Genomic DNA, 41,297 nt, shown 5'->3' with positions numbered 1-41,297 from the left:
CGCCTCGGCGAGCGCGGGCGCGATGACGACCTCCCGCAGCCGCTGCGCCGACCCGAGCGCGGCCGAGCCCGTGCGCAGGACACCGGCGTTGCGCGACTTCACCAGCTGCGACGCCACGTCGACGGTCACGTTCGGCCGCGCCTCGTAGTTCGCGCCGATGACGCCGACCGGCCGCCGCCGCTCGACCAGCCGCAGCCCGCCGTCCAGCGTGGACACCTCGACCGAGCGCTCCTGGTGCGGCGCGCCGGCGAGCAGCCGCAGCTGCTCGGCCATGCCGGTGAGGCGCTCCGGGGTGATGGTGAGCCGGTCGAGCAGACCGGCGCTCATCCCCTCGGCCTTCGCGCGTTCGACGTCGGCCTGGTTCGCCTCGAGGATCTCCTCGCGGTGCGCGAGCAGCCGCTCGGCCATGCCGGTCAGCGCGGCGTCGACGGCCTCGGCGGAAGCGGCGGCGAGCGACGGCGCGGCCAGCTTCGCCGCCCGTGCGCACTCCTCCACGGCCTTGGCGACCTCGTCCATCGTTCGTCTCCCTCCGCGCGGACCAGCGAGAGACCAGTTTGCCGCATGGGCTCCGCTCAGGTGGCCACGGGCTCCAGGAGCCACAGCCCGCCGGCGATCAGGCAGCTGACCGTCGCCACCGCGAAGACCAGCACCCACAGCACCGGCGGCACCGCGGTGAGCCGCCCGAGCTGGTCGGCGTCGGAGTCCCGCGCCTGGCCACGACGGCGCTTGGCCTGCAGCTCGGCCACCGGCCGCACGCCACCGAACAGCAGGAACCAGGTCACCAGGTAGCTGAACGGCGCCTGCACCTCGACCGGCGCGACGAACGCGACCAGCGCGAGCACCGCGGCACTGGCGACGACGGTGAACACCCCGTAGGCGTTGCGCACCATCACCAGGACGCCGAGCAGCAGCAGCGCGATCAGCACGAGCACGGTGCCGACCAGGTCGTTGCCGAGCAAGCTGGCGAACAGCAGTCCCAGCACCGACGGCGCCAGGTACCCGGCCATCGCCGTGAACGCCATCCCCGGCCCCTCGGGCTTGCCGCGCGAGACGGTGACGCCCGAGGTGTCCGAGTGCAGCTTGATGCCCTGCAGCCGCCGCCCGACGAGCACCGCGGCCAGCGCGTGCCCGGCCTCGTGCACGATCGTGACGACGTTGCGCACCAGCCGCCACGGCCTGCCGCCCACGAGGACGACCAGCAGCGCCAAGCCGCCGGCGACCAGCGTGATCACCGCGGGTGCCTGGGCCTGTTCGAGCAGCGAACCGGCCGACGAGCTGTCGGCGGCGGCCGTCCGGAGGGCTGACAGGGCGTCACCGGCCGGGCTGCCGAGCGCGAAAGGAACGGGCGAGCTCACCCGGATACCTCACCACAGGCGACATCTGGCTACGGTGAGTCCCCGCCGACGGCGGTTTCGCGGGTTCCGGTAGTGGGTCGTGGTGGTCTCCTTTCCGCCGGTCGTGGTCGTGGTCGAGGGAGGGCGATGGACAGGTTCGAGACGAAGAGCTTCGCGCTGATGCCCGGTCAGCGGGTCGAGGCCGAGGTCCTCAGCCACCACCCGTGGGGTGTGCTCGTCCGGATCGCGGGCCACGAGGACGACGGCCTGTCGGCCTCGATCGACATGATCGAGCTGTTCGCCTCGTACACGAGCAGCCACGAGGAACTGCTCGCGCTCTTCCCGCCGGTGGGTTCGCGGGTCGACGCGGTGGTCCAGCGGATCACCCGGTGGCACCCGCCGGTGTCGGTGCGGCTCAGCATCCGCGCCTCGGACCTCGAGGCGTTGACCTGGACCTGCGACTTCTGCGGGGAACGCACCACGCTGAGTCCCGGTGGCGACGCCCTCGTCCTCGACGCGCGCAGCAACAACGGCCCGGGGAGCTTCGGCATCGTCGTGCACCGGCAGTGCCTCGCCCAGCGGATCCGGCCCGAGAACGCCGGCGAGCGGGCGCGAGCGCTCAGGATCGGTGAACGCGACTCTCCTCTCGGTTGACGTGGTGGCCGGCTCAGCGGGACTCCCTCAGCCGGGCCTCCCCTTCGACGCGGAACAGGAACGACACCCAGCTCCGGAACGGGGCCCAGGCCTCCGCGATCTCCGCCAGCTCCGGCACTCCCGCCGCCGGCAGGTGGTAGGCGTCGCGCATGATCTCGTGGAGCCGGCTCTCGTCCTGGGGGAAGATGTCCGGGTGGCCCGCGCCGCGGATCAGGATCAGTTCCGCGCTGAAGCGGCCGATTCCCGGGAGCAGCCGTAACTGGTCCAGGGCGTCGTCCGGGGACATCGCCCGCAACGTCGCCGCGTCCAGCGCCCCGGCGGCCGCCGCCTCGGCGATGCCCCTCAGCCGCTGCATCTTCTGGCCCGACAGGCCCGGCATGTATTCCAGCTTCGCCAGGACCGCCGGGGGCGGGAACGACCTCAGCGCGCTGCCGCCGACGTCGACCTCCGTGCCGTGGCGTTCGGTCAAGCGACGGCGCAGCCGGACCGCCTGGGTCATCCAGACCCGGTGGCTGAGCACCGCCCAGCACGCCGCCTCGTACGGCGAGGCGAACAACACCGGACGAAGGCCCGGGCGCAGCTGCTGCAGCAGCGACACCACCGGGTCGCGGGCGCCGGCGGCCGGGAATTCCGTGCCGTCGACGTCCAGCGAGCACATCCGCCGCACCTGGGCCAGCACCGCCGCCGCGTGCTCGGGCGGGCCGTGCACCTCCACCGCCACCGCACCGGGCGATCTCTGCCGCAGCACCGCTCCCACCGGCGTCCACGCGCCTTCGAGCGGGAAGGCCACGCGCAGCGCGCCCGCCTCCGCCCCCGGCTGGCCGGCCGGGCCGAAGCCGGTCAGAAAGCGGGCCGCCGCGGCCAGGTCGAACTCGCCCTGCACCGTGATCTCGCTGTCCACCATGGCAGTCGTCATCTGTCCTCCTCGGATCGGGAACCTCGCCTGCGACGCTAGGAAGGACCACCGACAATTCCGGGACTCGAACGCCTGAGCCCGGCATTGTTCACTCGATCGGGTACGTGGGATTTGACATACTGCCGGTATTCGAACCCCGGGAGAGGCCATGCCGACCAGCCGAACCACCGCCCTCGAGCGGCTGACCGCCCTGCTCGAGACCCCGGCGGAGACCCGCGACGGCTACCTCGACCTGCTCGGCGCCGCGGACCAGGCCGGTCCGCCGACCGGCCTCACCCAGCGCCTGATGCGCACGACCCTGCTCCCGCAGGTCTACGAGCGGTACTGGCGCCCCGCGCTCGGCCGCGCGCTCAAAGGCCCGTTCGGCCCGAGCATGGCAGGCGAAGTCCGCCTCGCCACGAAGCTCCTCGGCCTCGAACCCGGGCACACCGCGCTCGACGTCGCCTGCGGCACCGGCCGCTTCACGCGCGCGTTCGGCGCGGCCGTCGGCACGGCCGGGCTGGCGATCGGGCTCGACGGCGCCCGCACGATGCTCGCCAAAGCCGTCGCCGAAGACGGCCCAGACAGCGTGGCTTACCTGCGCGCGGACGCGGTGCGCCCGCCACTGAAGGAGTCCACAGTGGACGCTGTCTGCTGCTTCGCCGCCCTTCACATGTTCGCCGAACCGGAAGCCGCACTGGACTCCTTCGCGCGCGTGCTGAAACCCGGCGGCCGGATCGTCCTGCTGACCAGCGCCCGCCGCGGCTGGCAGCCCGCGCGCCTGCTCGACTCGGCCGGCGGAGCCGTGAGCGGGCAGAAGATGTTCGACCGCGGGGAAATCGGGGCGAGCCTGCGCGCCCGCGGCTTCACCGGGATCACCGAGCGGTACGCGGGCGTCACGCAGATCGTGGCGGGCCGGCTGGGCTGAGCACCGCGGATTGTCGGTGCCGCCGGTTAGCATCGGCCCCATGACCCACCACGAGCCCGTCCCGCCCGACGACAGCTACCTGCGTTCCCTGGTCGAGGCCACCGCCGACGCCGTCGCGGCCGCCGAACCGCTGTCCTCGCCGCACACCGGCGCGGACGAGGCGACGCGGGCCGAGGTGACCGCCGCGGTCGAGCGCAGTTCACCCGATCTGGTGGCGTTGAGCCAAGATCTGCACGCCCACCCCGAGGAGGGGTTCGCCGAGCACCGGTCGGTCCGGGCGCTCGCGGACCTCTTGACGCGCCACGGCCACGAAGCGACCGTCGGGCTCGGCGGGCTCGACACCGCGCTGCGCGTCAGCACGCCGGAGCGGGACGGGCCGCACATCGCCGTCCTCGCCGAGTACGACGCGCTGCCCGGGCTCGGCCACGCCTGCGGCCACAACGTCATCTGCACGACCGCCGCGGGCGGGTTCCTCGGCGCCGCGACCGTCGCCGAGCGACTCGGCGGGCGGGTCAGCCTGATCGGCACGCCCGCGGAAGAAGGCGGTGGTGGCAAGGAGATCCTGGCCCGCGCGGGCGTGTTCGACGACGTCGACGCGGTGATCATGCTGCACCCGTTCAGCCACGACATCGCGCTGCACCCGTTCCTCGGCCGCCGCCAGCTGGAGATGGTCTTCCACGGCGTGGGCGCGCACGCGTCCGCCCAGCCCTTCATGGGCCGCAACGCGCTCGACGCCGCGGTCGCCGCCTACCAGGGCGTTTCGGCGCTGCGGCAGCAACTCCCGCAGAGCGACCGCGTCCACGGCGTGTTCACCGACGGCGGTGCCCGGCCGAACGTCATCCCGGCGCGCGCCGCGCTGTTGTTCTACCTCCGTTCCCAAAGCCCGGAAACGCTGCGCGACCTCGCCGCCCGAATGACGTCGATCGCGGAAGGCGCGGCGGCGATGACCGGCTGCGGCGTCGAGCTGATCTGGGACGCGCAGGCGGCGTACTTGCCGATCCGGTTCAACACCGCGCTGGCCGGGCGCTGGACGGCCAACCAGCTGGGCACCGGCCGCAAGCCGCTGCCGCCGGGCATCGTGCCGGAGTCGCTCACCGGCTCCACGGACCTGGGCAACCTGTCCTACCGGATGCCCGCGCTGCACCCGATGCTCGCCGTCTCGGGGTCGACGGTCGCCTTGCACACCAAGGAGTTCGCGGCCGCGGCGGGCTCGTCCACCGGGGACGCCGGGGTCCGTGACGGCGCGCTGGGCCTGGCCCTCACCGCTGCCGACTACCTGGGCGACGCCGCGCTGCGGAAGGCGGTGCACGACGAGTTCGAAGCGGCGGGAGGGGCATTGGACGTGCCGGCGTTCTTCGACTGAGAACCGCCTGAGTTTTCTCAGCTGATTCTTCTCAGCAAAGCCTGAGGTATTTCCACAGGCTGCTCACAAGCACGGGCGCGAATCTTGTTCCATGACCGAGAACGAGAGTCGGCCCGGCCCCGCCTCACCCGGTGGGCACCAGCCGCACCAGAGCACTCCGCAGTACGGGCCGTACGCGCAGCAGCAGTACGGCTACCAGCACCAGGCCGCGCCGAACCCTCTGTTCACCCCGCAGCAGCCGGGTCCGGCGCCCACGGCGCTGAAGACCAAGCCGCGCAAGGGCGGCCGCGTCGCCCTGATCGTCAGCGCGACCGCCCTCGGCGCCGCGCTGGTCGGCGGGGTCGGCGGCGCCGCGATCGTCGGGCTCGGCACGAACTCGGCGGACGGCACCACGACGTCGGTGAGCACGCCGGCCGCGAGCGGGCAGCCGGTCGCGAACTCGACGTCCGGTGACGTCAGCGGCGTCGCGGCGAAGGTGACGCCGAGCGTCGTCCAGATCAACGTGACCACCGACCAGGGCGAGGCCATCGGCTCCGGCGTCATCCTGACCTCGGACGGCCGGATCCTGACGAACGCGCACGTCGTCGACGGCGCCCAGGACGTCGTGATCACGACGTCCGACGGCAAGAAGTACCAGGCCAGCGTGGTCGGCGCGGACACCAAGGCGGACATCGCGGTGGTCCAGGCCAAGAACGCCAGCGGCTTGACGGCCGCCACTCTGGGCGACTCGAGCAAGCTGGTCGTCGGCCAGTCGGTCGTCGCGATCGGCTCGCCCGGCGGGCTGCAGAATACCGTGACCACCGGCATCGTCAGCGCGCTCAACCGCAACCTGTCCGACATCGGCGAGGGCCAGCAGCACCAGCAGTCGCCGTTCAGCCGCACCTCGAACCAGGCCGAGAACTCGCCCAGCTACACGGCGATCCAGACGGACGCCTCGATCAACCAGGGCAACTCCGGCGGCGCGCTGGTCGACGCCCAGGGCAACGTCATCGGCATCAACTCGGCGCTCTACAGCCCGGCGGCGTCGGCCAACGGCTCGGCGGGCAGCGTCGGGATCGGCTTCGCCATCCCGATCAACGACGCCAAGAAGATCGTCGACCAGATCGTGAACAACTAGGACGCGGACGGGCCGTTGTCGGGGCGGTCCGTCCCACCCGCTTCGGGGCGCGGGGAGCGGCGAAGGCCGTTTCGAGAGTCAATCGGGGGCTCTCGAAACGGCCTTCGCGTCGTTCTACAGGTCGTAGGTGAGGACCAGCGTGTGGTTCTGCTCGGCGTCCATCTCGATGTTCGCCGTGCCGGAGATACCGGCCAGCTCGCCGAAGCCCGAGCCGGTGAGGATCTTGAGCGTCAGGCCCGAGTCGTCCGCGGTGTGGTGCAGGACGAAGCCGCCCTTGCGGCCGTCGACCGAGACCGCGAGACGCTCGAAAGCGACGTACGCGCGCGAAGTCGCGTTGGACGCCGTGAGCATCTCGACGGTGCTGGTCCCCTCGACCGCGCCGGTGAACGTCTTGGCGATGGCCACCCGGGCGAACTCGGTACCGCCGGCCTCGTCGGTCGCCTGCGGCTCCCACTTGTCGAGGACGAACGACGTGGTGGCGGTGCTGGTCATGGCTTTCCCCTGTCTCGATGGTGGCGCCAGTTTCGCAGCGATACCTGACAGATCACGTCAGGTTTTGTCAGCGCCTCCGGTTGCCGAACAGCCCGCGCGTGATCTCCCGGCCCAGCGCGCTGGCCGCGGAGCGCATGAACGACTTCACGGCCGGGTTCTTCATCGCCGACTCGATGAACCCCGGATCGTCCTTCTCCTTCCCGGGCGCCGGAGCGGCCGGCGGAGGCGGCGCGTCCGGGGCGGCCTCGGGAGCGGGCGCGGCGGCGACCTTCGCGGCCAGCTTCTCGTACGCCGACTCCCGGTCGATCGTCTCGCCGTACTTCGCGTGCAGATCCGACGACGCGACAGCCGCGGCGACGGCCTCCTCGCCGATCGAGCCCATCTTCGACCGCGGCGCGCGCAGCCGCGTCCACGCCACCGGCGTCGGCGCGCCCCGCTCCGACAGCACCGTGACGATCGCCTCCCCGATGCCCAGCGACGTCAACGCCGTGTCGAGCTCGTAGAACTTCGTCTTCGGGTACGTCTTGACGGTCTTGGCCAGCGCCGCCTGGTCGTCCGGCGTGAACGCCCGCAGCGCGTGCTGGATCCGGGCGCCGAGCTGCGAAAGCACGTTGTTCGGGATGTCCGTCGGCAACTGCGTGCAGAAGAACACGCCGACGCCCTTCGACCGGATCAGCTTCACGGTCTGCTCGATGCGCTCGAGGAACGCCTTCGACGCGTCGTTGAACAGCAGGTGCGCTTCGTCGAAGAAGAAGACCAGCTTCGGCTGCTCGAGATCGCCTTCCTCGGGCAGCTCCTCGAACAACTCGGCCAGCAGCCACATCAGGAACGTCGAGAACAGCGCCGGCTTCGCCTGCAGGTTGTCCAGCTCCAGCAGCGTGACGACGCCCTTGCCGCCGTTCTGCCGCATCAGGTCGTGCACATCCAGCTCGGGCTCGCCGAAGAAGTCTTCGCCGCCCTGCGCTTCGAGGTTCGACAAGGCCCGCAGGATCACCCCGGCCGTCGCCGCCGACACCCCGCCGATGCCTTTGAGGTCCGCCTTGCCCTCGTCGCTGGTCAGGTGCGTGATCACCGACCGGAGGTCCTTCGTGTCCAGCAACGCCAGGCCACGCTGGTCCGCCCAGTGGAAGATCAGCCCGAGCGTCGACTCCTGCGTCTCGTTGAGACCGAGCACCTTCGACAGCAGCACCGGCCCGAAACTCGTGATCGTCGCCCGGATCGGCGAGCCCTTCCCACCGGTGCCCAGCGAGAGGAACTGCACCGGGAACGCCGTCCCCGCCCAGTCGTCACCCAGCTCCTGCGCGCGCTTCGCGACCTTGTCGTTCGACTCACCGGCCGCGGCGAGCCCGGACAGGTCGCCCTTCACGTCCGCGAGCACCACCGGCACCCCCGCCGCCGACAGCTGCTCCGAGATCAGCTGCAACGTCTTCGTCTTGCCCGTCCCGGTCGCTCCCGCGACCAGCCCGTGCCGGTTCAGCGTCGCCAACGGCAGGCGCACCGCGGCCGCGGCGTCGGTCACCCCGTCGATCACCACCGCGCCCAGCTCCAGCGCGGCGCCTTCACTCGCGTAACCCGCGGCGATCTCGCTCGCCGGCGACCCCTGCTCCGTCACTCGCAACTCCCCGATCGTGTGTCCTGCACCACACCGGGAGCGTAACGCGCCGTACGCGCAGGTAACGCCACTCCTATCCCCGTGTCGGGTTAGGGTCACCAGGTGACCGACCGCCTAGTCTGGATCGACTGCGAGATGACGGGGCTCGACCTCGGCAAAGAAGCGTTGATCGAAATCGCCGCCCTCGTCACCGACGCGGAGCTCAACGTGCTCGGCGACGGAGTCGACATCGTCATCCACGCCGACGAGGAAAAACTCGCCGGGATGCCCGACGTCGTCCGCGAGATGCACGCCCACTCCGGCCTCACCGAAGAGGTCCGCGCCTCCAGCGTCACCCTCGAAGAAGCCGAACGCCGCGTCCTCGACTACATCCGCGAGCACGTCCCCGAACCGGGCACCGCGCCGCTCGCCGGCAACTCCATCGCCACCGACCGCGGCTTCATCGCCCGCGACATGCCGGCCCTCGACGCCCACCTGCACTACCGCATGGTCGACGTCTCGTCGGTGAAGGAACTCGTCCGCCGGTGGTACCCGCGCATCTACTACGCCAAGCCGGAAAAGGGCCTCGCCCACCGAGCCCTCGCCGACATCAGGGAATCCATCGGCGAACTCGACTACTACCGGCGCGTCGCCTTCGTCCCCCAGCCGGGGCCCACCAGCGACGAAGCCAAAGCCGCGGCCGCTGAAGTGCAGGAACAGCACCAAAGGTAACCCCCTGCGAACCCCGCGAGGGCACCCGCTACGATTACAGCCAACGAGGTGATCGCAAGCGGTTCCCTCGCTGATGGTGGGCGTAGCTCAGCTGGTAGAGCACCTGGTTGTGGTCCAGGAGGTCGCGGGTTCGAAACCCGTCGCTCACCCCAATGGCCCCAGGCTGGTCGGTTGCTTCGCAACCTTTCCGCAGCCTGGGGTTTCGCCTTTTTGTGGGGGTCGAACCCCCACGCCCCCGCCGGGGGCTTGCCCCCGGACCCCCGTCCCGCGTGGTCAGGTTTTGGCTGTTGGGTGGAGCCAGGTGGGGCGTGTGGCCGTGATCAGCAGTAGGGCCAGTGCCAGGGTTACGTAGAGGGCGTGGGCTGCTGCTTGGGCTATTGGTGGGTGGTTTGCCGGGAGGATCACCAGGCCTACCAACGGGATGTTGTTGCGGCCTGTTCCGACCTGCCACGGGAAGAGGAGCAGGTAGGTTGCGGTGAGGGCTGCCGCTGGATACCAGGTGCGGGCGTTGTGGGCGGCGCAGGCCGCCATTACGAAGAACGGGATGAACCAGACCCAGTAGTGCGTCCAGGTCCAGGGCGTGACCAGGATCATCAGGGCGCCGACTGTGCTCACTGCCAGGAGTTCGCGGTTTTCTCGGTGGGCTCGGAGGGCGATCCAGAACGCCGCCAGTGCGACCAGCGCCGCTACCGGGATCCAGATCGGGCCCGTGACGTCCGGGATGTCGAGGATGCGGGCCAGAGCGCCGCGGATCGACTGGTTCTCCGGGGATGTCGCGTCGCTGTCGCCGGTGATGCGGGACGGGTCCGCCAGGTTCGCGGCCCAGAAAGCCGCCGAGTCGCGGGGGAACGCCACGAAGCCCGCGAGAACCGTCGCGGCGAACGTTCCGACGGCTACCGCTGCCGCTTTGAAGCGGCGGGTGAGCAGGAGGTAGACGACGAAGATGGCCGGGGTCAGCTTGATCGCCGCCGCCAAGCCCACGCCGGCGCCCGTCCACCACCGGTTGCGGCCGGTCAGGTCGGCGAGGACCAGCAGGAGCAGCAAGAGGTTGACCTGGCCCGCCGTGAAGTTCATCAGGACCGGCTGGAGCGGGAGAGCCAGCGCCGTGAGGGCCGCCGTCGCCGCCGCACGGCCGTGGTCCCGGGCGTAGCCGAGGCTGCCCAGCGAAATCCAGACGACCGCCAGCAGCGAGAACAAGTTGACCAGCAACGCGAAGAGCGGCAGGAGCAGTTTCGGGACCACCGTCAGGGGGACGAAGACGCCCGCGGCGAACGGCGTGTACTTGAACGTGCCGCCGATCGTCGGCAAGGACGAGACACCCTGTTCGTAGAGGGGCATGCCCGCGCGGACGGCCTTGCCGGTCGCCACGTAGGAGCGGAAGTCTTCGAGGTAGACGCCCGCTTTCGTCCAGACGCCCGCCCAGACCGTGTAGCCCGCGAACATCACCAGGAGCAGCCCGCCTGCCGCCAGCATCCACCACAGGGGTGCCGGCAACTTGCGCTCGACCGGTGAAACGGGTGCCACCACTTTCGCCATCGGATCCCCCTCGGGATGCGCGAGGAGGCAGTCTGACAGGTCACATCGGACCGCCCGACCTTAGCCCATTGGTGGCGCCTCTCACGACCAGGTGGCTCAGCGTGCGCGAGCCGGTGACCGGGTGCACCGTGTTCTGGTGGAAAGTTCACGCCCCAAGCTGCGCAACCGGAAGAAACTGCGGTACGAGGACATCACCGTCGTCGACCGGTCCCTGCTCAAGCGCGCGGTGGGAGCCGCCGCGCTGGGCAACGCCATGGAGTGGTTCGACTTCGGCGTCTACGCCTACATCGCCGACACCATCGCCGAGGTGTTCTTCCCGCCCACGGTCTCCGCCGGGGTCCGGCTGATCGGGACCTTCGGCGCCTTCACCGCCGCGTTCCTCATGCGTCCCCTCGGCGGGCTCGTGTTCGGCCCGCTCGGCGACCGCATCGGACGGCAGAAGGTCCTCGCCGTCACCATGATCATGATGGCGATCGGCACCCTGTGCATCGGGCTGATCCCGTCCTACTCCTCCATCGGCGTCTGGTCGCCGATCCTGCTCGTCCTCGCCCGCATGGTGCAGGGCTTCTCCACCGGCGGCGAGTACGGCGGCGCGACGACGTTCATCGCCGAGTACTCCCCCGACAAGCGCCGCGGCTTCATGGGCTCCTGGCTCGAGTTCGGCACGCTGTCCGGGTACGTGCTCGGCGCGTCCGTCGTCACCGGGATGAAGGCGTGGGTGCCGCACGAGACGTTGCTCGACTGGGGCTGGCGGGTCCCGTTCCTCGTCGCCGGCCCGCTCGGCATCATCGGCCTCTACATGCGCCTCAAGCTCGAGGAGACCCCGGCGTTCCAGAAGCACGCCGAGGAAGCGGAGAAGCGCGGCCGCGCCGGCGAGCCGTTCTGGAAGATGTTCACCGAGTACTGGCCCGCGCTGCTCATCTGCGTCGGGCTGGTGCTCGTGTTCAACGTCACCGACTACATGCTGCTCTCGTACATGCCGACGTACCTGTCCGAGCAGCTGCACCTCGACGCCACCCACGGGCTGCTGCTGATCATCGTCGTCATGGTCGTGATGATGCTCATCATCATGGTCGGCGGCCGGATCACCGACCAGGTCGGCCGCAAGCCCGTCATGATGGCGGGCTGCCTCGGGTTCCTCGTGCTCTCGTGGCCGCTGATGCTGCTGGTGCACGACGGCGGCCTCGTCCTGACGTTCCTCGGGCTGATGGGCCTCGGCCTGCTGCTGCTCTGCTTCGAGGTGTCGATGCCTTCGGCGCTGCCTGCGCTGTTCCCGACGGCGATCCGGTACGGCGCGCTGTCGATCGCGTTCAACATCTCGGTGTCGCTCTTTGGCGGCACGACCCCGCTGGTGATGCAGTCGCTGATCTCCGCGACCGGCCACGACTTCTGGCCCGCCTGGTACCTGATGGCGGCGGGCGCGATCGGCGCGGTCGCGGTGTTCTTCAGCCGCGAGACGGCGAACAAGCCGCTGTGGGGTTCGGGGCCCGCGGTTTCGAGCGAGGCCGAGGCACGCGAGCTGATGCGCGCCTCGGCCAAGGACGGCTAGTTGCCGGCGGTGCGCCACTCGTCCCAGGACAGCTGCCAGACGCTCCACCCATCGGTCGGCTCCAGCTTCGGGCCGCCGCTGTTCTGCACGGTGACGATGTCGCCCTTCTTGGACGTGTCCATCAGCCACTTCGTGTTCTCGGTCGACAGGTTGAGGCAGCCGTGGCTGACGTTGCTGTGCCCCTGCTGCCGGACCGACCACGGCGCGGAGTGGTAGAAGATGCCGCTGTAGGACAGGCGCACCGCGTACTGGACGAAGGTGCGGTACCCGCCGGGCGCGTCCTCGGGCACGCCGTACGTGCCGGAGTCCATGGTGTAGCCGGTGTGCTCGCTCATGACGGTGTAGGTCCCGGCCGGCGTGTTGTGCCCGGGCTTGCCCATGGACGTCGGCATGGTCTTGACCACCTGGTCGTTGATCGTGACCGTCATCTGGTGGGTCCCACCGTCGGCGACGGCGACGAGCTTGTCCCCGACCGCGCCGCTCACGCTCTTGTCCTCGCGGCCGTAGCTGCCGTTGCCGAGCGGCTTGCCGTAGACGGCGGCGTCCACCTTGATCTTGGTGCCGCTCTTCCAGTAGTCCTTCGGCCGCCAGGTGACCTGCTTGTCGCCGGACCAGCGGAACGCGCCCTCGGTGGCCGGCTCCGCGGTGATCTTGAGCGCCTTCTCGGCCGCGGCCTTGTCGGCGACGTTCCCGGTGAAGGTGAAGATCAGCGGCATCCCGACCCCGACGGTCTCCCCCTCGACGAGGTTCACCGAGACGCCCAGCTGCCGCGCGGGCTTGGCGGTGCTGAAGCTCGACTCCGCCGTGACCGGCTTGCCGTCACCGCCGATCGCGGTCGCGGTCAGCTTGTACGTCTTGTTGTACCCGAGCGGCTCGGCGGAGTCCCACCCGGAACCATCGGCCCGCGCCTTCCCGGCGACGACCTTCCCATCGGCCCCGGTCAGCTTCACCTCGCCGACCTTCCCCCCGGCAACGCTCACACTCACCGGCTCCCCGGGCGCGACGTCCTTGGCATCCTTCGCAGGCGTGACCGTGAGCACGGCAGGCTTCGGAGCGGGCGCGGGCGCACTCGACGACGCCGTCTCCTCGGGCGGTTCACCCGAAGGACTGCTGCTGCACCCGGCCACGGTGAGGCCGATCACCCCAGCGGCCACCAGCAGCCGCGCCTTCATACCCCGCATGCCCACCCGCCTGTTTCGCCGTCGATGTCCGACTACAGTGTGCCCGACCAGCCGCGACGCCGGGGCAGCAATGCCCGAACCCGCTTAGGGGACCCCCCTGAAACGGGGTGCGAACGGGGTGCTAATCTTTTCCACGTCGCCGAGGGAAGCCTCCGGCAGACACCGGCGCCATTAGCTCAATTGGCAGAGCAGCTGGCTCTTAACCAGCGGGTTCGGGGTTCGAGTCCCTGATGGCGCACCCCCACTCCCCAGGTTGAAGCTTTCTTCGACCTGGGGATTTGTGGTATCTGGAATCATTCCTTCCACTTCCTCTCTGTCCATTGTGGTCTCCTGCGAGCCCGAGGGGAGCCCGAGAGCGCACGCCGGGTGCAACGCCTTCCGCGGAATCGCCCCGGCCAGCTTCCTCGCCGCATCCGCGGCAACCTCTTCGGCGACGTTGGTGTAGAGGTCCATCGTCACTTTGATCGAGGAGTGCCGGAGCATGTGCTGGATCACCTTCATGTCCACCCCGGCACTCAGGGCCAGGGTCGCGGCGCCGTGACGAAGGCCGTGCAGCGTGATCGGGGGCAGATCGGCCAGCTTGATCAGCCGCGCGAACTCGTCAGCCACGTCGGCGGGGTGCAGCGGGCTGCCGTCCGGCTCGGTGAAGAGCAAGTCGGTATCCACCCAATCCGCGCCGAGGCGAGCCTTGGCTTCGTCTTGACGGGCGATGTGCGCGACGAGGACCAGGACGGTGTCCGGGTCGAGCGCAACGATCCCCTCCGACGACGGGGTCTTCGGCTTGCTCTGACCGGTCTCCCAGCCGTACTGCACGATCTGGTTGGCCACCTCGATGCACGCGGCGTCCAGGTAGGTGTCGGAGCGGCGTTGCCCACAGCCCTCGCCGCGGCGGAGGCCGGTGTAGGCGATGAGGTGGTAGAGCGCGTAGAGCGGGTGGTTGACGATGAAGTCCAGGAACTGACCGGTCTGTTCGGCCGTCCACACCATCACCGGGAAGGGGACCTCGCCGGTGCGCCGCCACTTCGCGACCCGTTCCGGGGTCCACAGCTTCGGCTTCGGCCGCACCGCCGGCGGCAGCTCGACCAGCTTCGCCACGTTGTGCGTCAGCAGCCCTTGGTCGACGTACGGCCTCAGGACCGCGCGCAAGGTCTCCTTGATCCGGTGCAGTGATGTCGGTCCGACCGGGCGCTGCCACTTCACCGCCGCGATCTTCCGCGGGTCGCCGCTCGCCCGGTACTCGGCGATCAACTCGTTGCGCTCCACGATCGCCTCGAACATCGCGTCCAGATGACCGACCCGCAGCCGGTCGCGCCGGATCTTGCCCAGATGCGGACGCAGGTAGAGGCGGACATGCGACTCGTACGAGCGGTACATGTTCCGGCTGACGTTGCGCTTCTTCAACGCCAGGAAGGCATCGAAGACCTCGTCCATGATCGGATGCTCCAGCACCTGCGCTCCCGCGCGAACGAGACGGCGCACATGCTCGGTCTCGGGCAGCGGCTGCTTCTGCGAGATCAGTCCCGCGAGCAAGTCTCCGATCTTGCCCAGAGTCTCGTCGTCGCCTTCTTCGGCGATCCCGAGCAGGTCTCGCACCCGCCGCAGCCCCTTCTCCGCCTCGGCCGCGCTTTCATAGCCACCGCGGCGGCGTGGCCGGCGGTTGCCCTGCGCGTCCTTCGGCAGCTCGATCCGGAAGTACCACTGACCGTGCCGCTTATTCGCCAGCTTCGGACAGGCGTCGCCGAGCGACTTCCTGCTCGCGTCCCGACACGAACACCGCCGGTACACCGACCCATCAGCCACCGAGAACCCGCTCCCCTCGTTCGTCAAGCACCCACCAGGGGCTTTCTCCACGCCCGATGCTCGCGCTGCGACCACCACTCGGGGAAGCCCGAGCCCGGGAAAGATCACCGGATCAGGTGGCCAGCCCCAGCACCCGCAACAACCCCGCCGTCGGCACCCGATACGCCCCACCCACCCGCAGCACTGGGCAAGGAAAGGAGCCACCGCGGGCAAGCGCATACGCCGTGGTCCGCTTGATGCGCAACGCCCGGGCAGCCGTCATCAGGTCCACCACGGCCGGCAACGCCGCCACCTCCGACAGCGTCATCGGCTCCCACGCCTCGATCATCACGACAACCCCAACCGCCGCAACGCCAACGCGTGACTGTCCGGGTTGATGTCGATTCCGATGTACCGGCACCGGTGCTCACGCGCCGCGAGACCGGTCGTCCCGCTGCCCGAGAACGGATCGAGAACCGTCCCACCCGGACGACACCCCAGCCGGACACACCGCCGCGCGATCTCCAACGTCCCCACCGCCGGATGACCGACCCGCCCGCGATCTGCCGAGACCGTCCACACCGCGGTCTCGGCACCAGTCTCGCCACGGTCTCGTGCCAGTTCGAAGATGGTCTCGTACCGATGCGCGAACCGGTCCCGCATACTCTCCGGCCGTGCGTTCGGCTTGTGCCAGATGATCTCGCGGTGCACCAGCCACCCTCGCTCCATCAACGCGAACGCGACCCGCCACGGCACACCCACAAGATCCTTCGCCCGGAACGCCGACTGCGGCGGCCGTCGACTTCCGTACGAACTCCGCAGACGCACCGGCGCGGTGCGGGCCGTGGAGCCCTTAGCGACGTAATTGCCCCACGAACCGCCGTAACTGTCCCCCAGGTTGAGCCACACCGTGCCCCGCGGCGACAGTATCTGAGCAAGCCCATCGAAAAGGCCGGCAAGGCGAGCCACGTAGTCCTCGACGCGCGGTTCAATACCCAGTTGGCTCCGGACCCCGTAGTCCCGAAGCCCCCAGTACGGCGGCGACGTCACAACACAATCCACGGAGCCCAACGGCAACTGCTTCACCGCCTCCGCGCCATCCGCCGAATACAACGTCACCTGGCCGTCGTCGTAGAACATCACGCCGCGACCTCCGACGACGAAGGCCGCGAAACAACACGACGACCTAGCCGGCGAACGGCGCCGTCAATGTCATGCGCGCCGAACAGATTCAAGACATCACCGCCGGCCGGACATCCAGCCAGCACACAACGCTCGACAAGACCACGTGAACCCGGCAGCACCACGTCACCGGGACGAACGCCAGACTCTCGCAAGGGTTCAAGTTCGAAGAAGTAACGCGGCTGCCGAACACACAGGAACACCAGCCCGACCGACCTGCGCTCTGCGACCACCGCGTTGCGGAGCAACCACCCTTCCCGCTGAACAGCGAACGCGACACGCCAGGGAAGCCCGGTCAGCGATCCGCTGTCGCACCTGTCGCTCGCGATGAGCCAGGCGGTACCGGCTGGCCGGAGCACCCCGTGCAGCGCCCTCCAAACCGCCGATATCCCGGTGACGACGGCCTCCGTCTGCAACTGCTCCAGATCGGGTTCGGCGATCGCGCAGTCCACACTGGCCCTGGGCAATTTTCCCAAGGTCTCGATCGCAGCGGTGAATACACTGTCCAGTTGCAACGTCGCCTCCGCGTCTCGATGTCCACGAGACACGGAAAATTCGACAGAATTTGATTCTTCGGTGGCGTCATCCCTTGGCAAGCAACTGGCCGATGCTCCGAACCGGAGCCGGTCCGGCTGGCGCTCTGCCGATGACTTTCCCAGTGCCGATCAGCGTGATCCGGATCTGTACAGCCCACAGGGCCACGGCGAGGTCCCAGGACATGGCGAGCAGGACCGCTTCGACTTCATGGGCCTCGCCGTCGAGGGTGAGCACGCCTGCTCGGCGGAGATCGATCACCATGAGGTCGCGGTTGGCGGTGTGCCCCAGCGAGACGAGCGCCGGATACGGCGGCTCACCGTGCTCGCTCTTGAGGTTCGCCGTGGGATCCAGCTGTCATTCGGCGAGGTCGGTATTGATGAACGGTCCCGGCGACGAGCGCCTGCGTCAGCGAGACGTTGGTGGTGAACAAGCTCAACCCGACCATCGCGACCACCCTGTCGGCGGGCACCGTGAACATCGGCGCCACCGTGCACGCGTCGGCCACGCTGAGCGGGGCGACCGGCAACGCGGGCGGCACGGCGACTTACACCGTGTACTCCGACAACACCTGCAGCACCCAGGACGCGGCCGCGGGCACCAAGACCGTCACCAACGGAGGCGTGCCGGACTCCGACCCGGTGACGTTCTCCGCGGCGGGAACGTTCTACTGGCAGGTGGTCTACAGCGGCGACGCCAACAACAAACGACAGTTCCACGCTGTCCGGGGCGACGGCCACCGCCGGCGGCACGATGACGTTCACCCTGTACAGCCCGGCCGACGCGACGTGCTCCGGCACACCCGCCTACAGCCAGACCGTCGGAGTCAACGGCAACGGCACCTACGCCACGAAACAGCACCGTCTTCGCCACCAGCGAAAGCACCTGGCGCTGGCAGGTGCACTACAGCGGCGACGCGAACAACGAGGCCTCGACCTCCGCCTGCGGCGTCGAACAATTCACCATCAAGAACAGCTAGCGATACCCGACCGAGGGGCCCGCTCACCGTGCGCGGGCCCCTCAACCATGCATCACGGCGTTTCGCCGCAGCGGTGACAGGTGAATGGGGCCGGAAGCCTCCCGCGGGGCCGGGAAGCAGGGCGAAACGCCTCTGGCTGGACAGCTCCGCGGAGAGCGATGCTGTCGAGGACACCGACAACCCAGCGGATCGCGCCCGCACCCGGGGTTCCGCTTCGGCGCCAGGTGAACCATGATGTCGCGGGTCCGTCGTCGGGCTTTGGCACCGGTGGTGAATGCGCAGGTGTAGAACCGCCGCGATGACGAGCGCCCGGGGGCGATAGCCCATCGGCCGCGCTGGAAGCCCTCGCGGGACGGTGACGACGACGCGTTTCGCGTGCTGTACCGGGCCGTCCAACCTTCCGCGGCGATCTGGACGGCTTCCACGGCTGCGTGGCGATCATCGGCAGGCCCAGGCCATCGATCACCTCCGGCACCAGCCCGGACGCCCGATCGCGGCGGAGCGGGCCGAGGTGCTCACCAACGTGCCCGGGCGCAGGACACCGCCGGGGCGGCCGTCGACGCGATCGGCACCGACGCGGCACTCGCCCTCATCGCGAAACTCCCTCGTGACCAGGCCGAAGCGATCATGTTGCGGGCTGTCACGGGCCTGGACGCGCCCGCTGCGGCCAAGGTGCTGAGCAAGCGCCCGGGTGCCGTGCGCACCGCAGCCTGCCGGGGCCTGCGCACCCTGGCCGAACAGCTGCCGCTTCCTCAACCGGGGCGAAGCCGCAGGTCAGAGGCTGGCGTGACAGATTTGAGGGCGTCGACGCTGAAGGAGGTGAGATGAGCACAGACCGTTCTCGACGACTCGACCGGCGGACCACTGAGGTAATCCTCGACGGCGCGCCGGCCGGGCGCGACCACGCGCTGAACGCTTTGCTCGCCGCCGCGGCCGGGGCGGCGAGTGAAGCTGAACTGCGGGGGAAGATGCCGCGATCACGGCGTTCCGGGCCGCTCGCCTCACCTCAGCCCCTCGACCCAGGAGACGTTTGATGATCAAGACGATGCTGGCGAAACTGCTCACGGCCAAGCTCGCGGTGGCGGCCGCCGCAGCCGCGGCCGTAACCGTCGGGGGTGTCGCCGCGGTCGCGGCGACCGGCAACTTCCCCGGTTCAACCGATGAGCACGCCACGAGTACGCCGGCGACGGCCACCGCTTCGGGCAAGCCGAGCGTCTCGACCACGGAAGCGGCCGAGGCCTCGCACGGCGAAGGCAAGAGCACCGGCGCCGAGCCCAGTGGGTCCCCATCCCCCTCACTGGTCGGCCTGTGCCACGCCTACACCGCCGGAGACAAGGCAGAACACGGAAAAGCCTTGGAGAACCCGGCGTTCACCGTGCTGATCACCACCGCGGGCGGCAAGGACAACGTCGACGTCTACTGCACGAAGGTCCTCGCCGACGCCGATGACGCCTCGACGAGCGCCGAGCCGGCCACGCCGTCGGCCGCGAACGACCACACCACGCAGCCCCATCCGACCGAGGGACAGGGCGACGCCCACAAGAACGAGCCCACTGTCACCAAGCCCACCCACCCGTGACACGCCGAATTCCTGTCCCTGGTCCGGGGGCAGGAATTCGGTGGGTGCGCGCGCCTGTCGGGGCACGCCGCACCATCGTGAGTGGAGAGTGCTGCGGGGACCCACACTCTCCACTCACGGCCCCGAACGGTGACCCGTCTTCCGCCCGGATGGTCACCGTTCGAGAAGCGGGTGGCGGTCACCTGCACTCCGCCACCTGGAGGCCGCCACCCGCACTCGGAGTCAGTCCGCGCGAAGCTCGGCACATACATTCTCGTTGCTCAGCCTCGCAGAAATGACGCGGTGCAGGCGCGGCCGGAAACGCATGACGTCCACACTGGAATTGCGCTGGCGCGTAAATGGCGACCCCTTCAAACCGTCGCGGCCGGTGGTGAAGACCACGTCGCCGCCGTCCACGATGAAGCAGACTGACACCACAATCGAGGGGCCAGTGGTTGAGGCGGTTGCGAATTTTCCGATGCGCGTGCCCGCCGCGACGGCCGGCCGCCGCTGCGATCGCGGCGAGTTGCACGCGGCCGCGGGCAGGTTGGTGGGTGCCGTCGAAATGCAGCACTGCGGATACGCGCCGGCGATCTTTCGTCCAACCGACCACGGGCGGGCGGGCGGCGATCGCGGCGAAAGCCGCCGCCATGAGCGCGTAGGCGACGGTCAACGTGCGGCGCGGCCCGATGCGGTCGGTGAGGACCCCGGTGCAGACCGAACCGGCGACCGCTCCGACGCCGTACGCCATGAGCAGGACCGCGAGCCAGCCGCCGCTGTGTTCGGGGAGCAGCCGTGCCGCGTAGGCGTAGGGCACGTACGCCGCCGCCATGCCGACGATGGTGAGACCGAGGACGGCGAGGACTCGGGGACGCGCGAGTGGCGCGAGGCGGTCGCGGACCGTCTGGGCGCCGCCGGGTCCGGGATCCGGCGCCGTCAGGCGGATCGTGACGGCGGCGACCCAGGCAAGCACCCCGACGACGAGCAGCGCACCGCGCCAGCTCACGATGTCCGCCACCACGCTGCCCAGTGGCACGCCGATCGCGGTCGCCAGCGTCAGGCCCGAGACGACCAGTGCGAGGGCCCGTCCACGGTGCCGTTCTCCTGCGACCCGCGCCGAAAGCACACCCGCGACCGGGGTCACCAACGACGCCGCGAGCGCGGCGATCACCCGCCCGGTCAGGAACATCCCGAACCCGGCGCTGATCGCGCACAGCACGTTCGCCAGCCCCAGCACCGTCAGCGCGGCGGCGATCACCCGGCGCGGCGACCGCGTGCTCGTGGCCGCCGCGAGGACGGGCGCCCCGACGACGTACGCCAGCGCGAACACCGTCACCGACCAGCCCGCCGCCGAGACCGGGACCGCCATGTCGCGAGCCAGGGCAGGCAGGAACCCGGCCACCACCCAGGCGTCCGTGCCCACCGCCACGGTCCCTGCGAGCAGGGGTAGCAGCCGGAGCCGGCGACCACGCTCATTATCGATACTCAATATCCACAATCCTTCGACGAAGGCGCCCGCGTCAACCTGGGGCGCACGGACAGGTCAGCTGAAGGCGGCGATCGTCCGGTCGCGGGCGCGCGAGCCGGCCTCGCCCGCGACGTCGGCGATGCTCTGACCGGCGAGAGCGGTGCGGTACGACAGCTCCGCGCGCCCCATGGCTCGCGAAACCGCGCACTGCCCGGGACGATGACCCAGTTCGCCGGAGCGTCCGGACAGGCGGATCTCCTCGCACTGGAACGCCGGTTCCCGGCCCTCGACGGCCGCGACCACGTCCATCAGCGAGATCCGCTCCCCGGGCCGGCGCAGCACGAAGCCGCCGGACTGCCCCCTGGTCGCCTCGGCGAGTCCGTCCGAAACCAGCGCCCGCAACGTCTTCTGCAGGTAGGCGGGTGGCAGGCCGAAAAACGACGCGAGCTGAGCCGAGGTCACCGGCCGGCCTGCCAGCCAGTGCATGATCACGCAGCAGTGCAACGCCGCCTCGACACCTTTGCCCATCTTCATAGTGGATATAGTATGTCCACTAACCCGGGTCGTCGAAGTGAGGCCGGTGACATGGATCCGAAGAGGCTCTTGATCTTCCGTGCGATCGCCCGCGCGGGGTCGATCAGCGCGGCCGCTCGCGAGTTCGGGTGGACCCAGCCCGCCCTGAGCCAGCACCTCGGCGCCCTCGAACGAGAGGCGGGAACGCCGCTCGTGCTGCGCGGCCCCCACGGCGTCACGCTGACCGAGGCCGGCCACATCCTCCTGCGCCGCGCCGACGCCGTCGCGGGGCAGCTGGACCTGGCCGCGGAGGAGCTCGCCGCGGTGGCGCGGTTGCGCCGAGGGCGGGTCCGGCTCGCGGCCTACCCCTCCGCACTGGCGACGATCGTCCCGCGCGCGGCCGCGTCACTGCGCAACCGCCTTCCCGAAGCGGACATCACGCTCGTCGAAGCGGAGCCTCCCGAAGCCCTCGCGCTTCTCGGGCGCGGCGACGTCGATCTCGCGCTCGTCTTCGGCTACGAGCAGGGTTCCGACCACATCGGACGCGCCTGCCGACGGCTCGGAGAGGAACCCGTGCGGCTCGTCACCGCTGCCGGCGGCCACCCGGCGAACGGCCCCCTCACCTTGGCGGATCTGCGGGACGAGGAGTGGGTCGTGGGCTGCGACCGGTGCCGTGATCACCTGCTGGACCTCTGCCGGAACGCCGGGTTCGAACCGATCGAGCGGCATTCCACCGACGACTACGTCGTCCGCCAGAACCTGGTCGCCGCGGGGTTCGGCGTCACGCTCCTCCCCCAGGCCGCGCTCGACGCCTACCGGCATCCTGACGTGGTCGTGCGCGGCGATCCCCGGCTCGGCCGGCGAGAACTCCATGTGGTGTACCACGACGGCGCCGAGCAGGTGCCGGCCACCGCCGCGCTGCTCCACGAGCTGGGGACCGCGTGGCGAACACAAGCCGAGCGGAACCGGTGAGCGCGATGCTCGCGCACCTGATCGGCTTCGTCGCGGTCGCGGCCCTGGTCATCGTCACGCCCGGCCCCGACACCGCGCTGACGATCCGGAACACCTTGGCCGGCGGGCAACGCGCGGGGACGCTCACCGGGGTCGGCGTCGCGCTCGGGCAACTGGTGTGGACGGCGGGCACCAGCCTCGGCGTCCTCGGCGCCTTGCTCGCCTCCGAGCGTGCGTTCACACTGCTCAAGCTCGTAGGTGCGGGGTATCTCGCCTACCTCGGCCTCCACTCGATCCGGGCGGCTTTCCGGCCCGGCACCCCGGCCGGGAGTGTCGCCGTGGCGCCGGTCCCGGCCTCGAGGGCGGTGCGCCAGGGTCTGGTGAACGACCTCGCCAACCCCAAGATGGCGGCCTTCTTCGCCAGCCTGCTCCCGCAGTTCGTCAGCGGCGACGCCCGTGCGGGAATCCAGATGCTGGCACTCGGGTCGGTGTTCAGCCTCATGACCTTCGCCTGGCTGGCGTGCTACGCCTTCGCGCTCGGACGCTTCCGCGACGTTCTCCGCCGCGGCCGCGTGCGCCGGGTTCTGGACGCTGTCGCGGGCGGCGTCCTCGTCGCGTTCGGGATCCGGCTCGCGACCGCCCCCTAAGACCATCCCACCGAGGAGGATCCCTTTCATGGCCGTCTCATCGACTCCTGCTCCGGCCGACGTCGCTCTCCACGCTCCTGTCCTCGAAGGTGGCCGGGTCCGGCTTGAACCGCTCGGCTTCGCCCATGCCGCCGATCTGGCCGTCGCCTGCGAGGAGGACCGCACGTCGTATGCGTTCACCTGGGTGCCGGCGGCCCACGAGGTCGAGGACTACCTGCGAGCCCAGCTCGACCGCGCCGCCACCGGCCGGCTCGCGCCCTACGCCGTCATCGACCGGCGCACCGACCGCGCGGTCGGCGCCACCGCGTACTGGGACCCGAGGCCGTGGCCCGACGGCACCGGCCTCGCGGCGGTCGAGATCGGGTTCACCTGGCTGGCGGCCTCCGCCCAGGGCAGCGGCATCAACGCCCGGGCCAAGCTGCTGCTCATCGACCACGCGTTCACCGGCTTCGGGGTGGCCCGCGTCGACCTGAAGACCGACGCCCGCAATCAGCGCTCCCGCGCCGCCATCGAGAGCATCGGCGGAACGTTCGAAGGTGTTCTGCGGCGCTGGTCCCAGTCGTGGGCGCCCGGCGAGCACGGGAAACTGCGCGACTCGGCGATCTTCTCCATCCTCGCGGAGGAATGGCCCCGCCACCGCGCCCGGCTGATCGTCCGGGGCATTTGACCTCATGTCGACCTTAAGAGGCAGCATCGCCGGCATGTCAACGAAATCCGCACCCATCGACCGCCCCGCGACGTCCGCCGCGCCACTGCGGATCGCGCACGTGATCCGTGACGGAGGCGGGACCGGACCGGTCGAGCTCACGGTCGCCACGAAGCTTCGCGACCGCGGGCACCGCGTCACCGTGTTCGGCCCTCCCGAGGTCCACGACCACGCCACCGCTGCCGGGTTCGATCTTCGGATCCTGCCGTGGAGCCCGGGGACGGTGCGGGCACCGGAGGACCTCATGCCACGCATGATCGCCGCCGCCGTGCCCTGGGCCCGCTCCCTCGCCCCGGTCCTGCGCACCGGGTTCGACCTTCTGGTCTCGGACTGCACCGCCTTCGGCGCGCTGATGGGCGCCCGGCTCGGCGGTACCACGAGCGCGGCGATGATGCCGACCGTCTACATCGCCGGCCCCCGCCCCGAGACAGCCGCGACGGCGTCCGGCCTCCGCGGCACGTGGGCCGCCGCGCTCACGGGGATCAACAGGGCCAGAACCCACCTGGGGCTGGACCCGGTCGGCTCCGTCACCGAGCAGCTCCTCGACGTCGGGAAGCTGCTCGTGCTCACCAGCCGGGCCTTCGAGCTCCCCGAGGTGGCCCCACCCGCCATCGCCCGCTACGTCGGCGCCCAGCTGCCCAGGACCACCGGTGCGCCGGCGTTCGTGCCGCCGGCCGGCTCCGAGCCCTTCGTCCTGGTCAGCCTCAGCACGAGCGACCAGGGCCAGGCCGGTGTGCTCGATCGGCTTCTGCGGGCTCTCGAGACCCTGCCCGTACGTGCCCTGGTCACCGTGGGCCCTGCCGTCGACCCCGCCCGCTTCGACACCCCCGCCCGGATCCGGGTGCAACAGTTCGTTCCCCACGACCAGGTGCTCCCGCACGCCGACCTCGTCATCACCCACGCCGGCCACGGAACGGTGCTGGCCGCCCTCGGCGCCGGCGTCCCCCTCGTCTGCGTCCCCATGGGCCGTGACCAGCCCGCGGTCGCCGCCCGCGTCACCCACCACGGGCTCGGCACGGCCATCGAGCCCACGGCCACGACCGCGGCCATGGCGACCGCGATCCGGCACGTTCTCGACGACCCCTCGTACTCGACCGCCGCACAGCGTTTCGCGAAGACCGTCGAGCCCGCCGGCCTCGTCGTCGACGAGATCGAAGCCATGGCCCCGTCCACCACGACCCGCTGACCGAACAGAAGGACCGATCCCATGCCGGCAGAGGTGGCCACCCACTACGACAAGCTCCTGGGGCCGCACTACACCTGGATGCTCGGCGGCGGCTTCGACGACCTCGTCGCCGAGCAGCAGACCCTGCTCGCCGCACACGGTGCCGGGGCGGGCGCCGACCGCGGCGCCCGTGCCCTGGACCTGGGCTGCGGTTCAGGGATCCAGACGATCGCACTCGCCCGTCTCGGCTACGGCAGCGTCGTCGGCATCGACATCAGCGAAACCCTCATCGGCGAGCTCGAGCAGCGAGCCGCCGGCCACCCCGCTATCAGCGCGGTCACGGCCGACTTCTCCGCCGGGCTGCCCACCCTTGTGGCGGACCAGTCGTTCACCACGGCCGTCTGCATGGGCGACACCCTCCCCCACCTGCCCGACCGGACCGCGGTCCGGCGCGTCGTCGAGCAGACGTTCACCGCCCTCGCCCCCGGCGGTCTGCTCGTCCTGTCCTTCCGCGATCTCAGCGCGGTCCTGACCGGCCTGGACCGCTTCATCCCCGTACGCGCCGACGACGATCGGATCATGACGTGCTTTCTCGAGGACGAGGGTGAGACCGTCCGGGTTCACGACCTGATCCACACGCGGAACGCCGACGGGTCCTGGCACCTCCGCACGGGCACCTACCGCAAGCTCCGCCTGTCGCCAGGCCACGTCACCGAGATGCTCCGGAGCACCGGGTTCACCACCGTCGAGTGCTCGGCAGGCCCCCGCGGGATGAGCGTGATCACGGCCCGCCGGCCGGCGACCTCCCGCCCCCTCCAAGCCAGGCTTTGAGCAGCCCCAAGAAGATGACGGATTCCCGGGAAGGCGGGAAGCGCCGAGGATCGAGCGCATGAAGACGATCGGACTCATCGGCGGGCTGAGCTGGTACTCGACCTCGGAGTACTACCGCGTGATCAACGAGGAGGTGCAACGACGACTGGGCGGCCACGCTTCCGCGAAGATCGCACTCCAGTCGTTGAACTTCGCGGAGATCCGTCGCTGCCAGCAACAGGAGGACTGGGCGGCCGCGGGCGCACTGCTCGCCGAAGCCGGCAAACGGTGCGAGAGCGCCGGCGCGGACCTCGTGCTGATCTGCGCGAACCTGATGCACAAGTGCGCTCCCGCCGCGGCGGCCGCCGTCGAGGTGCCGCTGCTGCACATCACCGACGCCATCGCGCGACGAGCCCGCCGGGACGGGCACGTCCGCGTCGGCCTGCTGGGCGCGCGATGGGTCATGGAGGAGGACTTCTACCGCGGCCGTCTGGAGGAGGCCGGGCTCGACGTCGTCGTGCCGGACCCCGATGGACGGGCGCTGGTCGACCGGATCATCTTCGAGGAGCTCACCCGGGGCATCATCGACGAAGCGTCGCGCGCCGCCTACGCCGACATCATCACCGGGCTGGTGGCGCGTGGCGCCGAGGCCGTGGTCCTCGGCTGCACCGAGATCGAGCTCCTCATCGACCCTGACGACTCCCCCGTCCCGATCCTCGACTCCATGCGGCTGCACGCCGAAGCGGCCGTGGACATCGCACTGGCGGCCGGCTCCGAGGCAGCTGCTTGACACCCGGCGCGGATGGCACGACGTTCGACTGAATCGCGACAACCGGAGCGCTGCCACGACGTGGCCGCGGGAACGCTATACCTGGCGTTTATGTCCGCTGTGCCGGGTTCTGGTCCGGCTGGCCGGGCGGGTCGGCCTGCCGAGGGGGTGCAGGCCGACCCACAGGTGGACGCTACACGGGGACGCTGCAGCCCCGCCGTGATTTGGTGGTGTTGCGGCCGCACGAACCAACATGCGCATCTCCGCAATTTCATATCATGGTCAACAGTATCCGCACTACCAGGTCTACCCTCGCCGCGGAGAGGAGCACGCTAACTATGCTGAAGATTCACTTCACAGCAGCGGACTTGGAGAAGGTGATCATCGCCGCAGACGCCGATCCGATGTGGGAGCTGCTCATGAGCAGCTACCGGATCCGGCGGCCGGAGGGTGAAGTGCTCTTCGGCCAGTGGCGACGGGGGTCTCGCTCCGCAGTCACCGAGTCCGGTCGTCTGCTCATGTCAGCCGCGCCGGCGTACGGTTACTGCCCGGACTTTCTCACCCCGGCCGGAGCCAGCACCATCAGCGAGGGAGTTGCGACCGTGCTCGAAACCCCAGAGCGAGTACTGGCCGCCGACGTCGCCGAGTTGGCCGCGCAGGGAACTCGGGTTCCGCCTTGGCTGCGCCGAGTGGCTGACGGCGAGCCGCACGACCTCCGCCGGCTCGGCACTGCCCTACATGACTACTACCGCCAATGCGTGGGACCGAGCTGGACGAAGGTCCGACAGGTGGTTGCCAACGATCGCCTACGGCTGCGGTCGAACTTTGACCGCGGCGGACCCCAACTGCTGCTGTCGACGCTGCATCCGGACGCCACGTGGACCCCACCTGTACTGCAGGTACGCTTTCCACTCGACCAGGACCTGCATCTCAACGGCCGCGGCCTACAGGTGGTCCCCACCTTCTTCGGACATGGCATGCCGACCACCTACAAGGACCCGGGCATGCCGCCGGTACTGGTCCACTCGATCATCCATACACGCTTCGACCGCGACGCCGAACCCGGCTCCGCACTGGCGGCACTGCTCGGCCAAACGAGGGCCCGGGTACTCCTGAGAATCGCGATCGCCCGATGCAACACGGGCAAGCTGGCCGAGCTGACCGGCATCTCCCCGGCCACGTGCAGCCAACACACTTCAGTGCTGCGCGCGAGCGGACTGATTACCACCACTCGGGTCGGGAAGCAACAAAACCACGAGATCACCCAGCTCGGGCTGAGCATGATCCGGGCAAGCTGACGCAGTCGTCAAGGTGAACGGGACCCTCGACGATCGCGAATGCGGGCGGTCGGTAGACTAGTGCCCGGTCGCACGGAGAGCGTTCTTGGTCACACTTGAATCGCCCGCCGTGCGGCCCCTGTTCGTTTCAAGGTCACTCTGCGCCAGGGTCCCGCGGATCCGACTTGTCGCCCCTGCTGGCCGAGTGAGCGGCAAGGGCGACTCCCTCTTGGTCAGACTGGTGTGAGACACCCCGCGTGAGTGGGGGTTCCTGACCGAGGGTGGGATCGGAGATCCTTGTGCGCGTGTCCACACCATCTGAGAAGCAGTCCGGGGTTCGTCCGGCGGCGAGCAGCCCGATCCCGCACCGCGTCCGTCGCGGCGGGTGTTCACCGCGGAGTACAAACTCGCCATGGTCGCCGAATACGAGAACGCCCCGAACGGGGAGAAGAGCGCGATCCAGCGCCGGGAAGGCTTGTACCCCTCTCACATCATCGAATGGACACGAGCACGCGACGCAGGACGCCTGGGCGGCGAACCAGCCGAACCTGGGACACCGGCGAAACGGACGAAGAAATCAGCAGAGCAGATCGAGCTGGAAAACTCCGCCGGCAGAACCAGAAACTGACCGCCGACTTGACGAAAACCCGGATGGCGCTCGACATCATGGGAAAAGCACGCGCTCTTGGAAGGACTCTCCGAGAGCACGGACAACGATCAGCCGCCGACGAGGTCCTGACGGCCGCGTTCACCGAACTGCGCGCGGCGGAGGTCTCGGTGACCAGATCGTGCGCGCTGACCGGGATTTCGAGGGCGACGCACTACCGGCACGCCAACCCGAAATGACCAGTGCACGGTCCGTGGCTTGTCGTGTGGGGCTCAGGACATAGGTGACGGGTTGTTCTCGGGACTTCCTTGACAGAGTCGATCATGCTTGTGATCATCTCCGGCTGTGGTGGACAGTGCGGCGTCTCCGGACCGGGAATGGTTGGTGGAGCAGCGATATCGGGCGGTGTTGGAGGTGCTGGATGGGTCACCGGTGAGCGAGGTGGCCGTCCGGTATGGCGTGTCCCGGCAGGCGGTCTACACCTGGAAAGCCAAGCACGCGGCCGGCGGTGTGGACGCGCTGCGTGAGGTGTCCCGCCGGTCCCGCACGAGCCCGACGCGTGTTCCGGCTGATGTTGAGGCGTTGATCTGCGAGATGCGGCGGGCGTATCCGCGGTGGGGTGCCCGGCGGATCGCGTCGAGCTTGATCAGACCGGGATGGCCTCGGCGCCGTCGCGGGCGACGGTGCACCGGGTGCTGATCCGCAACGGCCTGGTGCGCCACCAGGAACAGCAGCACAAGCGCACGTACAAGCGGTGGCAACGCGAGGCCCCGATGCATCTATGGCAGCTGGACCTGGTCGGTGGGGTGTTCCTCACCGACAGCCGGGAGTGCAAGATGCTCACCGGCATAGACGACCACTCCCGGTTCATCGTGGTCCGGCGGTGCTCGCGGTCCCGTCCGGGCGGGCGGTGGCGGTCGCGTTCCTGAAGGCGACGCGGATCTACGGGGTCCCGGCCGAGGTGCTCACCGACAACGGCAAGCAGTTCACCGGGCGGTTCACCAAACCCCGACCGGCGGAGGTCCTGTTCGAGCGGGTCTGTCGCGAGAACGGCATCACCCCGAAACTGACCAAGCCCTGCTCTCCCACCACAACCGGCAAAATTGAGAGGTGGCATCGCACGCTGCGCGAGGAGTTGCTGGACGAGTGCGAGCCGTTCGCTGACCTGCCGACCGCGCAGGCGGCGATCACCGCATGGGTGCACACCTACAACCACGACCGGCCCCACCAGACGATCGGCATGGTCACCCCGGCCAGCCTCTTCCGCCCCGGCGCTCGGCCCGAGCCGACCACGGGCACGAACATCGTCCTGGCTGACCCAGCGCCGGCCGAAGCCATCCCTGCCGCGACGGCCACGGCGGAGCCGGCGAATGGTGTGTTCTGCCGAACTCGGCGCGGTCGAGTTCGACGCGGTCATCGCCGCCAGCGGGCTGCTCAGCGTGATCCCCGCGGTCCAGCGCATCCGGATGGGCACCGACCGGGCCGGGCAGCTGGCACACGTCTGGGCCGACGAGCACACCGTCCACGTCCTCGTCGACGAGCAACTGGTCAAGACCGTCCCGTCGAACCTCAACGCCGAGGACCTGCAACACCTGGCCATGCGCGGAGCACGCCCCGCCGGACCACCACCCGCGCCGTCCTCGCCAGCCTTGCTCGACACCATCCCGGCCGGCGCGGTCATCGAGCTGGACCGCACCCTCGATGAGGGCGGATCTGCACTGCTTGCCGGCGAACGCACCAAGATCGGCGCCGAACTCGCACGACAGAAGGTCGCCCTCCGCCTCGACGGACATCTCCTGCACGTCGTGCACAACGGAGTCCTGGCCAAAACCCTCGCCGCACCCGTCGCGCTCGAGCAACGCCAGCGACTCAAGGGCGCTCGCATCGCCACGACCCAGCTGCCCCCTCCCGCCGCGGGTCCAGTCAGCGTCCAAACGCCGCGTTCCCCGTGACGGCGTCGTCATGGTCACCCGGCAACGCCTGCGCGTCGGCCGCACCTAGGCAGGCAAGATCGTCACCATCCACGTCGAAGACACCCACTTCCGCGTCACCTGCGACGGAGTCCAGCTCTCCCTGCACCCACGCACCGAACAACGCCCGGTCACCCGCTGGAAAGCCAAGATCCACACACCCAAACTCTGACCAGCCACGTCCAGGATGTCCTGAGTCTTTCAACCATGTCCTGACGACAAACGATCAACAGAGTCCTGAGTCCTCACACCACAGTGGCTGCCCCGCGCGCCACCGCCGCAGGCGCTCGACACCGCCGAGCGGGACCAGGTGCTGGCGTTGCTGACCAGCCCGGCCTACCGGGACCTGGCGATCCCGCAGGTCTGGGCCAGAGAGCTGGACGAGGGCCGGTACTGGTGTTCGGTCTCCACGATGTACCGGATCGCCCGCGCCGCCGGCCAGGTCCGGGAACGCCGCCGGCTGGCCACCCACCTTGCCAGGGGCCGGCCCGAGCTGGTCGCCCGCGGCCCCAGTGAGGTGTGGTCGTGGGATATCACCGCACTCAAAGGACCCTCGAAAGGGATCTGGTACAAATGCTACGTCATCCTCGACATCTGCTCCCGCTACGTCACCGGCTGGCTGGTCGCCGCCGCGGAGGACGCAGTCGTGGCGAAGGATTTCCTCGACGACGCCATGAACCGCAACGGTAGCCGGCCGCACACGATCCACGCCGACCGTGGTGGCGCGATGGTGTCGAAACCGGTGTCGGAACTGCTCGTCGATCTCCGTGTCATCCGGTCGCATTCCCGCCCTCGCACGTCGAATGACAACCCGTATTCCGAGGCTCAGTTCAAGACCTTGAAGTACATGCCCGACTTTCCTGAGCGGTTCGGATCGCTGGAGGACGCCCGCGCGTTCTGTGACGGTTTCTTCATGGCCTACAACCACGAACACCGGCATTCGGGGATCGGGATGCACACACCCGCGTCGGTGCACTTCGGCACCGCCGAGCAGATCCGCACCCAGCGCCAAGCCACGCTCAACCAGGCCTACGCCCAGCACCCCGAACGCTTCACGCCCCGGCCCCGACCGCCCAGGCTGCCCGAAGCGGCCTGGATCAACCAGCCCGCCGACCAGCCGAGACCAGCGCTCTAAACACAACCTGCCTCACTTGACTTGACAACTACCGACTCGACCCGGGTAGTCAGCTTGCCGGCAGCGCCGCGAGCAGCGCGTTCACTCGATCGATGTCGGCGACAGCAATGTCCTTGCGTGCCTGGATCTTCGCGACGATGTCGGCAGGAGCCTTGCCGACGAACTTCGGGTTGCCCAGCTTGCCCTCGCACTGCGCGAGTTCCTTCTGAGCCACCGCGAGTTCCTTGTTCAGGCGGTTGCGCTCGGCGGCGACGTCGATGGCGCTGGAAGTATCCAACCGCACGGTCACCTCGCCGATCGGCAAAGCCACCTCGAGAGTCGCCGTCGCCGAAAAGTCTTCACCTGGATCCTCGAGCCAGGTGATCGCGCGCACCGCCGCTTCGTGCGGCAGCAGGGCGGCCCATGATGAACCGGACAGTTCGGTCGGCACCCGCTTGCGTGGAGCTAGGCCCTGGTCAGCGCGGAACCGGCGGATCTCGACGATCAGCTTCTGCATCGACTCGATCCGCAGCGCTGCTTCTTCATCGGGCCCTTCACCGGACACCGTCGGCCACGCTGCGACGACCAGCGATTCCCCGCCGGTGAGCGTGGTCCAGAGCGTTTCGGTGACGAACGGCATGATCGGGTGCAGCAGCCGCAGGAGCACGTCAAGCACACGGCCGAGCACGGCCTTCGTGGACTGGACGCGCTGCTCGTCCTCGGCGATCTGCACCTTCGCCAGTTCGAGGTACCAGTCGCAGAACTCGTTCCAGGTGAAGTGGAACAACTCTTCGGCGACCTTGGCGAACTCGTACTCCTCGAACGAGGCGTCCACTGCGGAGACGAGCCTGTCGGCACGGTCCAGGATCCAGCGGTCGGCATCGGTGAGTTCGGCACGCGGCGGGACCGTTTCGACGACGGTGGCACCATTGCCGAGAGCAAAGCGGGTTGCATTCCAAAGCTTGGTAGCGAACCGGCGGGCATTGTCGACGTTTTCCTCGCCGATCGGGACGTCCACACCAGGGTTGGCGCCGCGGACCATGGTGAAGCGCAGCGCATCGGCGCCATAGCGGTCCAGCCACTCCACCGGATCGACACCGTTGCCAGCAGTCTTGGACATCTTCTTGCCGAACTTGTCCCGCACCATTCCGTGCAACGCGATGGTGTGGAACGGCTGCTGCCCGTCCATGGCGTAGCCACCGAACATCATCATCCGGATGACCCAGAAGAAAAGAATGTCGTACCCGGTCACCAGCACGCTGGTCGGATAAAACTTCTCGAGGTCCCGGGTCTTCTCGGGCCAGCCGAAAGTCGAGAAAGGCCACATGCCAGCGGAGAACCACGTGTCCAGCACGTCCTCGTCCTGGCGCCAGCCGGCCGGGGGCTCCTCGTCGGGCCCGAGGCAGACCTGTTCCCCATTCGGGCCGTACCACACCGGGATGCGGTGCCCCCACCACAGCTGCCGGGAAATGCACCAGTCGTGCAGGTTGTCCACCCAGTCGAAGTAGCGCTTGTCCGCCTCGGGCGGGCTGATCGCCACCCGGCCGGACCGCACGGCGTCACCGGCGGCCTTGGCCAGGGACTCGACCTTCACGAACCACTGCAGCGAAAGACGTGGCTCCACCGCTTCCCCGGAGCGCTCGGAATGCCCGACCGAGTGCAGGTAAGGACGCTTCTCCGCGACGATCCGCCCCTGCTCGCGAAGGGCTTCGCGCACCGCGACCCGCGCCTCGAACCGGTCCATGCCGTCGAACTCGGTGCCCGTGTGGGCGATGCGGCCTTGCTCGTCCATGATCGTGGGCATCGGCAAGCTGTGCCGCTGGCCGATCTCGAAGTCGTTCGGGTCGTGCGCGGGGGTCACCTTCACCGCACCGGTACCGAACTCCGGGTCGACGTGGGCGTCGGCGATGATCGGGATCTTGCGGCCGGTCAGCGGGAGTTCGATCTCGGTACCAACCAGGTGCCGGTAGCGCTCGTCGTCCGGGTGCACCGCGACGGCGGTGTCGCCGAGCATGGTCTCGACGCGGGTCGTGGCCACCACGATCGCGGCGTCCCCGTCGCCGTAGCGCATGGACACCAGTTCGCCCTCGACGTCCTTGTGCTTGACCTCGGCGTCGGACAGGCCGGACCGCATCGACGGCGACCAGTTGATCAGCCGCTCGGCGCGGTAGATCAGGCCGTCGTCGTAGAGCCGTTTGAACATGACCTGCACGGCCCTGGACAAGCCGTCGTCGAGGGTGAACCGCTCGCGGCTCCAGTCGACGCTGTCCCCGAGCCGGCGCATCTGGTTGAGGATCTGGCCGCCGTACTCCGTCTTCCACTCCCAGACCCGCTCGAGGAACTTCTCCCGGCCCATCTCGCGCCGGGTGGTGCCTTCCTTGGCGAGCTGCCGCTCCATCAGCACGTGCACGGCGATGCTCGCGTGGTCCATGCCAGGCAGCCAGCAGGTTTCGAAGCCCTGCATGCGCTTGCGCCGGATCAGCGCATCGATCAGCGAGTGCTCGAAGGCGTGCCCGATGTGCAGGCTTCCGGTCACGTTCGGCGGCGGGATGACGATCGAGTACACCGGCTTGTCGCTGTCGACGTCCGCCGTGAAATAACCGGCCTCCACCCAGCGCGCATACAACTCACCCTCTACCTCAGCCGGATTCCAGGTCGGCGGCAGTTCACGGGCGTTGCGCTGCTCAGGCAGGGTCTCGGTCACGGAACGGAGTCTACAAAACGTCACCCGGCGACCTCAGGGCAGATCCCTGTCGCCCCCGCGTCCGGTGGCGTGACCGGTCATGCCTGTTTCCGGATGATCGTCCGGCCGAGCACGAGCGCGTCCAGCGGCGAGGCTGAGAAGGTGCGGATCGCGTCGAGCGGCGTGCAGACGAGCGGCTCGCCCGCCAGGTTGAACGAGGTGTTCAGCACGACCGGCAGGCCGGTCCGCCCGCCCACACGCTCGAGCAGCTCGGCGAAGCGAGGGTTGGTTTCGTGCCTGACGAGCTGCGGCCGGCAGGTACCGTCGACGTGCACGACGGCCGGAATCCGGGCACGCACCGTGTCCAGCACCGGACAAGCGGTTAGCATGAACGGTGCACGGCCAGCCGTCCCCACGACGTCGCCCGCCGCGGAAGCCAACAGCGACGGTGCGAGGGGTCGCCACTGCTCTCGCTGCTTGATCGAGTTGACGCGGATCCGCCTGCCCACGTCGCCGGGGTCGGCCAGGATGGACCGGTTGCCCAGAGCGCGGGGGCCGAGTTCCATCGCGCCCTGGAACCAGCCGATCACGTGCCCCTGCTCCAGCAGCGCGGCGGTGTCCGCGGCGACGTCCTCGGCCTCGACCGCGGGCAGGCCCAGCGAATGGGTGAGCGCGAGCAGGGCATCGTCCGGGTAGTCCGGTCCGAACGACGCCGTCTCGACGGCTGCCCAGGGCCGCTCCCCGTCGGCGGCACTGACCGCGAGCGCGGCGCCCAGCCCGGTGCCGGCGTCCCCGCTCGCGGGGAAGACGTACAGCTCGTCGACCAGCCCGGACCGCTCGATCACCCCGTTGGCCGAGCAGTTGAGGCCGACCCCTCCACCGATGACGAGCCTGCGGGAGCCGCTGCGCTCGACGGCGAGCCGTACCAGGTGCAGCAGGGTGGTCTCGAGGATGGCCTGGCCAGTGGCCGCGGCACGCTGGTGCGCCGGTCCCAGCTCGACATCCGCACGGGCGCGGCTGGTCAACGAGCTGACGGGGTAGCGCACCGGGACCGGCTCGCCGAACTGCTCGGCGCACCAGCGCCGCCAGTACGCCACGACCCCCCGGTAGCGCCGATACGGGTCTTCGGGGTGGCGAGGCGCGGCGATCGCGCGGTAGCCCTCCGCGGACAGCTCGAACGGAAGCGGGACGGCCTGGGGTTCGGCATACGAAGCCAGTCCCATGACCTTGCCCTCCTCGCCCAGCTCGAAGCCGAGGTGGTTGGTCAGCGCGAGGTAGAAGAAGCCGAGGGAGTCGGCGATGTCGAACTCCTGCTCCAGCTCGATCTTGTCCCCGCTCGCCCGGCCCAGGCAGGTGGCGATGCCGTCGCCTTGGCCGTCGACGGTGAGCACCGCGGCGTCGGCGAACCCGGAGCAGTAGAACGCGGCGGACGCGTGAGAGAGCGCGTGCCCGACGATTTCGATGTCGGGAACCCGCGCGCCGGCGAAGAACGGATGCGACAACATCGTCTCGTGCAACCGGGTCGGCCAGTCGGATCGCTCCGCGGGCTCCCAGCTCAGCGCGAGGACGTCCACGTCGTCGAGGCGGATCCCGGCCTTCGCGAGGCAGTAGTGCGCGGCATGGACCGGCGCGGAGCCGTAGGCGTGCTTGCGCCTGGTCAGCCGCTCCTCCTCGACGACGGTCACGATCCGGCCGTCCTCGACGAGCGCCGCGGCGGCGTCGTGGCCGTAACCGCCGCTGATCCCCAGCACCTTCATGAGCGACCCTCCGAAATGGCGATTCTCAGACTTTCCACACTGCGCATGTTCGATCCGGGATGCCGGCGGGGCGGCGCCACGGCCTCGATCCGCAGCCCGGCCGAGGTGAGCTGACCGAACGCCTCTTCGCCCTGAACGGTCGCGAGAGCGGCGCCGAGGCAGTAGTGGATGCCGAACCCGAAGCTCAGTGCCCGGGGGCCGCTCCGGCGCACGTCGAACCGGTGCGGCTCCGGATAGCGCCGCGGGTCCCGGTTCGCCGCGGCGAGGACGGTCACCACCAGTTCGCCGGGGGAAACCTCCGCCGATCCGACGCGTAGGGGCGCGAGGGCATGGCGGCCCGTCGTCTGCACCGGCGGATCCCAGCGCAGCATCTCGGCGACCGCACCGCTCAGGAGCCCCGCGTCGGAGCGCAGGGCGTCGTACTGACCGGGATGGGTGAGCAGCGCGCTCAGGCCGTTGCCGAGCACCCCGAGAACGGTCTGGTAGCTGGCGTTGTAGACCTGGAAAACCAGGCGGACTACCTCGTCGACGGGCAGCTCCCGCGCGTCTCCCACCTCGGCCAGGGTCGAGATCAGGTCACCGCGCGGCCGGGTCCGCGCGGAGGCGACCAGACCACGTACGTAGGCGTCGATCTCTTCGGCGGCCGCGTCGGCGTCCGCGAGCTGCCCCGGGGAAAGGTCGCGTTCGAAAACCGCGTTGAACGCGAGGGTGCGGTCACGGAACCGCAGACGGTCCGCCTCGGGAATTCCGATGAAGTCGGCGATGACCCGGCGCGGGAGCTGTTCGGCGAACTCCGGGATGAAATCGACCTCGCCGACCTCGAGCAGGTGCTCGCGCAGCTCGGTGACGTGCTTGCGGACGGACTCACGGGCGCGGTCGATCGGCAGGCGCAGAAAGTGCGCGCCGAGCAGGCCGCGCAACCGGGCGTGCCGCGGCGGGTTGGCCGTCAGCAGCATTCCGGCGAGCGTGCGCAACGCCGGGTGTTCGCGCCAGCCCGCACCACCCCGGGACCGCCCGGCCTGTTCCACGTCCGTGCCGAAGGCGGTGTGCTTCAGCACGTGAGCCGACAGGTCGTAGGCCGTGGTGAGCCACGTTCCCTCGGCGACGCGCATGATCGGGCCGTGCGAGCGGAGCCGCTCGTAGAGCGGGTACGGGTCGGCCGGCGCACGCCCGGCGCGGAACAGCCGGTCGAACAGTTCCGCCGGTGCCGGGCCCGTCATCCGCACAGCTCCTCAACCAGCTGTGCGCCGACCTCGCGATCCGGCAGGCCGGCCCACTCCGCGGCCAGCTCGCCCGCGGCGGCCGCATACGCCGGCTCGCTCGTCACCGCGTCGATCGCGCTTCGCAGGGAACCTGCCGTCAGGGCCTCGCGCGGCACGGTGCGCCCCACCCCGAGTGCGGCGCACCGGCGGCCGTTGGTCACGTGGTCGGCCCCGGCGGGCACGACGACGAGCGGGACGCCGTGCCGCAATGCGGCCATCGTGGTACCGAACCCGCCGGCGGTGACCACCGCGGCGCAGTGCGGCAAGACGGCGTTGAAGTCCAGCCAGTGCCGGGGTTCGGTCATCGCCCGGCCCAGCCCGGCGGTCGCGGCCCGCACGGCCGTTCGCACGGCGGCGTCGGCAGTGAACACGGTGCCGAAGGTGAACAGCACGGCGCCGTCAGGGCCGGTCCACGGAGGAGTTCCCGGCGGTGACGGGGTGCGCGGGCGCAGGAAGCAGTGCGTCGGTCCGATGTGGACACCGAACTCCCTCGGGTCGGGCAGGTCTTCCGTCGCGGTCACGAAGCTCGGCAGCGCGGGCGCGAGCGTGAGGTAGCGGTACAGCACGTCGGCGTCGAGCGTCGCGGTGCCCGCTACCCGGCCGAGCACCTCGAGCGAGCCGCCGAGCTCGGCGCGCCAGATCCGCGGTGGGAGGAAACGGTTGTCGCGCCCCGCCACGTGGGGCAGGCTCGCGGCTTCGGCCACGGCCAGCCCGGCGAACTCGACCGGATCGCGGACGAGGACGTCCGGGCGCCACCGGCGGACCAGCCGAGTCAGGTCCGGCAGCGTGGCGTGGGCGAGTGTCTCCACGAGCACTCTTCGCGTGTAGGGGAAGTCGCGGTCGCCTTCGTGCCGCGCCTTGGCGAGCGCGGGAACCAGCCGCGCTTCCTCACCAACCCGGAAAGCCGGGCCCACCTCCGCGAAATCGAGCTCGTACTGCGCGCACAGCTCGCCCAGCGGCCGGGCCGAGGCCACCAGCACCTGGTGGCCCCGGCGCACCAGTTCGCGCAGGACGTCGACCATCGGCAAAAGGTGACCGGCGCCCGGTTGGGTCGTGCACAGCACACGCACGTCGCGGCCTCAGCCGGCCGCGGCGATCGCGTCGCCGACGACTCGGGCGAGCAGCGACACCTGCTCGGCCGACCGGTCACCGGCGTAGAGACGGAGAAACGGCGCGCCGTCCTCGGCCATGCTCGCGGCCGCCGAAATCCGCGGCGTGTTGAACCCGAAGCTCACGCCCTTCGTCAGGTGCAGGCCGCGCCGTCGGGCCCGATCGAGCATGTGCTCGATCAGCGCCTCGAGCTGGTCGCGGTGGTTGGCACCGGAGTCGTGCAGCCTGAACGTGACACACCCGCCCGCGTAAGGCAGAGTCCGCGCGATCGCGTCGTCGGGGTGCTCGCCGCTGGCCGGGTGCACGACGTCGGCGACCGCCGCGACCTCCGGCCTGGCGAGCAGCGTGCGGGCGACCGTCGCGGCGTTCCCGCAGATCCTGCGCATCCGCCGCCCGAAGAAAGCACGGTCGTAGCGGGGGAACAACTGCGCGTTGTGCCGGTAGAGGATGCTGCCCGTGTTCCGGCGCAGCCGGTCCAGCGCCGGGCGCAGCTCCACCTTGGCGGCGACCAGCCCCGCCATCCCCGCGTCCATGCCGAGCTGGAGGTATTTGGAGCAGCTCTCATAGTACAGCACCTCCACCGGGGGCGGCGAGTCCAGCAGCAGTCCGGACAGCGCGGCGGGGGCCATCGTGCCGTCCACCACCAGTGTGATCGGCTCGGTGACCACCTCGGAAAGCGCTTGCACCAGCCCGGGCAGGTCGACCAGGCGCTGCTGCGCCGTGTTGGCGACCGGGTCGACGAAGAGGCACCGCGGCCGGTGTCGCAGTATGTCCTCGACCAGCCCGTCCACCGAGTACGACCGCGCGGTGACGGTGTGCGTCGAGGTCAGCGAACAGAGTTGTTCGGCGGCCTCGAAGTAGACGTACGGAGCGAGGAGCACGGTGTCGCCCGGGCGCAGCCGGTGCCGGAGCAGGAACGCTTCGATCAGTGCGTACGAGGCCATCCCCGACGAGGTCGCCGTCGTCGCGTGCCGCTCCGGGTCGAGCCCGAGCACCTCGGTGAGCTGAGACTCGACCCGGGCGACGGCGGCGCTCTCGTACCGCTCGTAGTTGGCGCCCGGCGAGTCCTGGGCCCCTACGTCGAAGAACTGACCGACCGTCGCCTGCGCATGGGACGGCGCACACCAGTCGAAAGCAGCCTGTGCCGACGCGACCACGGTCGCGGCGTGCCGCACGACGATCTCGGCGCGCACCGCCTCCGCCGGGTCCGCCTTCTCTCCCCCGCGCCCCAGCACCCCCGCGAGCCGCTGCGCGACCAGCTCGCAGTCGACGCGGACCTGCTTCACCACGTCGGCGTTGACCAGGACCTCCGCGCGAGCGCAGTAGTCGGTGTACTCCTCGAGCTCGGCGAGCACCTCGTCCACTCTGGACAGCCAGGATCGAACCTGCGCGTCCTGGTCGTCGCGGGCGTCCGGTGCGTCGGCGAGCGGCTCGCCGGTGTCGCTCGGTTCCATGCGCAGCGCACGGCTGACGGGTAGTTCGCCGACGGTCCGCCCGCGCAGGTCGAGCAACCGCACCAGGTCGTCGTCTGCGTACGGGTAGCGCTCGATGCGGGAAAGCGTCGTGTGGTGGACGTTCCCGCCGCACAGCGGGAGCACCACCGGCCCACGCAGCGCACCCGCCTGCGCAAGGCGCAGGCAGGCGATGACCGCCGCCGCGCCGGCCGGTTCGACGAGGAGGCTCTCGTGCACCAGCAGCGCGAGCGTCCCGGCGGCCAGTTCCTCTTCGGTCAGCGGGACGATCGACTCCACCCGGTCACGGATCAGCGGGTAGGTCAGCGAATCGGCGTCGAGATTGACTGCCAGGCCGTCGGCGAGCGTCGGCTGGTGCACCACGCGCACGATGTCCCGCGCGGCGATGCTGGCCGACATCGACCGGTAGCGCTCGGGTTCACACCCGAACATCCGCACCCCGGGGCGCCTGGTCCCGGCGCCGACGGCCAGGCCGGAAAGCAGGCCGCCACCGCCGACCGGCGCGATCATCGCCTCGACGTCTTCGACTTCGTCGAGCACCTCGAGCGCAATCGTGGCGGCGCCGGCGATCATGTGCGGGTCGTTGTAGGGCGAGATGAAGTACCACCCCTGTTCGCCGGCGAGCATCCGCGCGTGGGCGGTCGCCTGCTCCAGGGAGTTGCCGTGCTCGATCAGGCCCGCGCCCGTGGCGAGGATCCGCTCGCGCTTGAGCCTGCTGGCAGTGACCGGGATGCAGATGTTGGCCGGTCGCCGCAGCCGGCGCGCCACCTCGGCGACGGCGAGCCCGTGGTTCCCGGCCGATGCCGCGATGATCGGTCCCCGCAGGCCGGCGAGCACCGTGTTCAGCGCGCCCCGGAACTTGAACGAACCGGTGTGCTGCTGCAGTTCGAGCTTCGCGTAGACGGGAAATCCCACTCGCCGCTCGAGCCAGGGCAACCGGCGGACCGGTGTGCGCACCACCTGCCCGGTCAGTCGCTGCTCCGCGGCGGACACGTCGATGACGCGCAATCGGACGTCTTCGGTGGCTCCCGGCCGGTGTCCGTCGGTCAACGTCATGCTGCTCCTTCCCCGCCGGCACGCCGCCGGCGAGCCGCGCCGAGCGCGGGCACGAACCGGGGCGTCGCGGCGGCGTACCGGGCATACGGTGCTCCGAGCCGTTCGTGGAGCAGCCGTTCCTCCACCCGGACTCGCCTGAGGTTCGTCAGCGCGGTGGCCACCGCGAACGCCGCGGCCACGGCCGGCGAACCCGCGCTCAGCACCGGTCCCGCGTTGAGACCAAACAGCCCGACGTAGGAGGGGTGCCGGACGAAGGCGTACGGCCCTCGCACGCAGACCTGCTGTTCAGGCAGGACTCGGACGTGCCCGGTGAAGCGCTTACCGAGGGCCCGGACGGCCGCGACGCGCAGCCAGCCACCGGCCACCACCAGGGCCGCACCGGCGACGACCGGTGCCGTCCGGCGGTTCCGCGACGTCGTCAGGAGCGGCGCCCACCACGCCAGCAGGTGCGTGACGACGATGCCGTGCCGGGTGCCGCCGTCGTCGCCGCTGTGGACCGCGGCCGCGTTCGCCGCATCGTCCTCTGCCGCGACCTCGGCGACCGTCCACGCGCTCA

At 69.8% G+C, this 41,297-nt stretch carries 36 protein-coding genes, 2 tRNA genes and 3 pseudogenes; 21 read left to right on the top strand and 20 right to left on the bottom strand.

Features of this window, described 5'->3' with window-relative positions; translation table 11 throughout:
- Both G3I65_RS31485 and G3I65_RS31480 read right to left on the bottom strand, forming a co-directional pair.
- Positions 1–516, bottom strand: a pseudogene (locus tag G3I65_RS31485) (gamma-glutamyl phosphate reductase); the annotation flags it as partial.
- Between the two features lie 56 nt (positions 517–572).
- Positions 573–1,355, bottom strand: coding sequence for a M50 family metallopeptidase (locus G3I65_RS31480; protein ID WP_160699324.1), 783 nt, complete (start codon positions 1,353–1,355; stop codon positions 573–575).
- A gap of 126 nt (positions 1,356–1,481) precedes the next feature.
- Here G3I65_RS31480 and G3I65_RS31475 point away from each other — a divergent pair, with 126 nt between their 5' ends.
- Entirely contained in the window at positions 1,482–1,988 is a 507-nt protein-coding gene (locus tag G3I65_RS31475) for a hypothetical protein (RefSeq protein ID WP_160699323.1), read from the top strand.
- Between the two features lie 13 nt (positions 1,989–2,001).
- Here the strand turns inward: G3I65_RS31475 and G3I65_RS31470 are convergent, their stop codons facing one another.
- The gene (locus tag G3I65_RS31470) at positions 2,002–2,904 is read right to left on the bottom strand and encodes a DNA-3-methyladenine glycosylase (protein WP_160699322.1); all 903 of its coding nucleotides are present in this window, start codon (positions 2,902–2,904) and stop codon (positions 2,002–2,004) included.
- 148 nt (positions 2,905–3,052) lie between these two features.
- Here G3I65_RS31470 and G3I65_RS31465 point away from each other — a divergent pair, with 148 nt between their 5' ends.
- From G3I65_RS31465 to G3I65_RS31455, 3 genes are all read left to right on the top strand, one after another.
- Positions 3,053–3,811: a class I SAM-dependent methyltransferase gene (locus tag G3I65_RS31465; protein ID WP_160699321.1), complete on the top strand. Its 759-nt coding sequence runs from the start codon at positions 3,053–3,055 to the stop codon at positions 3,809–3,811.
- A 40-nt stretch (positions 3,812–3,851) separates the two neighbouring features.
- A complete protein-coding gene (locus G3I65_RS31460) occupies positions 3,852–5,174 on the top strand; it encodes a M20 family metallopeptidase (RefSeq protein ID WP_160699320.1) in 1,323 nt (440 codons plus the stop codon).
- Between the two features lie 91 nt (positions 5,175–5,265).
- Positions 5,266–6,291 (top strand): S1C family serine protease, encoded by a 1,026-nt coding sequence (locus G3I65_RS31455; protein ID WP_160699319.1) that lies wholly within the window; start codon positions 5,266–5,268, stop codon positions 6,289–6,291.
- A gap of 114 nt (positions 6,292–6,405) precedes the next feature.
- Here G3I65_RS31455 and G3I65_RS31450 read toward each other — a convergent pair whose 3' ends face one another.
- Complete coding sequence (locus G3I65_RS31450; RefSeq protein ID WP_160699318.1) at positions 6,406–6,783, bottom strand: DUF3224 domain-containing protein; 378 nt, start codon at positions 6,781–6,783, stop codon at positions 6,406–6,408.
- A 67-nt stretch (positions 6,784–6,850) separates the two neighbouring features.
- Positions 6,851–8,395 (bottom strand): helicase HerA-like domain-containing protein, encoded by a 1,545-nt coding sequence (locus tag G3I65_RS31445; protein WP_160699317.1) that lies wholly within the window; start codon positions 8,393–8,395, stop codon positions 6,851–6,853.
- Positions 8,396–8,497: 102 nt separating this feature from the next.
- Between G3I65_RS31445 and orn the strand changes: the two genes are divergently transcribed.
- Positions 8,498–9,106 (top strand): oligoribonuclease, encoded by a 609-nt coding sequence (gene orn, locus G3I65_RS31440; RefSeq protein ID WP_125313424.1) that lies wholly within the window; start codon positions 8,498–8,500, stop codon positions 9,104–9,106.
- 76 nt (positions 9,107–9,182) lie between these two features.
- A tRNA-His gene (locus G3I65_RS31435) sits at positions 9,183–9,258 on the top strand.
- A 121-nt stretch (positions 9,259–9,379) separates the two neighbouring features.
- Here the strand turns inward: G3I65_RS31435 and G3I65_RS31430 are convergent.
- Positions 9,380–10,642, bottom strand: coding sequence for a glycosyltransferase 87 family protein (locus tag G3I65_RS31430; RefSeq protein WP_160699316.1), 1,263 nt, complete (start codon positions 10,640–10,642; stop codon positions 9,380–9,382).
- A 136-nt stretch (positions 10,643–10,778) separates the two neighbouring features.
- Here G3I65_RS31430 and proP point away from each other — a divergent pair, with 136 nt between their 5' ends.
- Positions 10,779–12,191, top strand: coding sequence for a glycine betaine/L-proline transporter ProP (proP, locus tag G3I65_RS31425; protein WP_309235828.1), 1,413 nt, complete (start codon positions 10,779–10,781; stop codon positions 12,189–12,191).
- On the opposite strand, the gene G3I65_RS31420 is transcribed toward proP, so the two are convergent.
- Positions 12,188–13,372, bottom strand: coding sequence for an Ig-like domain-containing protein (locus tag G3I65_RS31420; protein ID WP_166640805.1), 1,185 nt, complete (start codon positions 13,370–13,372; stop codon positions 12,188–12,190). The genes proP and G3I65_RS31420 overlap by 4 nt on opposite strands.
- A 165-nt stretch (positions 13,373–13,537) precedes the next feature.
- Between G3I65_RS31420 and G3I65_RS31415 the strand changes: the two genes are divergently transcribed.
- Positions 13,538–13,610, top strand: a tRNA-Lys gene (locus G3I65_RS31415).
- A gap of 248 nt (positions 13,611–13,858) precedes the next feature.
- Here G3I65_RS31415 and G3I65_RS59150 read toward each other — a convergent pair.
- From G3I65_RS59150 to G3I65_RS31390, 5 genes and pseudogenes are all read right to left on the bottom strand, one after another.
- Positions 13,859–14,359, bottom strand: a pseudogene (locus G3I65_RS59150) (site-specific integrase); the annotation flags it as partial.
- Between the two features lie 925 nt (positions 14,360–15,284).
- Positions 15,285–15,500 (bottom strand): helix-turn-helix domain-containing protein, encoded by a 216-nt coding sequence (locus G3I65_RS31405; RefSeq protein ID WP_160699314.1) that lies wholly within the window; start codon positions 15,498–15,500, stop codon positions 15,285–15,287.
- Positions 15,500–16,291 carry a site-specific DNA-methyltransferase gene (locus tag G3I65_RS31400; RefSeq protein WP_160699326.1) on the bottom strand — a complete coding sequence of 264 codons (792 nt, stop codon included), beginning with the start codon at positions 16,289–16,291 and terminating at the stop codon, positions 15,500–15,502. Before G3I65_RS31400 ends, G3I65_RS31405 begins: the two co-directional genes overlap by 1 nt.
- Entirely contained in the window at positions 16,291–16,848 is a 558-nt protein-coding gene (locus tag G3I65_RS31395) for a hypothetical protein (protein WP_160699313.1), read from the bottom strand. Before G3I65_RS31395 ends, G3I65_RS31400 begins: the two co-directional genes overlap by 1 nt.
- Before the next feature lie 67 nt (positions 16,849–16,915).
- Entirely contained in the window at positions 16,916–17,131 is a 216-nt protein-coding gene (locus G3I65_RS31390) for a hypothetical protein (RefSeq protein WP_160699312.1), read from the bottom strand.
- 1,090 nt (positions 17,132–18,221) lie between these two features.
- On the opposite strand from G3I65_RS31390, the gene G3I65_RS59145 reads away from it, so the two are divergent.
- Entirely contained in the window at positions 18,222–18,674 is a 453-nt protein-coding gene (locus G3I65_RS59145) for a sigma factor-like helix-turn-helix DNA-binding protein (protein WP_160699311.1), read from the top strand.
- Positions 18,675–18,879: 205 nt separating this feature from the next.
- Entirely contained in the window at positions 18,880–19,425 is a 546-nt protein-coding gene (locus G3I65_RS31380; protein ID WP_160699310.1) for a hypothetical protein, read from the top strand.
- 178 nt (positions 19,426–19,603) lie between these two features.
- On the opposite strand, the gene G3I65_RS31375 is transcribed toward G3I65_RS31380, so the two are convergent.
- Both G3I65_RS31375 and G3I65_RS31370 read right to left on the bottom strand, forming a co-directional pair.
- A complete protein-coding gene (locus G3I65_RS31375) occupies positions 19,604–20,893 on the bottom strand; it encodes an MFS transporter (protein WP_239071572.1) in 1,290 nt (429 codons plus the stop codon).
- Between the two features lie 54 nt (positions 20,894–20,947).
- Positions 20,948–21,406 (bottom strand): Rrf2 family transcriptional regulator, encoded by a 459-nt coding sequence (locus G3I65_RS31370; protein ID WP_203612562.1) that lies wholly within the window; start codon positions 21,404–21,406, stop codon positions 20,948–20,950.
- A gap of 51 nt (positions 21,407–21,457) precedes the next feature.
- Between G3I65_RS31370 and G3I65_RS31365 the strand changes: the two genes are divergently transcribed.
- The 11 genes and pseudogenes from G3I65_RS31365 (at position 21,458) to G3I65_RS31300 (ending at position 31,422) form a co-directional block, all read left to right on the top strand.
- The gene (locus G3I65_RS31365; protein ID WP_160699308.1) at positions 21,458–22,357 is read left to right on the top strand and encodes a LysR family transcriptional regulator; all 900 of its coding nucleotides are present in this window, start codon (positions 21,458–21,460) and stop codon (positions 22,355–22,357) included.
- Positions 22,358–22,362: 5 nt separating this feature from the next.
- Positions 22,363–22,983 (top strand): LysE family translocator, encoded by a 621-nt coding sequence (locus tag G3I65_RS31360; protein ID WP_239071573.1) that lies wholly within the window; start codon positions 22,363–22,365, stop codon positions 22,981–22,983.
- A 28-nt stretch (positions 22,984–23,011) separates the two neighbouring features.
- Entirely contained in the window at positions 23,012–23,650 is a 639-nt protein-coding gene (locus G3I65_RS31355; RefSeq protein WP_160699306.1) for a GNAT family N-acetyltransferase, read from the top strand.
- Positions 23,651–23,684: 34 nt separating this feature from the next.
- The gene (locus G3I65_RS31350) at positions 23,685–24,875 is read left to right on the top strand and encodes a glycosyltransferase (RefSeq protein WP_160699305.1); all 1,191 of its coding nucleotides are present in this window, start codon (positions 23,685–23,687) and stop codon (positions 24,873–24,875) included.
- Positions 24,876–24,896: 21 nt separating this feature from the next.
- A complete protein-coding gene (locus tag G3I65_RS31345) occupies positions 24,897–25,685 on the top strand; it encodes a bifunctional 2-polyprenyl-6-hydroxyphenol methylase/3-demethylubiquinol 3-O-methyltransferase UbiG (protein WP_160699304.1) in 789 nt (262 codons plus the stop codon).
- 58 nt (positions 25,686–25,743) lie between these two features.
- A complete protein-coding gene (locus G3I65_RS31340; RefSeq protein ID WP_160699303.1) occupies positions 25,744–26,454 on the top strand; it encodes an aspartate/glutamate racemase family protein in 711 nt (236 codons plus the stop codon).
- Positions 26,455–26,771: 317 nt separating this feature from the next.
- Positions 26,772–27,731, top strand: coding sequence for a helix-turn-helix transcriptional regulator (locus G3I65_RS31335; RefSeq protein WP_160699302.1), 960 nt, complete (start codon positions 26,772–26,774; stop codon positions 27,729–27,731).
- Positions 27,732–28,122: 391 nt separating this feature from the next.
- Positions 28,123–28,338, top strand: a complete 216-nt coding sequence (locus G3I65_RS31330; RefSeq protein WP_160699301.1) for a hypothetical protein — start codon at positions 28,123–28,125, stop codon at positions 28,336–28,338.
- A gap of 8 nt (positions 28,339–28,346) precedes the next feature.
- Entirely contained in the window at positions 28,347–28,556 is a 210-nt protein-coding gene (locus G3I65_RS31325) for a hypothetical protein (RefSeq protein WP_160699300.1), read from the top strand.
- 106 nt (positions 28,557–28,662) lie between these two features.
- Positions 28,663–30,459 (top strand): annotated as a pseudogene (locus G3I65_RS59140) (IS481 family transposase).
- Positions 30,460–30,699: 240 nt separating this feature from the next.
- Positions 30,700–31,422 carry a DDE-type integrase/transposase/recombinase gene (locus tag G3I65_RS31300; RefSeq protein ID WP_160699295.1) on the top strand — a complete coding sequence of 241 codons (723 nt, stop codon included), beginning with the start codon at positions 30,700–30,702 and terminating at the stop codon, positions 31,420–31,422.
- A gap of 49 nt (positions 31,423–31,471) precedes the next feature.
- Here the strand turns inward: G3I65_RS31300 and G3I65_RS31295 are convergent, their stop codons facing one another.
- The 6 genes from G3I65_RS31295 to G3I65_RS31270 form a co-directional block, all read right to left on the bottom strand.
- Complete coding sequence (locus G3I65_RS31295; protein ID WP_160699294.1) at positions 31,472–34,105, bottom strand: valine--tRNA ligase; 2,634 nt, start codon at positions 34,103–34,105, stop codon at positions 31,472–31,474.
- 77 nt (positions 34,106–34,182) lie between these two features.
- Complete coding sequence (locus tag G3I65_RS31290; RefSeq protein ID WP_160699293.1) at positions 34,183–35,841, bottom strand: carbamoyltransferase C-terminal domain-containing protein; 1,659 nt, start codon at positions 35,839–35,841, stop codon at positions 34,183–34,185.
- Entirely contained in the window at positions 35,838–37,061 is a 1,224-nt protein-coding gene (locus G3I65_RS31285; RefSeq protein ID WP_160699292.1) for a cytochrome P450, read from the bottom strand. The genes G3I65_RS31290 and G3I65_RS31285 overlap by 4 nt, the downstream gene beginning before the upstream one ends.
- Positions 37,058–38,125: a glycosyltransferase gene (locus G3I65_RS31280; RefSeq protein WP_160699291.1), complete on the bottom strand. Its 1,068-nt coding sequence runs from the start codon at positions 38,123–38,125 to the stop codon at positions 37,058–37,060. The genes G3I65_RS31285 and G3I65_RS31280 overlap by 4 nt, the downstream gene beginning before the upstream one ends.
- Before the next feature lie 57 nt (positions 38,126–38,182).
- Positions 38,183–40,741, bottom strand: a complete 2,559-nt coding sequence (locus G3I65_RS31275; protein ID WP_160699290.1) for a pyridoxal-phosphate dependent enzyme — start codon at positions 40,739–40,741, stop codon at positions 38,183–38,185.
- Positions 40,738–41,297: isoprenylcysteine carboxylmethyltransferase family protein (locus G3I65_RS31270; RefSeq protein WP_160699289.1), on the bottom strand; the 560-nt coding region annotated here is incomplete at its 5' end. The genes G3I65_RS31275 and G3I65_RS31270, both read right to left, overlap by 4 nt.

Origin of the sequence: Amycolatopsis sp. SID8362 (assembly GCF_010550475.1) — a bacterium.
Lineage (GTDB): Bacteria > Actinomycetota > Actinomycetes > Mycobacteriales > Pseudonocardiaceae > Amycolatopsis > Amycolatopsis eburnea.
This window is presented reverse-complemented; position numbering and strand designations above follow the sequence as displayed.

Coding starts and splice junctions, on each gene's coding strand:
- G3I65_RS31475 (WP_160699323.1), top strand. CDS start 1,482: ATGGACAGGTTCGAGACGAAGAGCTTCGCGCTGATGCCCGGTCAGCGG.
- G3I65_RS31470 (WP_160699322.1), bottom strand. CDS start 2,904: ATGACGACTGCCATGGTGGACAGCGAGATCACGGTGCAGGGCGAGTTC.
- G3I65_RS31465 (WP_160699321.1), top strand. CDS start 3,053: ATGCCGACCAGCCGAACCACCGCCCTCGAGCGGCTGACCGCCCTGCTC.
- G3I65_RS31460 (WP_160699320.1), top strand. CDS start 3,852: ATGACCCACCACGAGCCCGTCCCGCCCGACGACAGCTACCTGCGTTCC.
- G3I65_RS31455 (WP_160699319.1), top strand. CDS start 5,266: ATGACCGAGAACGAGAGTCGGCCCGGCCCCGCCTCACCCGGTGGGCAC.
- G3I65_RS31450 (WP_160699318.1), bottom strand. CDS start 6,783: ATGACCAGCACCGCCACCACGTCGTTCGTCCTCGACAAGTGGGAGCCG.
- G3I65_RS31430 (WP_160699316.1), bottom strand. CDS start 10,642: ATGGCGAAAGTGGTGGCACCCGTTTCACCGGTCGAGCGCAAGTTGCCG.
- G3I65_RS31420 (WP_166640805.1), bottom strand. CDS start 13,372: ATGCGGGGTATGAAGGCGCGGCTGCTGGTGGCCGCTGGGGTGATCGGC.
- G3I65_RS31405 (WP_160699314.1), bottom strand. CDS start 15,500: ATGATCGAGGCGTGGGAGCCGATGACGCTGTCGGAGGTGGCGGCGTTG.
- G3I65_RS31400 (WP_160699326.1), bottom strand. CDS start 16,291: ATGTTCTACGACGACGGCCAGGTGACGTTGTATTCGGCGGATGGCGCG.
- G3I65_RS31390 (WP_160699312.1), bottom strand. CDS start 17,131: ATGGTGATCGATCTCCGCCGAGCAGGCGTGCTCACCCTCGACGGCGAG.
- G3I65_RS31380 (WP_160699310.1), top strand. CDS start 18,880: ATGATCAAGACGATGCTGGCGAAACTGCTCACGGCCAAGCTCGCGGTG.
- G3I65_RS31370 (WP_203612562.1), bottom strand. CDS start 21,406: ATGAAGATGGGCAAAGGTGTCGAGGCGGCGTTGCACTGCTGCGTGATC.
- G3I65_RS31365 (WP_160699308.1), top strand. CDS start 21,458: ATGGATCCGAAGAGGCTCTTGATCTTCCGTGCGATCGCCCGCGCGGGG.
- G3I65_RS31360 (WP_239071573.1), top strand. CDS start 22,363: ATGCTCGCGCACCTGATCGGCTTCGTCGCGGTCGCGGCCCTGGTCATC.
- G3I65_RS31355 (WP_160699306.1), top strand. CDS start 23,012: ATGGCCGTCTCATCGACTCCTGCTCCGGCCGACGTCGCTCTCCACGCT.
- G3I65_RS31350 (WP_160699305.1), top strand. CDS start 23,685: ATGTCAACGAAATCCGCACCCATCGACCGCCCCGCGACGTCCGCCGCG.
- G3I65_RS31345 (WP_160699304.1), top strand. CDS start 24,897: ATGCCGGCAGAGGTGGCCACCCACTACGACAAGCTCCTGGGGCCGCAC.
- G3I65_RS31340 (WP_160699303.1), top strand. CDS start 25,744: ATGAAGACGATCGGACTCATCGGCGGGCTGAGCTGGTACTCGACCTCG.
- G3I65_RS31335 (WP_160699302.1), top strand. CDS start 26,772: ATGCTGAAGATTCACTTCACAGCAGCGGACTTGGAGAAGGTGATCATC.
- G3I65_RS31330 (WP_160699301.1), top strand. CDS start 28,123: ATGGTCGCCGAATACGAGAACGCCCCGAACGGGGAGAAGAGCGCGATC.
- G3I65_RS31300 (WP_160699295.1), top strand. CDS start 30,700: ATGTACCGGATCGCCCGCGCCGCCGGCCAGGTCCGGGAACGCCGCCGG.
- G3I65_RS31290 (WP_160699293.1), bottom strand. CDS start 35,841: ATGAAGGTGCTGGGGATCAGCGGCGGTTACGGCCACGACGCCGCCGCG.
- G3I65_RS31285 (WP_160699292.1), bottom strand. CDS start 37,061: ATGACGGGCCCGGCACCGGCGGAACTGTTCGACCGGCTGTTCCGCGCC.
- G3I65_RS31280 (WP_160699291.1), bottom strand. CDS start 38,125: ATGGTCGACGTCCTGCGCGAACTGGTGCGCCGGGGCCACCAGGTGCTG.
- G3I65_RS31275 (WP_160699290.1), bottom strand. CDS start 40,741: ATGACGTTGACCGACGGACACCGGCCGGGAGCCACCGAAGACGTCCGA.